Raw genomic sequence first — 55,673 nt, 5'->3', positions numbered from 1 at the left:
GCTCGACACCGGAAAAACCATCCAACGCCTGCTCAAGCGGCTTGCCGACCTCGGCTACCACCCTCAGCCGGCTGCTTCATCATGAGCGCTTCTTACCAGCCCCTTTGTTCATTTTGTTAAGGGTTCTAAGACCGGTGTGCGCATCACTACGCTGCAAAAGGGATTTGAGGCTGCCTGTAGACGCTGCGGGATTGACGACTTCCGCATTCACGATCTGCGGCACACCTTCGCCTCTTGGTTTGTGATGGATGGCGTCTCGCTATATATAGCTCGAGATTTGCCCGGTCATTCATCCGTAACAGTGACGGAGCGATATGCACATCTTTCACCGGATCAGGGACGTGTGCTGTCCAGCGGTTGGTTGCCCCATGAGGGCATCGCGTCGGGGCATGGAAAACATGCCGCATGCCCGAACAGCCGATGACTGCGAGGCGTTGCCGCCTTGGCGACCTTGACAGCTCGAATTTCGCCTCAGTTGCTTCACTTAACACAACATTACTTCGCGAATGTGTGCTTGCATCGCGTCTCTATCGGTTAAAAAGGTCGTTCAGCAGGATGCGAACGCTAATCGCTCTACGGATTAAGCCGCGCATTCGTAGTCATCTTTATCTTTTACGGAGTTACGCGATGAAAGTGCAAAGCACCACTATTCCTTCAATCTCAATCGAGTCTAACTCGAAAACGGCAATTAAGGATGCGGAAAATGCGCTTACTACAATTAAGAGAGGAACAAATGGCCGTGCGTTGCTAGATCATCTGGAAAGCTTTAGTCAAAAGGGAAATAGAGTCAAGATTTTTGTGGCTCCGCGCGGAGGAAACATGCGTAACGAAACGCGGGCCGTCGATGACATTGATTCTCCCGGGTCTGATAACAAGAACGCCATAAGGAATGCGTCCAAGTCGATTCTAGGATTTAGCGGGAAAGGGGCAAGTGCAATCGTAGAATGGAATCCGAGTAAAAGCCTGGTCCTTAGCCCATCCGGCGTGCCGATTGGACGCGAAGATAACATCGATAAGGCTTATCTGTCGCTTGGACATGAACTCGTGCACGCCTATTATATCGGCAACGGTAAATATAAAGGTGGCGGAGGGCACGAGGGTTTTCAGCCCGGCACTCGTTCTGCGGAAGAGGAACTGCGAGCAGTTGGGTTGGGTAAATGGGCCGGCGAGCCGATCAGTGAAAATGGCATTCGCGCAGACCACAAGGAAACTATGAGAACAGCGTATCCGCTTAGTCAAGACGAGAACGAGCGACTAAACGACTTTGATCCGACTGCGCGGTACAACGGATAAGCGGCCTGTTCCCGCAATAGCCTCTTGATACGCAAGCCCCCGACGACATCGGCAACCAGTCGTCGGCTTTTTGTCTTGAAGTAATGTGCGCTGCCAGAATATGCGCCCGGCGGAGACCGACAGGAGCTCTTCGCTGCAACTTATCGGACAGCCACGTTAGCTGTCGCGAGAACACACGGGGGGAACGTCCTATATGTGGGTAATCTGGGCATTGATTGCCGGTACTGCGCTCGCTTCTTTTTATGCGCTATTGCCGGATGCTCATTTAGGTGCCCCATCTCCCGATATGCCCACTGTGCTGGCTGGTGACATAGCGACTCACCGCAGCGAGCTCGAAGATTATGTGGTCGAGAGTAAACCGCCTGCAGGCGTGGTGCCGCAGGGCGTATTCGTCCACGCGGGCAACTGGAATTACACGTCGCTGCGTTGGCAAAACTACGTCAATAACGGAATCGTTGTCGTCTATCCATCGACCGGCATCGCGCGTTACCGACAGGATTTCTCGGCGCAATGCTCAGGCAGGCTCACTACTCGGTCGAAGCTGGCGCCTCACAAAACGGACAGATCGTCAATCCTCTGAATACCGGTGGTAACGTCTCACTGCCAGCCGGCATGCCCTCTCTTCCCGACGGAACTCCAGTATGGCTCGCGCAAGTCTACTGACGCGCCACGCAGCCGCGCGGCATTCTCGTCGGCACCGCGGCGTGACGCTGATCGAAACGCTCGGCGCACTGCTGATCGTTGCGCTGGTGATCGCTGGCGTCTCGACGATGATCAATAGGTCGTTGAAGGACAGTCGCGATCAGCAGGCCGCCGAGTATCAACGGCAGCTGGCGAATGCAGTGAATCAGTCAATCAATTTGAACTACGCGTCGCTTGTCTCGTCGATTCCGGTAGGAGCCACGAGTACCCCCTACTCCATTACCGATATGATGGAGAACAAGCTGGTTCCAGCCAGCTACGCGAACGCTCGCGACGCATTCGGTAAATCGTTTTGCCGGCTAGTTCAACTAGCCGGCCGCTGGGCAGATCGACGCACTTTTGATCAGCGCCGGAAGCACTGAAATTCCAGCCGTTGATCTCGATTATATCGCAGCGAACTCAGGCGTTGGTGGGGGAAAATCGGGACTGCCACACCGGTTACCGCTGTATGTGCGTATCGCGGCTGGAGCACGCCGCTGTCGAGCTGGAATACGGCGAACTGCACGGGTATGCCGGGTCACCTGGCTAATCAGCGATTCATGAGCGGGCCGAGTGGTCAGCCGGCCGATGATTTTCTGTATCGCAACGTGGTGCCGGCGCGGCCCGATCCGAATGCCATGAATGTGCCGATTGGGTTAGCTATTACTGTCGACGGTACCTCCCGCACAGGTCTCACTGACAGATCGGTCGCATTCGCGGTTGGCTCTACCGGTCATCTGCTGGTATGTCTCAGTGGAAACTGGAGTCAGGGATCGTGGGGCAGGTCCCAACAGGACCTTGCCGCCCTGTCTGTGTTACCCGCGAACGAGCTGGCGGTAGGCCAGACCCGTGTCGCATGCGACACCCAGTTGCCTTACACTTGGGACGGAACGAAGTGGGTCGCGTCTGCGATCGATAACAACGGCGTGCTGAATCTACGGACGACGGTCACTGCCGCCCCCCTGCGGCCTCGATACGACCGGAGCTGCGTAGCCGAATGCGGTGCAACTCGGCGTCACTACGACAGGCGAGATGCTGTCGTGTCAGAACGGTGTCTGGACGAGTTCGGCGTCCATCGTGCTCAACGGCTCGGATGTCGGCTGCATGTATATCATCGGCCCTGCTTCGACGCCGTACGATTACCGCAACTGCAGCGCGCCCGTCGGCACGAACTCGTGAGATACGACGTCCCAAACAACGAACAACGTTGTCTACCGAACAGTGACCTTCACGCGCAACGCACTGGTCAGTGTGACGAGCTACGCGCATATGAACTATGCGCAATGCAACACGACCCGATGGACAGGACAGCTAGCGCAGTTTCTGGCGGTGTAAGCATGTCGCTGAATCAGCCTATGCGGCCGGGCACCTATCTGGTCAGGATCATGACGAACTGGGGGATATTCTCCGGCCCGGGCATGAGCCAAGGAGCGACATGGACTTCCAACTATTGCCCCACAGGCCCGCCCAACATCGTTATCAACACCCCGCTGATGATGGGATGGAATGTGAGCACGTTGTATTGAGATGTGGCTAGGGGCATGTCGGTATGCAGCGCTACGTCAAGTGTCACGGATATATGGACTACGCGCCGGTGTAGTGGTTAACCAATCCCGGGCACTACACTAAATTGTGCGGCCCATGGACATCGTTTCACTTTCTTGAGGGCCATTTCCTTGACGTGCCTCGACCGGCGGATCCAGTTTGCCGTTGAGATGTGGAGAACGGGGTGGAATTGGTCTGAATTTGATGTGTTCGGTCATTGTGATTTAACACCGAGTGAATTCGCCTGGCAGCACGGCCGAAGGCTCATAAAAAGCCGAACACTGACGCTGCACTCTGTCCAGAAAAGCGGAGCTGTTCAAGGAATCGGCCATACCAATTATCCTGCTGTCCGAATTTGCACAGCCACCTCTATTGGGCCAGCCCCGATCTGATCGAGCGATGAGTGCGGCAGCTACGGGCGCAACATGCCCCATCAAACCAATCAGATATTGGCCCATGAAATCTATGCCAAGATCACGCATCATTACAGCCTCCTCCGCCTGACTGTGTTGACTGTGTATCTGCCAAGTGCCGGCAAGTGCCGTGGCAATCTGTTTCGGTTCACGCAATGGTGAGGGCTCGGTTCGTCAAAGAGGTATGAAGATGGAAAAAATGCCGCCGGTTTCGCTCCTGGACAAATACGTGGGCGAGGAACTCCTGCCGCTCTACACCACGACGGTGGTCGTGACTGGAGGCGTCTCCGGTCATGGCCGTGCCTCAGGTCAAGCCACAGCCGAGGACGGGGGGCTCGATGTACCGCTGCGGATGCCGCCAGCTTTGGGCGGCAATGGCGGCGGCACCAATCCGGAACAGCTCTTTGCCGCCGGCTATGCCGCGTGCTTTCACGGGGCGCTGAAGCTGATTGCCGTGAAAAAGGGCCTGAAACTGCCCGCGGACGTCGCCGTGCGGTGTTCTGTGACGATTGCGCGTGACCCCGAAGACGGGGAGTTCTGCCTGACCAGTGACCTGCGGGTGGCGCTGCCCGGCGTGCCTGAGGCGCAAGCCCTCGAACTTGTCAATGACACCATGATGACGTGTCCGTATTCGAAGCTGGCCAAACAGGGCATGGCTTCGACCGTTCAAATTTGCTGAGTACTGCGTCATGACGCCGAGTCTGATGAGTCGTCGTTTGGACCCCGCTATTTTTCGATTGCTTCAGAACGGTTATCAACACCTGGTCGGCCAGTTCCGGTCTCCGCCTGCGCAGATCAGCCGCACCGCGATGCAGTGGGTTTATTTTCATACACCGTTTGGACTGCTGGTTCGCTGCGCACAAGGCGGCCATGTCGTCCGTGGGTGCATAACCACCAGTCGCACAAGCCCTCGCACCATCTCGCATGGATTGAGCACGCAGTCAGTGAACCGACTATGGCTTGTGGGCGTCATGGTCAGTGGGATAATCGCCGCCGCCATCATCGCTGGAATGTGCGGGGTGCGGATCTGAGGTGGGGACAGCGGGCCGAACGACCCGCCTGAGAGGCGTGACGAATCTCTTACTTGTCGAAGATCAGCAAATCGGTCGCATTGGTGTCGGCGATCAAGGTGGCGATAAGTGTGGCCGGTTCGGTATTGCTGGCATTCTCACTTACGATGTGGTGTTCGCCCGGGCGTTCCGTCCAGCTTTCTCCCGCATGGTAAACCCGCGCTTCACCGCCCTCGACCTGGCTGCGGATCGCGCCGGACAGGACATAGGCCGTCACAAACGACTGCCCATGACGGTGAGGCAGGGATTTGCCGCCCGGTGCGTAAGTCACAATCAAGGTGGTCAGCGACTTGCCGGGCACGGTGGCGATCGCATATTGGTACGCCTGCTTGATAGTCTCCCCGTTGGCATTGCCAGGGGCATTGGCATGAGCATCATGCGCTTGCGCCACGACGGGGGCACCGAGTGTCATGAACGCTACAGCGGCAGCAGTAGCGGCCCGTGATCGAAAGTGTTTCATGTGGATTCTCCAGTAGGCGCGGCGACGCAGATTCCAAGCTTTAACTACGACTAAATTTATCGTTGATAAAGCGTAATGGGTTTGGTTGCATCGTGCAAGCGGAAAGGTTGACCCACGCGACAGGTTGAGCTGATAGGGGGCTAACAAGCGTACTGGACGCTGAGCCTTTTTACTGTGTCGATATCCGGAATTATTTATCGCCAAACCAGAGATTTATCGCTGCAAATCGAATCAATAGACTGGCGCGCATGGAAGCAAGGATCCTGGCCGCCCGGCCACAACCACTTGCTCATCTCAACCCAATCAAGGAGCTCGACCATGACTGACTCTCGCACGGCCCCCTATGCCATCCTATTGCTTCGCCTCGCCCTGGGCGTCATGTTCCTCGCACATGGCCTGACCAAGGTGTTGGTGTTCACCCCGGCGGGCACCGTCAAGTTCTTCGCGTCGATTGGATTCGCCGGCTGGCTCGCCTACCCCGTAATGGCGTTCGAAGTCATTGCCGGGGTGCTGCTGATTCTGGGTGTGTTTTCCCGTTGGGTCACCGCGTTGGCCACGATTCAATTGCTGGTGGCGTCCACGGTCCACTTCGGCAACGGCTGGTCGTTTACGAACCCGAATGGCGGCTGGGAATATCCGATATTTCTGGCAATTGTCGCCGCGGCGATCACTTTGCTGGGTGATGGCGCGTGTGCGCTGAAAAGCTCAACGCAACGGTAAACGCGAGCGGTCCGCTCCTGCTTTCAAGGCCACCGACATAACGGTGTCGGGCTAGTACTACTGCGTCATAAAATCGTGTGTAGTGACACAGCAATATGGGCATCTCTGAAGTCGCCTGGAGATGTCCAAGGCCAAACGCCTGCTTGAGATCCTGGTAGTCGCGCTCAATGCGCCAGCGCATTTTGGCAACCTGAACGAGATGTTCCACAGGTGTGTCTTCTGGTAATGCCGAAAAATAGTTACAGCCCGTTTTTTCTCTGAACCTGTCTGCCTCAGTACCTCAAGCCGGGAGTCGATGCCAGTCAGAGTCGATACCGGCTGATCATTGCATGGCATCACTTCCAGCATGGTGAACATAGCCGGCTTGATCTGCAGAGGATGAGCCACTGACTCGAGAGGCCATATGCGAGATCTCGCTGCAAGAGAGGGATAGGCCCATCATTCTTGCCTTCTCTCATCGCAACCTGCCGCTCAGGCGAGAAGATCCGTTCAGAAACACGACACCAGCGCACGAGTTTCCCTCGCCGTGTGGGGATCGGCCAATCAGAGGGAATAAATAAGCGTCCGCCGCCGGGAGGCGAAAAAATACGCCATCGGCTGATGGGGCCTGCTAACAAGCACCGTTAGCCGCCCGTGTCGCCAAGCGCCGCGGCAATCTGCGCGGCGGCGGTACGCAACGGTTCGACGAGATCGGGCAGTTGCTCGAACGGCACGCGCGCGCTGGGGCCCGACATGCCGATACACAGAAAATCGCGCTGCGTCGACAACGGAATCACCACCGCGCAACCGATCACACCCTGGCCGTACTCCTCGTTGCTGAAGGCCCAACCGTACTTGCGCACTTCGCGTATGTGCGCGGCGAATGCGTCGCGCTCCGTGATGGTGTTCGGCGCGAGTGCAACCAGCGGATGCGCGTCGAGCCACGCATCGAGCGCCTCGTCGCCGAGCGACGCCAGATAGAGCTTGCCAATCGACGTGCAGTGCAACGGCGCGCTACGTCCCTGCTCCAGTTGCAGCCCACTCGCGCGCCGCACCTGTACCGCGTCGATGTACAGCACCTCGCCGTTGGCGATCGTACCGATCTGGCAGTGTTCCTGAATCTGGGCAGCGAGCCGTTCGAGGATCGCATGCGGTTCATCGGCGACAACCGCCGCTTCCAGCACCTGACTACTGAGCTCGATCAGCTTCGGCCCCGGCAGCACGAGTTTCTTCGACCCGATCGCGCGCTTGAGCAAGCCGCGCTCCTCGAGGTTCCCGACCATCCGATGCACCGTCGGCGCCGGCAGCCCCGCCGCGGCACCGATCTCGGCAAGGCTCAGCGCGCGGCGCGCTCGCACGATCGCGCCGATCACGGCAAAGATGCGATCGATGGGCTGGTCGTTGGACGGCGTCATGGGCATGTACGTATTCGAAGCGGGTTAAAGAATTCGCCCTCGCGGACGGCACCCGGCATTTTAGCCTGGAGTATTTCCAGCGATGCGCCACGCGCCTTGCGGGGCGCGGTTCGGCAAGGTTTTCGACGCAGCCGTTCGCCCCTGCGCACGATCGGCTGGAACCGGTCCCTGCTGCATCGCAATTTTGAAATCGATTGACGAACCCCTGAAAAAATCTCTAATATCGGAATTGTTTATTCCGTTTTATGGAATAAACACAGACCACCCTTTGACGGCACAGGCCGAATGCATCTGTAAGGTAGACCAACATGAATCTCGAATCGACGGCCGATATCGCCTCGAACGCGCCAGCATCGGAAGCCGCGTTGTCCGCCACGGTCGGGAGGGTGGCGCGGCGGCTCATCCCGTTCCTGTGCATCCTCTATTTCTTCGCCTATCTGGATCGCTTCAACGTCGGCTTTGCCGCGCTGACGATGAACCAGGATCTCGGGTTGTCGGTCGCCACCTACGGCTTCGCGGCATCGATGTTTTTCTGGGGCTACATCCTCTTCGAAGTCCCGAGCAATCTCGTGCTCGGCAAGATCGGCGCGCGCTTCTGGATTTCGCGGATCATGATTACGTGGGGTCTGATTTCGGCGGCCACCATCTTCGTGACGGGCAGCACGAGCCTGTCGACGCTGCGCTTTCTGCTCGGTGCCGCCGAGGCGGGATTTCTGCCCGGCATTCTCGTGTATCTGACCGAGTGGTTTCCACGCGCCGACCGCGCCCGCATGATCGGCCTGTTCCAGATCGCGATGCCGCTCTCCGGCGTGCTCGGCGCACCGGTCTCGTCGCTGATCCTCGCGCATATGCATGGCGTGGCCGGTCTCGCGGGATGGAAATGGCTCTTTCTCACCCAGGGTCTGCCGTCGGTGCTGCTCGGCATCTCGTGCCTGTGGCTGTTGCCGTCGCGCCCCTCGGAAGCGAAATGGCTCGGCAATCGCGAACGCATCGAACTCGAACGCGTGCTCGACGCCGAGCGCCAGCAGACCGAAGCCGTGCGCGTCTTCTCGCTGCGCGAGGGCTTCACCAATCCGCGCGTGCTGGTGCTGGCGCTGCTGTTCTTCTGTCTCGTGTGCGGCTCGACCGGCGTCGGCTTTTTCCTGCCACTGATCGTCAAGGACTTCGGGCTGTCGACCGTACAGATCGGCGTGGTCACCGCGATTCCCTATCTGCTTGCCGTGATCGGCATGGTGTGGTGGTCCCGCCGCTCGGACATCAAGGGCAAGCGCATCGAGTACGTCGCACTCGCGGCGATTTTCGCCGCCGCGGGTTTTCTGCTCGCCGCGTTCACGCTGAAGACGCCCGTCGTCGCCGTGATCGGCCTGAGCATGGGCTGTGTCGGCATCTTCGCGAGCTTTCCGGTGTTCTGGACCTTGCCGCCGTCGTTTCTGACCGGCACGACGGCCGCCGCGTCGATCGCCTTCATCAACTCGCTCGGTAACGTCAGCGGCATCGTCGGGCCGGGCGTGATCGGCTGGACGCGCGACGTATCCGGCGGCTTCACGCTCATGCTGGGCATCCTCGCGGTATTGATGGCAATCGCCGCCGCGCTTTCCTCGGTGTTCGCCCGCATGAACGCGCGCAGCGAACCCCATCTCGCGCAACCTCATCCGAACCGCTGATTTTCCGGAGACGACTCGCATGCAAGGCTTACCCGAAATCGCGTTGATCGGCTGCGGCGGCACGATCTCGACGCTCGCCACCGATCCGCTCGACACGATCGACTATCCGGAAACAGGCGAACGGCTCGACGTGGCCGCGGTACTCGAACGCGTCCCGCTCGCGCAGCGCTTTGCGCGCATCCGCGCCGTGCCGTTCCGCGCAACCGGCTCGTCCGCATTCGGTCCCGCGGAATGGCAGGATTTGCGCGCCGCCATCGAGGCGGTCGCGCCGACCGTACAGGGCGTCGTCGTGCTGCATGGCACGGCCACGATCGAAGAAACCGCGTTCTTCCTGCATATGACGCTGCGCACCGCGACACCGGTCGTGCTGGTGGGCTCGCAGCGTCCGCTGAACGTGCTGTCCAGCGACGCCGCCATGAACCTGCTGGCCGCGCTGCGTGTGGCCGGCTCGGCCGATGTGCGCGGTCATGGCGTGCTGGTCGTGCTCAACGACGAAATCCACAGCGCGCGCGATGTCGTCAAGACGTCGAACTACCGGCTGCAGACGTTCGCGTCGCCGCTTTATGGTCCGCTCGGCTACGTCGAAGGAGACGGCGCGTATTTCGCGCGCCGCTCGCTGCGCCGTCACGCGCCGGATAGCGCACCCGCCGCATGGACGGCCGACGCGCCGCTGCCGCGCGTGGACGTCGTGTACTCGGTCGCGGGCAACGACGGCGCGCTGATCGACGCGTCGTGCGACGCGGGAGCACGCGGCATCGTGTGCGCCGGTCTCGCGCCGGGCCTGCCCTCGCCGGCCGAACGCAAGGCGCTGCTGCGCGCACGCGAGCGCGGCGTCGCCGTCGTGCAGACAAGCCGCGCACACAGCGGAATGATTCCCGCGCGACGCTGGCTCGCCGAACACGGCATCGTCGCCGGCAGCGATCTCACGCCTCAGAAATGCCGGATTCTGCTGATGCTCGGCATCGCGCTCGGCTACGACACCAGCGGATTGCGCGAACTGTTCGCCACGCACTGAGAAGACTATCCGTCGCCCCAACATGAAAGGAGAACTCATGCTGAAACTGCCCCATCACAACCGTTACGAATACAGCGCGATCAACAACCGCAAGGACTACAGCTGGCCGGGCGGCAAGCGTCTTGCGCTCTACTTCGGCATCAACATCGAACACTTCTCGTTCGGCCACGGCATGCGCCATGCGATTTCGACGCAGCAGGTGCCGCCCGATCCGCGCACGTTCAGCTGGCTCGACTACGGCAACCGCGTCGGCGTGTGGCGGCTCTTCGATCTCTTCGACGAGATGAAGCTGCCCGCGTGCCATCTGATCAACACGACCGTGTTCGATTACGCGCCGGACATTCTCGAAGCCATCAAGGCGCGCGGCGATGAAATCATCGGCCACGGGCGCACCAACGCCGAGAAGCAGGGCGACATGTGGGAAGAAGACGAGGCGCGTTTTCTCGCCTATATCCACGACAAGATCCGCACCGACAGCGGCACCGCGCCGCGCGGCTGGATGGCGCCGTGGATGTCGCAATCTCACGTCACGGCCGATCTTCTCGACGAAACCGGCTTCCGTTTCGCGATGGACTGGCCGTTCGACGACCAGCCGATCTGGATGCGCACGCGCAACGGCCGCCTGATGTCGCTGCCCTATCCGCTCGAAATCAACGACTCGCCGCAGGTCGTCGTGCAGAAGCAGACCGGCGAAGCGTTCGCCCAGTCGATCATCGATCAGTTTGACGAAATGATCGAGCAATCCGAAAAGCAGCCGCTCGTCTGCGGCATCGCGCTGCACACCATGGTGGTCGGTCAGCCGTTCCGTTTGCGTGCGTTGCGCCGCGCGTTGCAGCACATCGTCTCGCATCCCCTGTTCGACCGCGTGTGGCTCACGCGCCCCGGCGCAATCTACGACCACTGCTGTTCGCTGCCGCAAGGCACGATTCCCGGCGACGACTACCCGTGGCGCGAGGGCGCAAGAGAGGGGACGCGATGAAACTCGCCGACAAGGTCGCCATCGTCACCGGCGCGGCGTCCGGCATCGGCGCGGATGCGGCCCGCACCTTCGCGCGCGAAGGCGCGAAGGTCGCGCTCGTCGATCTGAACGGCGATGCGCTCGCGAGCGTCGAGCGCGAGATTACCGAGGCAGGCGGGGAAGCGCTCGCGATCTGCGCGAATGTCGCCGATGCCGAAGCGGTGCAAGCCGGCGTCGCACGCGTGCTGTCGCGCTGGCAGCACGTCGACGTATTGCTGACCTGTTCGGCGATCTCGCCGGGCGGACGCGTCGACGAACTGGACGAGGCGACGTGGGATCGCGTGTTCGACATCAACGTAAAGGGCTGCTTTCTATGGGCCCGCGCCGTCCTGCCGACGATGCTCGCGCGGCAGCGCGGCTCGATCGTCTTCGTCGGCTCGCAACTGGTGGCGTCGAGCGGCGGCGGCAACGCCTCGTATGTCGCGAGCAAGGGCGCGGTCGCCACACTCGCGAAGACGATGGCGGTGGACTACGCATCGCAGGGTATCCGCGTGAACGCGCTGATGCCCGGCGTGATCGACACGCCGATGTCGCGTACCTCGATCGGACGCAGCGCCGATCCGGACGCGACCCGCACGCGCTGGCAGAACCGCCATGCGATGAAGCGCTTCGGGCGCGTGGAAGAAACCTCGCGCGCGGCCCTCTTTCTCGCCAGCGACGATTCCTCGTTCACCACTGGCAGCTGGCTTTTCGTGGACGGCGGCTGGTCCGCCACCTGAGCGCACGCGGGCCGTATCCGGCCCGCGCATTGCGCAACATCAACAGTCATTGAAGGACACTTCGCATCATGGGCAAGAAACTTAGCGACGCACAGATCCAGCACTATCGCGACTTCGGCTACGTCAGCCCGGTCGACGCCTTTCCGGCCGATCAGGCCGCGAACTATCTTCAGCAACTCGAAGCATTCGAGGCAACCCGCAACCAGCAGATGGGCAAGGGCTTCAATTTCAAACCGCATCTGCTCTTTCCATGGGTGGACGAAATCGGCCGTCACCCGGCCGTGCTCGACGCCGTGGAAGACCTGATCGGCCCGGACATCCTGCTATTCAATCTCGCCGTGTGGCCCAAGAAAGCGCATGACCCGGCTTATGTGTCCTGGCATCAGGATTCGACCTACTTCGGGCTGGAGCCCAGCACGCAGGTCACGATCTGGGTCGCGCTGACCGATGCGTCGATCGAAGCGGGCTGCATGGAAGTCGTGCCCGGATCGCACAAGCTCGGCCAGCTGCATCACGGCGAAGTGCCGTCCAAAGACATTCTGTTGTCGAAAGGCCAGACGATCGACGTCGACTACGATCGCAGCAAGACCGCCTTCATGCCGGTCAAACCGGGACAATTCTCGATACACGACACCTATCTGATCCACGCATCCGGTCCGAACCAGTCGGATCACCGGCGAGTGGGGCTCGGCTTCAGCTACATCCCGACGCACGCGCGCAATGTCGGCTCAACGCGTCTGACGGCCATGCTCGTGCGCGGCGAGGACACATTCGGCTATTACGACGACGAACCGCGTCCGCGCGTGAACAACGGCGAAGCGGAGCAGGCCTTTCATCAGGAAGCGGTTGCCCGCTTCCAGCGGGGACTCGACGAGCAGGCCGCCAAGTATTGAAGCGTTAGCGCGCGGGAGTTCGTGTATCGCGCTCCCGCGGCGATCGGGCATCGTCGCCGTTAAATGCTGTGCAAGAAAACTCACCAGGAAAGGAGTAGGGACAATGTCACAGTCATTTTCGCAAGCCGCATCTACGACTGCCTCGAACCGGCTGGTCAGCGCGACCACCTCGAAGGTCGCCCGCAAGCTGGTTCCGTTCCTGCTGGTTCTGTATTTCTTTGCCTATCTCGACCGCTTCAATGTGGGCATCGCTTCGCTCACGATGAACAAGGATCTGGGTTTATCCATGGCGGCCTATGGATTTGCCGCTTCCATGTTCTTCGTGGGCTATATTCTTTTCGAGGTTCCGAGCAACATCGTTCTAGGCAAAGTCGGCGCGCGTTACTGGATCGCCCGCATCATGATTTCGTGGGGCGTGCTGTCGTCCGCCATGGTCCTCGTGCAGGGTGAGACCAGCATGGCGGTTCTGCGATTTCTGCTGGGTGTGGCCGAAGCGGGCTTTTTCCCCGGCATCGTCGTTTATCTGACGCAATGGTTCCCGAGGTCGACCCGGGCCGGAGCCCTGGGCATGTTTGCGGTGGCCATGCCATTGGCCGGCGTCGTGGGCTCGCCCATTTCCGCCGTGATCCTGAACTACACCGATCATGTGCTGGGCATGCAGGGCTGGAAATGGCTGTTCCTGCTCGAAGGCTTACCCTCGGTACTGCTTGGCATTGCCTGCCTGTGGCTGCTGCCCTCGCGGCCCGCGGACGCAAAATGGCTGAGCGCCGCCGAGCGATCCGCCCTCGAAGCGGTGCTCGAAGCCGAGCGCAAGGAAACCGAGGCCGTGCATAAGTTTTCGCTGATGGAAGGCTTCATGACCCCGCGCGTGCTGATCCTCGCATTACTGCTGTTTTGCCTGATCTGCGGCTCGTCCGGGTCCGGCTTCTTCCTTCCCCAGGTCATCAAGGATTTCGGCCTCGGTACGGTTCAGGTAGGCGTCGTGACGGCCATTCCCTATCTGCTGGCCGCTATCGCGACAGTCTGGTGGTCGCGCCAGGCGGACCGTCATCATGGGGGCATACGCTATGTGGCGATTCCTGCGGCCTTCAGCGCCGTCGGCTCCCTGATCGCGGCGACTTTCTTGCAGACGCCGTTTGTTGCCGTGATCGGTCTCAGCATGGCGTGCATGGGCATCTTCGCGACGTTCCCGGTTTTCTTCACGGTGCCCCAGACCTTCATGACCGGCCTCGCCGCCGCAGCAGCGATCGCGTTCGTCAATTCCTTCGGCAATATCAGCGGTATCGTGCTGCCCGGGTTTATCGGCTGGACACGCGACGTATCGGGTGGTTTTGCGCTGATGCTTTATATCCTGTCGGGGATTTTCGCTTTTGCCGTATTCCTGTGCTGGTGTTTCTCCGCGCTCCATCGCCGGCAGCAGGCAGCGGATCGTCAGCAAGCGCTGGCATAGCACGAGAAGAGGTCGTCCGGCGCAACCGTGTAAGCGGGTTCCCAGCCTCGGGAGAGCAAGAGAGGCTGGTCCCGGTGCAAGCTCAATAGCGCTTCGCCTGCTCGGCGTTCAGTTCCTGGAAGCGGCCCAGCGAGAACTGATGCGCCGCCTGTTCCGCTTCACCATAGTCGACCTTCGGACGCGGCTCGTCGTCGAAATTGCCGTACCTGTCTTCGCCACGCATCAGCATGGCGCTCAGCCTGACATCGCTCTTGCATCGCGACGAAGCCGGGATGTAGCTCAGCGCCATGCCGACACGCCGAAAATCGGACTCGTTCGGACCCGATGCGTGAATCAGAAACGTATCGTGCAGCGAGCACTGACCTGCCTTGACCGGCATGAATTCAGTACGAGACTTGTCGTACGGCACGTCGATGGTCTGCCCGCGCGACAGCAGAATATTGTCGGACTTGACCTCCGCGTGATGCAGCTGTCCCAGCTTATGCGAGCCCGGCACGACCTCCATGCAGCCGGACTCGATCGGCGCATCGGCCAGTGCGATCCAGACCGCAACCTGCGTGGAAGGGTCCAGCCCGAAGTAGGTCGCGTCCTGGTGCCAGCTGACGTAGGCCGGATCATGAGCATCCTTGGGCCACACCGCCATATTGAAGAGCCGGATATCAGGCCCGATCAGATCTTCCACGTAATCGAGAATGATCGGGTTATGAACAATTTCGTCGACCCAGCGAAACAGCAGATGCGGCTTGAAGTTGAAACCCTTACCTTTGCGCGGCGTGAAACCCTGCGCCTTGTTCTGCTGGTTCTGGCTGGCCTCGAATGCTTCCAGCTGATCCAGATAACCCTTCGCCTGCTCCTTGCTGAACACGTCCAGCGGATACAGGAAACCGTTGTCGTTGTATTTGTCGACCTGCGCTTGCGTTAATCCTTTCAGCATTGCCTTCTCCAAAAAAATGCCCCGTCGCGCGGGATGCACGGTGCGAGCACACTTCGTCATGACCGTTATACGGATCACTCTCCCCGACAATTTATTCCATATTTCGGAAATATTTATTCTATATTTTAAAATAAATGTCTCGGGTGTCAAGCAAACGCATTCCCTGACAGGAGACGTTGGGGGATGGGCGACGCGGGTTTCGTGGGGATGAAAGGAGAAGGTCCGGCTCGCCGCCGGGGGCTGCAACGTCCCGCCGGAGCAGGAAAAGATGGGGATCGGGAAGAACATCCGGGACAGGCGTCAGCGGATCTGGCAGAGGGTGCCGACGTGCGGAGGATGGGGCATCGATCCCGACACGCCAGCGGGCCACGAAGCGCTTCTTCGCGCCATGACCGGGTGTCGGGTTGAGGGGAGTATGAGGAGAGGCTACCGAAGCCTCTGAAGCGGAAAAACGTGCGCGAAGCTCAGGACGCCGCCTGCTCGATCACCGGCTCGCATCGAATCGGAAAATTGACCGAGTTCGCGATATAGCACTTCTGATGCGCAACATGATGCAATGCTTCCGCGAGGCTGCCGTCGTCGCCGGCTCGAATCGTCACGCGCGGGCGCAGGACGATCTGCGTGAAACGCCCCTGTTCGGGGTCGTCCATCATCGTGCCGTCCGCCTCGTCCGCATACGCCAGCACACAGACACCCGCATCCGCGCACAGATGCAGATACCACAGCTTATGGCAAGCCGAGACCGCGGCTACCAGCAAATCTTCGGGATTCCAGCGCGCCGCGTCGCCGAGAAACGCGGCGTCGGCCGAGCCTGCGATATCGGGCTTCGCGCCCGCGCGAATCGTATGGTCACGACCATAGTCGCGATATCCCGACGTGCCGCTGCCCTTGTTGCCGGTCCAGTCGACCGTCACGCGATACGTGTGCTTACCGTAGGCCATCGTGTTCTCCTCTGAAGTCGAAGCGTTGCAGCGCTGCATGTGAGCGCCGCCCTCATCGCAAATCAGAGCATACCGTGGAACATCGGCTCGACCGGACCGGTCAGCACGACGCCACCCCGCCCGTCCCATTGCACCGTGACCGGCCCGCCGTCGCATTCCACCTCGACGGTGTCGTTCAGCAGCCCACGCCGGATACCGCCGACCGCCGCGCCGCACGCACACGAGCCCGAGCCGAGCGGAATGCCGCCGCCGCGCTCCCAGATACGCAGCCGGATGCGGTTGCGGTCGATCACCTGAACGAAGTGGACATTTGTCCGCCTGGGAAAAGCGGATGCGCTTCGATCCGCGGACCGAGCGCGCCGACGTCTACGACCGAAAGATCGTCGACGAAAAAAGTGCAATGCGGATTGCCCATGCTGCAGGCGACGGGATCGCCTTCGAGCGGCAAACGGATCGTATCCACGGCCCACGCCAGCGGAATGTCGCGCCAGTCCAGCAGCGGTGCGCCCATCTCCACCGACACACCTCGCTGCGCGTGCCGGACGCAGGTGAGCAGGCCGCGCGTCGTGCGCAGCACGACCGACGCCAGGCCGCGCTCGCGCATCAGCAGATCGGCGACGCCGCGCGTGGCGCTGCCGCAGGTGTCGAGCGCGGAGCCATCCGCATTCCAGAACACGAGGCGGGCCGCGGCATCGTCGCAATCAAGCACGACCACGAGCTGATTGAAGCCGATGCCCCGCTGCCGGCTCCCGAGTCGGCGCGCCATCTCGCCCGTGATCGGGTCGTCCTGCCCGCGCCTGTCGACGATCACGAAGTCGTCGCCGTTCGCGTGCATCTTCAGGAACGGCACCGTCATGCAAGGTTCGTCGGAGCGGGATGCCCGGCCCGCGCATCCTTCGACGGATGCCAGCCCAACTCGCGTTTCGCCTTGCCGGTCGAGACGGCGGGGTTGTCTTCGGCGATGTTGTAGATGCCGCCCTCCGATCGCTTGAGGGCGAGGCACGCGGCCCGCGCCGCATCGACGACGTGGACCGGGCTGACGCCCGTGGCCTGCTCCGCGCCCGTGCCGGGTCCGTACAGTTGCCCGTAGCGCAGCACCGTGCCGACGAGCGGCGCCGCCAGCACCTGACGCTCGAGCGAAACCACGCCGTTGATGGTGACATGACGGTCGCCCTGCGCGTCGACGTCGAGCGGAGCGGTCTCGTCGAACGGCATCGGGCCGGCGCGATACGCCCACGCGATGCTCTGGGCGACGAGGCGCGCCGCCTTCACGGCGACGGCCGCCGCGACCAGATTGCGCGTGCCCTCGTCGCGGACACGGGTGTTGCGCCCCACGGCCTCGCGCATCAGTGCCGGGTTGAGCCCCGCGGGAAGATCGGTGAGCTGGTGGATCACGCTATCGGGCACGATGCGCGCGAACGCCTCGTCGAGCGCGTGCGCGTCGAATACGTCGAGCACGACCGGCGTGGCGCCGAGCGCTTCGAGCAGCGGCGCGCGCGCCGCTTGGCGCGTGCTGCCGTACACCGCGTAACCGGCCTCGACGAGCATCGGCACCAACGCCTGGCCAATCGCTCCCGTCGCCCCCGCCACGAACACTTTCCTGCTGGCCATTCTTTTCTCCTGGCAAAACCATTTCAACGACAATCCCGCCGTCAGGGCGAGCCATGCGCGGCAAACGGCGCGCACGTAGAATTCACCGTCATACGCGCTGCGCGCCGCCTGCCGAGTATAGGATCGGACGGGCTCGCGCGTGGGCCATAAAGGATGGTGCGAATTGGGCCAACGGCTGCACCGGCTCGCCTGTTTTCCTCGCGACGGGCGCTGCGACGGTCGCCGCGTGGGTCACCGCGCGGTCACCATATAGGCAACATGGAAGGGACTGTGATCGATTTTCTGATTGAGCTGGGTCAGCACGGCACGCTGCAGCAGCGCGTCTACGAAGGCATTTATGCGGCGCTGCGCGACGGGCGTCTTCAGCCGGGACAGCGGCTGCCCGCTTCGCGCATCTGGGCCATCGAACTGGGTGTTCCGCGCAACACGATCCGCGAAGCCACCTCGGCGCTCGTGGCGGAAGGCTGGCTCGAAGCGCGCACCGGCACGGGGCTCTTCGTGCGCGACGTGCCAAGGCCGTCCGTTCGCGATGGCGAACCCGGCGCGGACACGCCGCACGACGTATCCGCTACCGCCGCGCCCGCCCGCCCCACGCCCGCGCTGTCCGCCTGGGCCGCACGGCTGCCCGCCGCGGAAGGGCTGCTGCCGGTTCACGCGCTATCGATCGACTTCCGGCTCGGGGCCGTTTCGTCGGGGGCAGAGCGGCTCTTTCGCTACCGGCGGCCAGGCGCGCTCGACGGAGACGCACGCGCCGCCCCGCTCGCCGCGTACGGCGACGCGGCCGGCGAGGCGCGTCTGCGTGAACGGCTTGCCGTCTATCTGCGCCAGTCGCGAGCGGTGCGTTGCACGGCCGACGACATCGTCATCACGAGCGGCTCGCATCAGTCGCTCGATCTGCTGTGCCGGTTGCTGCTCGACCCCGACCGCACGCTCGCGGTCGAGGACCCCGGCTATCCGGTGGCCGTGCATCTCGCGCGGCTCGCGGGCGCCGATGCGCTGCCGGTGCCGGTCGACGACGACGGCCTTGTCGTCGACGCGATTCCGGATGGCGTGGCCGGCGTCGTCTGCACGCCGAATCATCAGTTTCCGCTCGGCGTGGCGATGTCGCCGGCGCGGCGCGAACGGCTGCTCGCACGCGCCGCGCGCGCGCCGTTCTTCGTGATCGAGGACGACTACGACTGCGAGTACTATCAAGGCACCGCGCCCGCGCCGAGCCTGCAATCGTTCGACTCGCACGAACGCGTGATCTACGTGGGCTCGCTCTCGAAGATCCTGGCGCCGGGACTGCGGCTCGGCTACATCGTCGCGCCTCGCTGGTTGCGCGATCCGCTGCGGCACGCGCGCTGGATCGCCGATCGGCAAAGCTCCACCTATCTGCAGAATGCGCTGCTGACGGTCATGGCGAGCGGTGACTTCGCGACGCATCTGCATCGCATGCGCGCCGAATATGGCCGACGCCGCGCGGTTCTGCTCAGGGAACTGGAACGCACGCTCGGCGCATGGCTCAGTCCGCTGGCTTCGCGCTGCGGGATGCACGTGGCGGCACGCGTTCGCGGGCCGCAGGGTGCCGCGCCGCTATGCCGGATTGCCCGTGACGCGGGTATCGGAGTCTACGAAGGCCAACGCTTTTCGATGACGGGAGCCGCATCGGACATCATGGTCTTCGGATTTGGCAACGTGACAGAAGCGCAGATCGTCGAAGGAACTGCGAGACTCGCCCATGCGTGGCGGCAGAGCGCCTGACGTTCTCCGGGTCGTCTCCGGGTCGCCCACTCAATGACACGGCAATGTCGTTCAGATCACCTTGCAAGCGCGTGCCTGTTCGATCCGATTCGCGGTACAGATAAATTGTCCCGCTTCATTTTTTGCCTTGCCTGAAGGCAGATCAGCGTCAACCGGCGGTCGCTCGTCGAGCCATGCGATTGCGCTATTCACGTCGTATTCCTGCCGTTCGGCCAAGCTCCCGGCATGCACGCAAATACACACTTGTGAACTCTTCACGCGGCGCCGCTTCGGTTGCTTTGCCCTACGTTGTCACCTAGAATTTTCGGCAGCGCCTTTTCAAGGATCGGATGACGTGGCCTCGCACAACGGAAAACCGGTGTCGTCGTTTGTTCCTCGGGGGATGCCCGGCCTCTGGGCCGTCCTGTTCGCGATCTGGATGATCGCCAATGCGTCGCTTGCGATCGAGCCCGCGCTCGTCGGTCTTGCCATTACATGCGTCATCGCCCATGTCTTCGCCTCGTCGAGCGAAGCATGGCGCCGTCTTCGCATCAGGCCCGGCACGCTCTATCACTTCGTTGCCTATAGCGCGACGTTTCTCGTCGAACTCGTGCGCGCGAATCTCAACATGATGGCGTACGTCTACTCGCCGCGTATCGACATTCACCCCGGCATCGTCAAGGTGCGCACGCGTCTGGCGTCGCCGCTCGGCCGGCTCGCGCTGGCGAACTCGATTGCCCTGACGCCCGGTTCGCTCGTCATGGACATCCGCGACGACATCGTGTTCGTTCATTGGCTCGACGTGAAGACGACCGATATCGACTCAGCCACTCAAATACTTGTCACTCCTTTCGAACGACATCTGGAGAAAGTCTTTGGCTGAGATCATGTTGCAGATCGCCTCGGTGCTGATCTTCTTCGCGATCCTGTTCGGCGTGATCCGCCTCGTGCTCGGCAAGACGCTGATCGACCGGGTCGTCGCCATCGACATGCTCACGGTTATCTCGATCTCGCTGATCGCGCTTTACGCGCAGACCTCGGGCCGTTTCGTCTATATCGACGTCGCGCTCGTCTACGGTCTCCTGAGCTTTCTCGCGGTGCTCGCGATTGCGCGCTTTCTCGAAAGAGGGCTGTGAGCCATGTTCGACCTGCTCCTGCTGCTGATATGCGCCAGCATTCTCGCGAGCGGCCTGCTCGCGGTCTGCCTGAAAAACCTCATGGCCGCGATGGTGAGTTCGGGGCTGGCGAGCCTGTTCGCCGCGCTGGCCTTTCTGCTGCTCGCCGCGCCCGACGTCGCGATGGCAGAGGCTGCCATCGGCTCGGGGCTCGCGACCTTCATCTTTCTCTACGCGATCCGCAAAACCGGCTATCAGAAGGGCTAGCGCATGTTCGAACTGGTCGGCAGCGTGTTCATCCTCGTGGGCGCCGTCTTTCTGTTCTCCGCGGGTCTCGGCCTGCTGCGCATGCCGGACGCGTATACGCGCATCCAGGCCGGCACCAAGGCATCGACGCTCGGCAACATGCTCGTGCTGATTGGTCTCGCGTTCTATCACCCGGACTGGACGTTCCGCCTGATTCTCGTCATTTACTTCGTGCTGGTAACGAACCCGGTGTCCTCGCATGCGCTGTCGCGCGCGGCATGGCTGATCCGCACGCCGATGGCTTCGGCCACGATGATCGACGTGCTTGCCGACGAAGCCGGGCGCGCCGCAAGGGAAGCGGAATCATGATGCGTCGCGCCGCCGCCGCACTGACCGTCGTGCTGTTCGCGCTGGTGTTCTGGCGCATCGTCGGCGGCTACACGGAATGGCAGGCACTGCGCCCGCTCGCCGCGCACTATGTCATGCGCGGGCCGCTCGAACTCGGCGCGCCGAACATCGTGACCGGCATTCTGATTGCGTATCGCGGCTTCGATACGCTCGGCGAAGTCACCGTGCTGTTCATGGTCGCGGCGAGCGTCGGCGTGCTGCTGAAAGAGGAAAGCGACGCGGCCTCCACGGCCGCCGCAAGCGCAGCCACGCCCGCGCGCCGCCCTGCCGGCGAAATCGTGCGCACCGGCACCCAGGTGCTGCTGCCGATGATCCTCACCTTCGGCGCCTATGTGATCGTCAACGGTCACCTGTCGGCGGGCGGCGGCTTTCAGGGCGGCGCGATCGTCGCCTCAGGCGCGATGCTGATGCTGCTCGCGCGGCCCGGCTCGACCTTGAACGTCGCGCTGCTGGGCGTCGTCGAATCGCTCGCGGGCGTGATCTACGTAGGCGTCGGCATTCTGGGCCTCGTGCTCGCGGGCAGCTTTCTCGACACACGTTTTCTGCCGCGCGGCGAGTTCGGCGCGTTCTTCAGCGCCGGCGCGATTCCGCTGATTTCCGCGCTGCTCGGCGTCAAGGTCGGCGCGGAACTGAGCGTCATTATCGACCGGTTCAGAAGCTGAGCCGCCTTGCATGGGATCGGAGTCAAGCGCATGAGCATAGGGGTGCCGGTTTCGACCATTCTGCTGATCACGGGCTTCTGCCTCGCGTTGATCGGCCTCTGGGGCATGCTGACCCACCGCAACATTCTGCGCATCATCATCGGCTTCGCGGTGATCGATACGGGCCTGCACATCGTGATGGTCGCGACCGGCTACATCACGGGCGGCACCGCGCCGATCATCGACGCGGCGCTCAGCAAGACGAGCGCGGCGCAACATGCCATCGATCCGGTTCCGTCCGCGCTCGTCGTCACCGCGATCGTGATCGGCCTCTCGGTCACGGCCATCATGCTTGCCTTCGCGATCCGTCTTTACGCCGCCAGAAAGACGCTGTCCATCGACGCGTTCACCGAGTCGAAATGGTAGCCGCGCTCTTTCATCCGCTGCACATCTTCATTCTCGGGCTCGGCGGCGGCTTCGTCATTCCGCTGCTGTACCGGCTCGGCAAGCCGTGGCTCACGCTCGGCTTTTTCCTCGCGCTGTGCGGCATCGTGCTCGTCTCCGGCGTATCGCTTCTCGGACTGCTCGACGGCGGCGACACGATCGACGTGCTGACCGCGGGCGCGCTGCCGCCGGTCTCGATCAACCTGCGCTTCGGCCTGTGGGAAGGCTTCTTCACCTTCAGCGTCAACGTGGTCGCGCTGCTCGGCGCGCTGCATCTATGGGACCGCTTGCGCGGCAATTACGCGGCGCTGCTGCTGTATCTGATTCTCGTGATGGGTATCGACGGCATGGTGATGACCCGCGACCTGTTCAACCTGTTCGTGTTTCTCGAGATCGTCTCGATCGCCACCTATGGGCTCTTCGGTCTCGACCGCACGCACGCCGCGCTCGCGGCCGCGTTCAAGTACATCATGGCGACCGTGATCGCCTCGACGTTCTTCCTGCTCGGCACGGTGCTGCTCTACTACGTGAGCGGCACGCTCAATATCGACGATCTGCTCGCGATGCGCGCACAACTGCGCAGCCCGATCGGCACGACCGCGACGCTGCTCGTATTCGCGAGCCTCGTGATCGAACTGAAGCCGTTTCCGGCGAACGGCTGGGGGCTCGACGTCTACGAGACCGCGCCGAGCGGCGTGGCCGCAATGGTGTCGGTCGGCGTATCGGCCGGGGTGTTCTTCGCGCTGTTCAAGCTGCTGCCGCTGTTCGACGGCCAGCTCACGCTGCTCGCGGTGTCGAGCGGCGTGACCTTCCTGTTCTCGAACCTGCTCGCGTTGAAGCAAACGAAACCGCAACGCGTGCTCGGCTATTCGTCGATCGGACAGATGGCGCTCCTGATGCTCTCGCTCGCGCTGCTGCGGCAAGTCGGCGCGGATGCATCGATTCCGCTCGTCGTGGGCGGCCTTTTCGTCAACCATCTGCTGGCGAAGGCGGGCCTGTTCTGGCTGATCGGCGTGCTGCGCCAGCACGGCAACCACGCGCGGGCGATCCTCTCGCGCAGTCCGCTGCTGATCGGCCTGGTCGGGCTCTTCATGGTCGCGATCGCGGGGCTGCCGCCGTTCCCCGGCTTCTGGGCGAAGTGGGAACTCGTCATGCGCCTGACCGCCACCGGCAAGCCGTACTGGATCGTGCTGATCCTCACGGGCTCGCTGCTCGAAGCGGCTTATATGTTCCACTGGTTCGTGCGCGCGCTGAGCCCGTCCGACGAAGCGGCGACGCCCGGCCCCGAGCTCGTCGCGCTGCTGCCGCTTTTCGGCGTGGCGATCCTGCTGGGCGTGACGGGCTACACCGCCGCTGCGTTCTCGGGCGTCGCCTCGGCGTGGATCTTTTCGCCGCTCGCAGCGGGCGCGCTGTTCTATGCGGCCGACCGTCTGCCGGGACGCGTGAAGGGCGTGCTCGCGCTGATCGCCGTCGCGCTGATCGGCAGCCTGCTCGCCGAGGGCACGCGCGGCATCGCGGGGCTGTTCGCGTGGCTGCTGCTCGCCGGCAGCTTCGTGATCGCCGCGGCGAGCCTCTATCGCGACGACGTGCGCGCGGGTTTCTATCCGATGCTGATCGTTCTGCTGCTGTCGATTCCGGCGCTGCTGCGTTCGTCGACGACGCTCGAATTCTTCTATAGCTGGGAGATCGTGACGCTGTCGTCGTGCTTCCTGATCGCGAAGTGCCGGCGCGCGGGTCCGCATGTGCTGACCTTCCTGCTGTTTTCGCTGCTGTCGGCGTTTTTCCTGCTTGCGGGTTTCGCCGACGTCGCCGCCATCGACGGCAGCATCGAACTGTCCGCGCTGATCCACGCGGGACCGGAAGCGAACCGCGCGTTCGTACTGCTCGCGACCGGCTTCCTGATCAAGGCCGGCGCGATCGGCGTACACGTCTGGTTGCCGGGCGCCTACACCGAAGCGGAAGACGACGTGACCGCGATGCTCTCGGCCGTGGTCAGCAAGCTCGCGATGTTCGGCCTGCTGATCGGCACCTATCTGACGATACGCTCCGAGGTCGGCCTCGAACTCGCGCACGTGATGACATGGATCGGCATGCTCACCACGCTTGCGGGTGCGCTGATGGCGTTGCGGCAGAACGACTTCAAGCGTCTGCTCGCGTTCTCGAGCATGAGCCAGATCGGCTATATCGTCACCGCGATCGGCCTGATGAGCCACCTCGGCTGGGTCACGGCGCTGTATCTGGTCGCCAATCACATGCTCGTGAAAGGCATCCTGTTCCTCGCGCTCGCGGGCGTGATCCTGCGCACCGGCACCCACAACTTCGCCGACATCGGCGGCCTCGCGCGCGAGATGCCGCTCACGTTCGCGATGGTCGTGATCGCGCTCGTGTCGATGTCGGGCCTGCCGCCGCTGATGGGCTTCGGCGGCAAATGGCTGCTGCTGAGCGCGATGACCGACAAGGGCTGGTACGGGCTCGCCGTGTGCGGACTGATCGTCACGTGCGCCGGCTTTCTCTACATGCTGCGCCTGCTCAACGGCATCTTTCTCGGTGCGCGTTCGCCGCAACGGCCCGCGGTCCGCGAGGCGCCGGTCATGCTGCTCGTGCCGCAGTTCCTGCTGGTGGTCGGCATTGTCGTTCTGTCGTCCTTTCCGAAGCTGCTGATCGAGCCGGTCTCCGCCGCAATCGACCCGCGGTTCGCGGCGACGCTCGTGTGGGGCGGCATGTCGCTCGAAAGCATCTACGGATTCTGGAACCCGACGCCGGTCGTGATCGTCGTGCTGATCGTGTCCGCGATCGTGCTCGGACTCGGCGTGCTGTTCTATCGCAACCGGCGCGGCAACGCGCGCAATGCGCCCGATTTCTACCACTTCTATCGGCCGCTGCTGGGCCGCACGGTGCCGCCGTTCGCGCAGATGTTCTGGCGCGGCGCGGCACATTTCGCGCTCGCCGCGGCGGCCCGGATACGCCGCATCTATACCGGTAACGGACAGACTTACGCGCTTTACGTGCTGCTCTATTTTCTCGTGATCTATTTCGCGAGCACGGGGCTGACCGGGGCCCGGACGTAGTCGGGAGGTATGGCCACGCCGCGCTCGTGATCTTCATGCCGTCATCACGTGACGATCGCAACCCCGCTTATCGCCTGTTTGTTGCTTCGAAGATTGACGGTTGCAGGCCTAGCTATCTCAAAATTATTCCAGTTTTCGAAACAGTGAGTTTGTGAATTAGGTATTTACCCTAGTGTTCCGTTCCCCTAAACTGCCTTCATCGCTGCAGACAAACCAGTTCGCAGCCGAACAAGATAAATTTGGAGGTAGGTCATGAAATCGCTCATTCAAGCTGTGGTTATCGCCGCTACTCTTGCTGCTCCGGTCGCTGTTTTCGCTCAATCGAACCAGCCCGTGACCCGCGCACAAGTCCGCGAAGAGCTGATCCAGATCGAAAAGGCAGGTTACAACCCGGCACTGTCGAACCCGAATGAATATCCGGGCAACATCCAGGCTGCCGAAGCTCGCGTTGCCGCGCAAAACAGCGCAGTTGGCGGTGTGAACAGCGGTTCGTCGCAGCAAGGCCACGCAGCCCAGTAAGCCATCAGTAATCTGTCCGGTAGCCGGAAAGAAGAATGGCTGTAGCCGTACCTGTCGGAGCGCTCTGCCGTTAGTGCTTCGACCGTTTCCCCTGCTGGCCCGCCATCGCGGTTGAATGCGATGGCGGGCCAGTTCCGTTTCAGGGCGGCCTTGAACCCGCATGCCTCGCACGCCTCATTAGCAGCACCCTGTATGGCTGCGTCCTGTCACGGCTGGATGCTGGCGCCCTTGATCTGCGCAGCGGTGAAGTCGGTGGCGGCCTTCTGCAGCGCGAGCGTCTCCAACTGCTGACGCAGCATCCCCTGCGCCTGGTCGAACGCCGGAACCTGTGTCGGGCGCTTCGCGTCGAGCTTGACGATCGTCCAGACATTGCCCACCTGGAACGGCTGCGGCGTCATTCCGCCCACCGGCAACTGCGCGATGGTCTGCGCAAGCGCCACCGGCAAACCCTGCGTCCTGCCCTCGGTCACCGGCACCGGGAAACTGACCCACGGCATCTCGCCGCCGCTCTCCTTGCTCGGCGCCACGCTGTACTCTTTCGCCAGGGCCTCGAATGGCTGGCCCGCCTTCAATTTATCGACGACCTTTTTCGCGGTCGCATCGTCGCCCACGGTGATGATGCGCGGCTTGAACTCGTCCTTGCCGAGCGAAGCGACGATGGCGTCGTAACGCGCCCTCACCTGAGCGTCCGTGACCGCCTCGGGGTGAATGCTGTCCTTCAGATACAACTGGATCTCGGTGCTGACCTTCGCCGCCGCCGGCGCCTGCCGCACTTCCGGCTTCTGATCGTAGTGGGCCTTCTCCGCGTTCTGCCGCAGCACCTCGCGCGCCACCAGCCCGCTGCCGAGCAGCTGGCGCAATTGCGGTGTGTCGGGCTGCCCGGTCTTTGCCGTGACCGTCCGCACGGCGTCGTCGAGTTCGCTGCGCGCCACCGGCACGCCGTTGACGACAGCTACCGCGCCGGCGGGCAGGTTCGATGCGGGCGCATCGGCTGTATGCGTGATCTGCACCACGCCCTGGTCGATGTCGGCGACCTGTCTGCACAGACAGGCGCATTCGACATTGCAGACAGGCGGAAACAGCGAGCGACGGCGAGTGCCGTCATGATTCGCCATCGGCCGTCACCGGCGCTGATTGCACGGGTGAGTCTGGCGACAGGCTGGCAGTCCCTCGCCGCACCGCGACGAGGGTTCATGGCGCGAAGGGCTCGCGCCGTCGATATTCAAACTCGCGACAACGGCGTCACGCGGCACCCAGCAGACCACGGACCGCGAGATTGCGATACAGCGCCCGCACGCCGAACGTCCACGGTTCGATTTCCGTCGAGAGGCGCACGGTGTTGATCAGCGCGCCGAGTTGCGGCGTCGAGATCGTCACGCGATCACCGAGGTGATGCGTGAAGCCGCCGCCGGGCGCGTCGCGGTCCTTGATCGGCGAGAACATCGTGCCGAGGAACAGCATAAAACCGTCCGGATACTGGTGATGGCGGCCGCAGGTTTGCGCGACGAGGTCGGCCGGGTCGCGGCTGATCTCGCTCATATGGCTTACGCCGTCGAGCACGAAGTCGTCGTCGGCGCCTTCGACACGCAGCGACACGCTCGCGCTGCGCACCGAGTCGAGCGAGAACGTGTCGTCGAACAGACGCACGAACGGGCCGATCGCGCACGAGCCGTTGTTGTCCTTGCACTTGCCGAGCAGCAGCGCCGAGCGGCCCTCGATGTCGCGCAGGTTCACGTCGTTGCCGAGTGCCGCGCCGACGATGCCGCCGCGGCTATTCACCGCGAGCACGATCTCCGGTTCCGGGTTGTTCCACACCGACGCGGCGAGCAGGCCGACGTCCGCGCCGAAGCCAACCGCCGACATCGGCTGCGACTTGGAAAATACTTCGGCATCCGGACCAATTCCGACTTCCATGTATTGCGACCACGCATTGCGCCGTTCGAGTTCGGCCTTCAGCTTCATCGCGGCTTCCGAGCCTGGCCTGATCTTCGACAGGTCCGTGCCGATCGTCTGCGCGATCGTCTCGCGCACTTCCGTTGCCCTCGCCGGATCGCCGCCCGCCTGTTCCTCGATCACACGCTCGATCAGGCTGACCGCGAACGTGACGCCGCAGGCCTTGATCGCCTGCACGTCGCACGGCGCGAGCAAACGCACGGCCGGCACGCCGGCGCCAGCCAGATTCGCCTCGATCAGCTGCGCGACCGGCCCGAGCGATATGCCCGGCGTGCTGCGCGTAAACTGCGCGGCATCGTCGCGCTCGAACAGATCCGCGGTGGTCGGCACCGCCGCGGTGATGTCGAACACCTCGCCGCCGCGCACGACGACCACGCAGGGTCCTTCGTGCTGTTCGGTCTTGCGCCACACGCGGCCGACGAGCAACGCGTCGTTCAGGTCGCCAGGAAGAAAGCGGGAAGGGGACGTTGCGGACATGGAACGGGCTCTTTCGGATAAGTGGGGAACGGGCAAGGCCGGGCGTCGCATCGCCTGCGAAGCCCGGTCTTGTCACCTGCATGTCAATGCGAATGCCGCGGATTGCCACGCTCGGCAATCACCTTCAGATAGAGCGTTGCCGGTTCGAGACAGCCGCCGGTCGAAAGCTGGCCGACCGTCTTGCGATACAACTCCTGCCACGGCGTCTGCGCGGGCGGAATCTCGAACTGCATGGTTTCGCGGCGTCGCGCGAGTTCTGCTTCGTCGACCAGCACGTCGACGCGGCGCGAATTCAGATCGACATGAATGCGGTCGTTCGTGCGCAGCAACGCGAGGCCGCCGCCCACCGCCGCTTCCGGCGACATGTTCAGAATCGACGGACTCGCGGACGTGCCGCTCTGACGTCCGTCGCCGAGCGTCGGCAGCGAAGTGATGCCCTCGCGCACGAGCGCCGCCGGCGGTGCCATGTTGACGACCTCGGCGCTGCCCGGATAGCCGACCGTGCCCGCACCGCGAATCACGAGAATGCAACGCTCGTCGATCGCGAGCGACGGATCGTTGATGCGCGCGTGATAGTCCTCGGGACCGTCGAACACGATCGCGCGTGCCTCGAAGCTGTTTTCCGCGCCGGGCTCGCTCAGGTAGGTCTTGCGGAACGCCTCGCCGACCACCGACATCTTCATGATCGCGCTGTCGAAGAAGTTGCCCGACAGCACCATGAAGCCCGCGCCGTGCTTGAGCGGATCGTCCGTCGTCCTGATGACCTCGCGATCCGGCGTGGGCGCGGCCGCTGCGATCTCGCCCATCGTGCGGCCCGACACGGTCAGGCATTGCTCGTGCACGAGGCCGCCCTTCGCAAGCTCGCGCATCACGGCCGGCACGCCGCCGGCGCGATGGAAGCTCTCGCCGAGATATTCGCCAGCGGGCATGCAGTTGACGATCAGCGGCACCTGTTCACCGACTCGCTGCCAGTCGTCGAGACTCAGTTCGACGCCCATGTGCCGCGCGATCGCGATCAGGTGCGGCGGACAGTTGGTCGACGCACCGAGCGCCGACGCGACCACGATCGCGTTTTCAAAGGCTTGCTTCGTCATGATCCGCGACGGCCGCACATCCTCGCGCACCAGATCGACAATGCGCTTGCCGGTCACGTAGGCCATCTGGCCGCGCTCGCGGTACGCGGCCGGAATGCTCGCGCAGCCGGGCAGCGACATGCCGAGCGCTTCGGCAAGGCTGTTCATCGACAAGGCCGTGCCCATCGTGTTGCAATGGCCGATCGACGGCGAGGACGCCGTGGTCAACTCCATGAAGCCTTCGTAGTCGATCTCGCCGGCCGCGAGCAGATTGCGCGCATGCCAGATCACGGTGCCCGACCCGATGCGCTTGCCGTCGTGCCAGCCATCGAGCATCGGGCCGCCGGACAGCACGATCGCCGGCATGTCGACGGTGGCCGCCGCCATCAGGCAGGCGGGCGTGGTCTTGTCGCAGCCGGTGGTCAGCACCACGCCGTCGAGCGGGAAACCATGCAGGATTTCGACGAGGCCCAGATACGCGAGATTGCGGTCGAGCGCGGCGGTCGGCCGACGGCTCTGCTCGGCGAGCGGATGTACCGGAAATTCCATCGGAATGCCGCCCGCGTCGCGAATGCCGGCCTTCGTGCGTGCCGTGAGCTCGATGTGATGCCGGTTGCACGGCGCGAGGTCACTGCCCGTCTGCGCGATGCCGATGATCGGCCGGCCCGATTGCAGTTCTTCGCGCGTCAGACCGTAGTTCATGAAACGCTCGACGTACAGCGCCGTCATATCCGCGTGCGCGGGATCGTCGAACCATTCCTGGCTGCGCAGCCGGCGTGGGTTGGATGCTGACATGATGCTTCTCTCTGTCCTGAGGGTTACCTGGGCGTGTATAGTTACCGGTAACATATAGGTTCGTCGATGTTACGCGTGGCGTGGCATCCGAACAACCAAGGGATATCCCTGGCTGCTTATGTGGCCCTGCAAAGCGCCTCGTGATTCAGGAGCCCCGGCGATGCCGTACGGCGCCGCTACGCCTGCGGCCTGCGTACCGGCTCAGGTATTTTCAGGCGCTTTCACGCGGAATCACCGTGAAGTCGATCTTTACCGCTTTCCTATGCGGCTCGCGCCCGGCCTCGCGATCGGCCAGCGCGGCGAGCAATGTCTCGCCCGCCCGCAAGCCGATTCCGTATGCGTCCACCGACACGGTCGTCATCGTCGGCTGGCAGCACCACGACACCTCGAAGTTGCCGAAACCGGCGATGGCGATATCGTCCGGCACCGACAGCCCGCGGCGATGGCACTCCATGATTGCGCCGAACGCCGACATGTCGCTCACGCACATCACGGCCTCGGTATCGGGCCACGTTTCGAGCAAGGCACCGAGCGCCGGCGCGCCATGACTCATGGTGATCGGCGAATCGCCGAGCCGGATCACGCGCGGCGCGCCGAGCCCGAGCGCCTTCATTTCGGCGACGTAACCGCGCATCCGGTCAAGGCCGCGTCGGTCGCGTTCGCTCTCGCCCGCGATAAAACCGATGCGCCGATACCCGCGTTCATGCAGATGCCGGAGCATTGCGCGCGCCGCCGCCGAGTTCGAAAAGCCGACGGCCGTATCGATCGGATCGGCCGGCAAGTCCCACATCTCGACAACCGGGATGCCGGCGCGCTGCAACAGCATGCGCGTCGCCTCGGTATGCCGGCTGCCCGTCAGCGCGACGCAGCGCGGCTGATGACGCAGCATCGAACGCACGAGCAGTTCTTCCTGGTCGAGACGGTAGTCGGTGTCGCCGAGCAGGAGCTGCAAACCGTGCGGGCTCAACGCGGCATTGAGCCCGCGCACCGTGTCCGAGAAGTTCGAGCTCGACAGCGACGGCACCAGCACCGCGACGAACTCCGAGCGTCCCGACGACAACGCGCCCGCCGCCGCATCGGCGACGTAGCCAAGTTCGTCGATGACCTTCATGACCCGCTCGCGAGTCGTCTGCGACACGCTGCGTCCCGCGAGCACACGCGAGACGGTCATCTTCGAAACGCCCGCGCGCCGGGCAACATCGGACATGCGGGGCGGAACAGGTGGCCTGGACGTCATGGTGTGGCGCGGGGCGAGTACGCGAAAGTCACGGAACGCACATCATACCTGGCGACGCTCACCGCCGGCCCGATTCAAAACGCCCGCACTTCAAGGCTCAAGGCTCTGGCTCGCCGGAACCGGCCTGCTCGAGCGCATTGAGTTCTTCCTCAGCATCTTCGGGCTGCCCCGCTGCGGTTTCATGTGTACGCGGCGGCGATTTGACGACCGCCGGCGGCAACCTGCCGATGCCTTCGTCGATACGTTGCAGCAGATACGGGAAGAACGGATTCGACGCGATGCGAAACATCGAGTCGAGCGTCAGAATCAAGGTGCCGCGTTCACCACGTGGCGCGAGTGTGCCGAGGTTCTCGTTGAAGTTTTCCGAGTCGTCCGGCGCAATGCCGTACAACGCATCGGTGATCGGGAACGGAATCGCGACGTGCGACAACGAGAAGATGTCCTGAGGATAATCGATGTCCAAAGGCTGCACGCGCGTTTGCACTTCGCCCGCATAGACGCTGCGCTCGATCATATGTGCCGAGTCCGGCGACGCATTGGCGATGACCGTCGTGCGATAGTTCTGCGGACCAATGCGCAGCAGCCGCGACAGCGCCGTATAAGACGCGACGCGCAGGAAAGTCCTGAAACGCACGCTGCGATTGACGTCGAACAGGACGACCTCGCTGCCGTTCTCGGGAAGCTTGTCATAGAGCAACGACATCACCGCGGGCGTGCTGACCGTGAAATCGGTCACCGACTGGAACGTGAGAATCGGCGGCAACGTAGCGAGCCGGTTCTCGCGCTCGAGCCTCGCAATCTGCTCCTGAATGACGCTCGTGAGCAGATACGACTGCCGCGCGCCATTCACCGGGAACGAGTTGTACTTGAACGGATTGAACTCCGGCACGATGCCAAGCCATGCGGCGCGCTCGAATGCCGGCAATATCGCCGGCAGTCCCGCGAGACCGGCAAAGCGCGCATAACGCGTCACGCCGATCATCGGTGAAATCAGAATGACGCGAGTCGGACGCGTAAGCGCCGGGTTCTCGATCGCATCCAGTGCATATTGCAGCGCCAGCGCGCCGCCATTCGAGAAGCCGACCAGTTCGAGCGGCTTGTCCGGGCCGATACGCCGGCGCGCTTCGCGCACTGCAAGCCGGGTGGCCGCGGCCCATTGCTGCCAGTGAACGTCGGTCAACCCGGCCGGCACGGTGCCGTGCCCCGGCAAGCGGATGCCGATCGCGACAAAACCGCGATCACGATAGTTGCGTGCGATATGCCGCAAGCTGTACGGCGAATCCGTCATGCCATGCAGCAACACCACCGCGCCAACGGGCGGCCCCGACGGTTCGAGTATGTACGAGTGATTCCAGTCGTAGGCAAAATGCGGCGGAAAGATCGGCGAGCCCTCGTAATACCGGTTCGCCGCAACGCGCTCGGACGGCTTCAGCTTTTCGACGACATTGACGCGCACGTCCTCGAAAATGCGCGCTTCCGCTTTCATATAGGCGTTCCAGTCGCCGGTGTCCATCTCTTCCGCGGTCATTTCGCGCGGCACATAGGTATGCCAGACCGACAGCGCCGGACCGCGCTGCGAGTACCATGCGCGCAGACCGAGTGCGAGTACGGCCGACAGAATCACAACCCATGCACTTATCTTGATGACCTTCAGCGACGTGCGTAGCATTCGTGTTCTCTTGATGAAGGTTGCACCGCAACGCAGACTGCTGTCCGCGTCGGACGCTGAGACCGTCGTGTCGACGGCGTTCCGGTCTGGATATCCTAAGGTCTTTTAATCATCCGTTCAAACTCTATGGCCGTTGCACGGCAGGCACTGCCGGATGATTAGCATAACGACCTGAGGTGCGCGGCGATGCCGCAAGCGCGAATGAAACAGGCCGATCAGATCGACGCGCTGCGCTATCCGGAATTCGACGCGAGGAAAACTGCACGGAATTCCCGCACTCATCGTGGGGAGGTCGTGGGGACGTCGTGGGGAAGTTGTGAAGGAGCCGATGCAACGAACACCTTTCAGCGGCATGGAAAAGATCGACTCGCCCGATGACTCGCTCAATCGGATCAAGCCATCCGGTTCATGAATAAAGTACGGGACGCGATACATGCCGCGTCCCGTACACCCCTGCTCATCGTTCCATTAGCGGCCGCGCATATTGCCGGCCACACCGCCCGCCGCACCGCCGATGATCGCGCCGGTCCAGGCATCGCCGCCCGAGATCGCCGCAATCCCCGCTCCCGCGCCGGCGCCGAGCGCGGCGCCGCTCATCGTTCCCTGCGCCTGCGGGCTCATGTCCGTGCAGCCGATCATCGCAACCAGCGTTCCGATGCTCGCGATCCATCCAAGTCGTTTCATGATCGTTCTCCTTATTGGTTTTTCTTCAGCCCGGGCACGACCATCTGGAACCAGAGGGTCTCGATCACCGGGTGCTGGATCATCGTCGGATTGGATGCGTAATAGTTGTCGAGCCCCACGCGCACGCTGTCGAGCGTCTGCCCCTGCATGCCTTTACCAAAGCGCTGCGCGATGTCGCTGGCGTTCGCCGCATTGCCGGCATAGGCGCGCTCGACTTCGATCAGATTGGCAATCCCGACGAGATAGGCTTTCTTCGCTTCCGGCGACGACTCCATCCATTGCTGACCCGTGACAATTGGAATGTTGTCCGCGCGCGCGACGTTGCTCATCACGGCCAGCGACAGGAAAGTCAGAGATAACAGCGTTCGCCATTGTGGTTTGATTGCCATTACATACTCCATGGAAATAATGTTCTCCAGCGGCCTGCCGCCGAAATATCCGCGGCATCGATCGAGTTATTTGGAAGAATGATCGGTCTCGTTCTCGTCGAATCTCCTTTTCAGGTTCACCGGGTCGGCATGGTTCATCGAATCAGGTTCAATAGAGAAATAGCTATTGCGAGACCTGAAATTCTCTCGACGAATTCAAATGGTTTGCTAACGCGCGTGCGCCTCAGGCACGCCATAGAGTCTACAGAGTTTTCTGTAATTTCCAAGCCTGCTGTCGTGCCCTTCGCGCAACAATGCTATTGAATAAATTGACGATCGAATAACGGGTAAAGGAATGCAATGCGCGTAAACACTCATCGCTTTATTGAACGAATCTTTTATATGCCGGAAGCATTACATATGAGTTTCGTCACTTTTTTGTGAAATATGATCTTCTATTTTTCCTCTCAATTTTCAATGTTTTTACATTAATCAATAAAGAGCGATTGACGTTTCAATTATTCAAATTCGATCGGTTCAGTTACGCTCGATCGCGACCTGATGGCAATAGTCTGGAATGGCTGCGAAGCAGCGAAAGAAGGGGTTGAAGCTGTTGACCGTTAGTTGCGTTAAATGTTCTATCCGCGTCACGCCGATCCGAACGGCCATATCTTCGGCATTAACAGTCTTTAGCTTGTATTTGAAAAATACAGGGTATAGACTGTACGAGTCATTTACAGGCTTTGGCCTGTTGTCACGCCGAAGCCGGCCGGAGACCTGTCGTGGACTACCCCATCAAGACGCTGAGCCAGTTGAGACCGATCCTGCAAGGCTTCAGGAAAGCCGCCGCACTCACCCAGGCCGCGATGGCCAGCCGCCTCGGCGTCACGCAGCAGACTTACGCGCAACTCGAAGCGAATCCGGCCGCCGTCAGCGTCGAACGTCTGTTCAAGGTCTTGCGGATATTGCAGGTCGATCTGAAACTCGTGCAGACCGGCGCGGCGCCAGGCGAAGCCGCCGAGGCAAGTGTCGCGCCGCCATCAACCAGCCGTGCGCCCACCCGGCGCGTCGGCGGCAAAACCACTACCACGGCAGGCATCGGCGAAAAGCGCACCACCGCAACGCCGCGCAAACAGCCAACATCGGCGGCGAAGTCCGCTCGCCCGCGAACCGCCGCGAAGAAGCCGCCCGCCAGCACGACCACGCGCCGCGCCGCGCGCGGCAATAGCGCGTCCGAACCGACGCGCGCCGCCGCGAAATCCGCAAGCACCGGCAAAAAACGCGAGGAATGGTGAGCATGGCACGCAACACACAAAGCCGCCTGAATCTGTGGATGAACGGCTTGCAGGTCGGCTATTGGGAAACGACACGCAACGGCGAGCGTTTGACGTATCTCGACGAATGGATCGACGATCCGCAAGGGCGCCCGCTCTCGCTGTCACTGCCTTTTACACCAGGCAATCAGCCATATCGCGGCCAGATCGTCGCGGACTATTTCGACAATCTGCTGCCCGACAGCGAACCGATCCGGCGCCGCATCGCCACGCGTTACCGGACCGGCAGCACCGCGCCGTTTCCATTGCTTGCCGCTCTCGGCCGCGACTGCGTCGGCGCGCTGCAGATGCTGCCGCCCGACGAAGCGCCCACCGACCTCACGAGCATCGAGGGACGCGCGCTTGGAGAAAGCGACGTCGCCGCCCTGCTGCGCGGCACGACCTCGGCGGCACCGCTCGGCCAGCACGATCCGCTCGAAGACCTGCGCCTGTCGATCGCCGGGGCGCAGGAGAAAACCGCGCTGCTTCGTCATCGCAATCGCTGGCTGCTGCCCGAAGGCAGCACGCCGACCACGCATATCTTCAAGCTGCCGCTCGGGCTCGTCGGCAACATGCGCGCCGACATGCGCACGTCGGTCGAAAACGAATGGCTCTGTTCGCACATCGTCGCCGCTTACGGCCTGCCCGTTGCTCACTGCGAAATCGCGCGCTTCGACGAAGAGAAAGCATTGATCGTCGAGCGGTTCGATCGCAGACCATCGAGCGACGCAACGTGGATCGTGCGGCTGCCGCAAGAAGACATGTGCCAGGCAACCGGCACATCGGCGCTTCATAAATACGAATCCGATGGCGGCCCGGGTATCGAGACCATCATGGAAGTACTCGCCGGCTCGTCTCGCGCCGCAACGGACCGGCGCAACTTTTTCACGACGCAGATGATTTTCTGGCTACTCGCCGCCACCGATGGCCATGCGAAGAACTTCAGCATCGCGCATCTCGCGGGCAATCGTTACGAATCGACGCCGCTTTACGACGTGCTCTCCGCGCATCCGATCATCGGTTCGGGGCCGAGCCATCTAGCCGTGCAAAGAGTGAAACTCGCGATGGCCGTTCGCGGCAAAAACGTCCACTACCTGCTCAATCAGATCCAGCGAAGACACTGGATTGCCGAAGGACAACGCACCGGTTTTTCCGCCGCGGCCGTCGAAACGATGATCGACGAACTGACCGCGCGAACCGATACGGTCATCGATGAAGTATCGTCGCAACTGCCCGACGACTTTCCGATGGACGTCGCCGATGCGGTGTTCAACGGCATGCGCCGGTTGAACAGAAAACTGGCGCAGTAGAAAAAAAGCCGGAAAAACGCATTCTTCAAATCTGCCGCGCCACGACTTCATCCACCTTCGCCGACGCGCGCCACTGAACACTCAGCAAATGCTCGCGCATGTAGCGCGCCGCCGCTTCCGCGTCGCGTGCTTTCAGCGCATTGACGATCTCCTGGTGCTGCTGCGCGAAATACTGCCGCGTCTCCTGCGCGGCCGTTTTTTCGCGGACCTCCGGTTTCACACGCATACCGTTGATGACTTCCATCAACGCAATCAGCGCGGGATTTCGCGTAGCCAGGCCAATCAGCAGATGAAAGCGGTGATCCCATTGCTGCCATTCGTCGTCGGTTTTCGCGGCAGCATTTTTACGCGCGCACTTTTCCAGCTCCTGCAGATCGTCACCGCTCGCCTTCGTCGCCGCCAGTGCGACAAGCGCCGGTTCGAACAGCAGGCGCATTTCGGCGATGTCCGCCGGACTGGTGCCGACGCGCAGCCCCCGCAGCGTAGGCGCGAACTTTAGCGGCCGGGCGCCGAGATAAGTGCCACGGCCGACGCCACGCCACACGCGGCCCGAGGCTTCCATCGACGCCAGCGCCGAGCGCAACTCGCGGCGGCTCACGCCCAGTTCTTCCGCAAGCGTCCGTTCGGGCGGCAGCGCATCGCCATCCTTCAGGCGATGCTGGGCAATGTAGTCGAGCAACGCATCCAGTACTGGCTTTTCCATTTTTTCCGAACCAATATTAATTGGTTTAAACGATATCAGAATCCCGGCGAGACCGCACGCCGTCCTTCAGGGTATTTTTTATCCGCTATACTGGCCGTGTATATCGGGTTAACACCGGGTGCAACCGGGTTGCATTAGCCTTACTCTTCTATCTTTTACAATGGAACCATTCATAATTGGTTCTATCATTGGTCCCGCTGTCGCAAAGGAGTCGCGCATGTCGTTTACAACCCGTCCGGAACTGATCGGCACCTTCGGTATGGTGTCCTCGACACATTGGCTCGCGAGCGCCTCGGCAATGGCCACCCTCGAAAAAGGCGGCAATGCGTTCGATGCCGCCGCGGCAGCCGGCTTCGTGCTGCAGATCGTCGAGCCGCATCTGAATGGTCCGGGCGGCGAACTGCCGGTCGTGTTCTATAGCGCGCGCGAAGACCGGGTGCGCGTACTGTGCGGCCAGGGCGTAACGCCCGAGCGCATGACCATCGAACGGATGCGCAACCTGGGGCTCGACGTCGTGCCGGGCACGGGTCTGCTGCCCGCCGTGGTGCCGGGCGCGTTCGGCGCATGGATGGCCATGCTGCGCGATTACGGCCAGTTGCCGCTCGAAGACGTGCTGAGCTACGCGATCGGTTACGCGGAAAACGGCTATCCGGTGCTGCCGCGCATGGCGGCGTCGATCCTTGCGATCAAGGACTTCTTCCGCACCGAATGGACCACCTCGGCCGAGCAGTGGCTGCGCAACGGCGAAGTGCCGACGCCCAACCATCTGTTCGCCAATCCCGCGATCGCAGAGACCTACAAGCGCATCCTGCGCGAAGCGAATACGCGCAGCGACCGCGCCGAACAATGCGAACGCGCGCGCGACGTGTTCTATCGCGGCTTCGTCGCCGATGCGATCGACCAGTATTTCCGTTCGACGGCCGTGCTCGACACCTCGGGCCAGCGCAATTACGGCCTGCTCGATGCAGGCGATATGGCGCGTTGGGAGCCCACCTACGAAGACCCGGTCTCGTACGACTACGCGGGCCTGCGCGTTCACAAGACCGGACCGTGGGGCCAGGGGCCGATGTTCCTGCAGCAGCTCGCGCTGCTCAAGGGTTTCGATCTCGGCGCGATGGACCCGCTCGGGCCGGACTTCGTTCATACGGTCATCGAGTGTTCGAAGCTCGCATTTGCCGATCGCGACGTGTTCTACGGCGACCCCGCGTTTTCGCATGTGCCGATGGACGTGCTGCTCAGCGACGCCTACAACGACGAGCGCCGCAAGCTCGTCGATCCGCGCCGCGCGTCGTTCGAATTCCGCCCAGGGCAACTCGGCGACAGCGAACAGCGCGCTGCGCGCATCATCGCGAATGCCGGCCGCGAACAGGCGGGCGGCTTCGGCCAGGGCGAACCGACGTTCGCGCCGCTGCCTGAACTGCGCGGCGATACGGTGCATCTCGACGTCGTCGACCGCTGGGGCAACATGGTTTCGGCCACGCCGTCCGGCGGCTGGCTGCAGGCGTCGCCGGCAGTGCCCGGCCTCGGCTTCAACGTCACGACGCGCGCGCAGATGTTCTGGATGGAAGAGGGCCTGCCTTCGTCGCTCGGTCCGGGCCGCCGTCCGCGCACCACGCTGTCGCCCACGCTCGTCACGCGCGACGGCAAGCCCTACGCGGCCTTCGGCACGCCGGGCGGCGATCAGCAGGATCAATGGTCGCTGCAGCTATTCCTCAAGCACGTGCATGGCGGCATGAACTTCCAGGCCGCCGTCGATGCGCCGTCGTTCCAGACCGCGCACTTCCCCGGCTCGTTCTATCCGCGTGCGATGCAGCTCGGCAAGATGTCCGCCGAGTCGCGCTTCCCGGAAAGCACGCTCGCCGAGTTGCGCGCGCGCGGTCACGACCTGACCGTCGCGGAACCGTGGGCGCTGGGCCGCGTGTGCGCGGTCAGCATCAGAAACGGTTTGCTGCGAGGCGCCGCCACGCCGCGTCAGATGCAAGCCTACGCAATCGGGCGATAAGCAGCCCGAAGTACAGAACGCGCGGCGCTCGCCGCGCCATTTTCATCAGCATCATCAGGAGAAGTTGCCGTGTCCGCCGTCGCCGCCCGTCTTGAAAGACTGCCGATATCGAATTTTCATCGCAGACTGCTGCTGATCGGCGGACTGGGATACATGTTCGACGGCCTCGATTCGTCGTCACTCGCCTTCCTGCTGCCGGTCGTGAGCAAGCTCTGGCAATTGACGAGCGCCCAAACCGGCCTCGTCGCGAGTAGCACCTATATCGGCTACTTCTTCGGCGCGTTCCTCTCGGGCGTGCTTGCCGACGTGATCGGCCGCCGCCGCATCATGATGAGCGCGCTCGCGATCTACTGCGTCGCGTCGCTCGCGAGTGCCACCGCACAGGACTGGCACACGTTCTTTGCATTACGCGTGGTCGCCGGTTTCGGCTCGGGTGCGGAGACCGTCGTCATCGCACCGTTCCTCGCCGAATTCGTGCCGCGGCGCTATCGCGGCATGTTCTGCGGCGCGCTGGTCGGCTTCATGTCGTTCGGCTACCTGAGCTCTTCGATTCTCGGTTTCGCCGTGGTGCGCAACTTCGCCGACGGCTGGCGTTATCTCGCGGTCATCACCGCACTGCCCGTCGTCATGCTGCTGTGGTGGCGCAGAACGCTGCCCGAATCGCCGCGCTGGCTCGAAAGCCAGGGCCGCGCGACCGAGGCAAACGACATCGTCAGCGCAATCGAAGCATGGTTCGTCGGCAAAGGCATTACGCTCGCCCCCGTGAGCGCGGCAAGCACCGCGGCCCCGCTGCCCACGGCCGCGCCCGCAAGCGGTGGCGCGTTGCACAACGTGCTCGCGCTGTGGTCGCCGCGGCTCGCGCGCACTACCGCCGTGAGCTGGCTCATGTGGTTCTCGGTGGCCTTCGCGTATTACTCGTTCTTCTCGTGGATTCCGAGCCTGCTCGTCAAGGAAGGACTCACGATCACGAAGAGCTTCGGCTATTCGATTGCGATTTACGGCGCGCAGATTCCCGGCTATTTCTCCGCTGCATGGCTCAATGAAAAGATCGGCCGCAAAGGCGTGGTCGCGTCTTACATGCTGCTTGGCGGAATTGCGGCGATCACGCTCGCGTTCTCTCACTCCGGCCTCGAGATCATGGCCGCGGGCATCGCGCTGTCGTTCTTCATGAACGGCGCTTTCGCCGGCGTCTATGCCTACACCCCGGAAGTGTTTCCGACCGCGGTGCGTACGACCGGCACCGGATCGTCGTCCTCGTTCGGCCGCATTGGCTCAGTGAGCGCGCCGATTCTGGTCGGCCTCGTTTATCCGCTATCGGGCTTCCTCGGGGTGTTCGCGATGACCACGGCGGTGCTGCTGATCGGTGCTTGCGTCGTGTTCTTCCTCGGCATCGAAACGCGCAACCGCTCGCTGGAAGACATCGAGGCCAGCGAGTTCGCAGCGGCGCCTGACGCAGCGGGCCAGCTCAAGTCTTCTTCCCGCCTGCACAGCTGAACGCACCGCCCTTTTTCGGACTCTTCCATGCAAACGATGCAAGCCAACCCGACCGAGCCTGCGCTGCGCGACACGCAGGCACTGACCATTGCCGACCTCGAACGTCTCGCGATGGCGATCCGCCTGAAAGATCAGCCGCACGAAATTTTCCGCGCGGTTCATGAGGTAGCCGCGAGCACGATAGGCTTCAGGCTGTTGACGATCATGTCGTACGACGCGCAACACCACGAAGTCGAACGCGTCTACACGAACATGCCGGACGTTTATCCGCTTGGCGGCCGCAAGAAGAAGCAAGGCACCGCCTGGGCAAAACAGATCTTGCAGGATCTCAGGCCGTTTCGCGCCGCCACCTCGCAAGGCATTCGCGAAGCGTTCGACGACCACGCGGTGATGGCCGGCATGGGCCTCGGCTCGATACTGAACATTCCCATTGCCTACGACGGTGTGTGCATCGGCACGATGAACCTGACGCACGAAGAAGGCTGGTACGCGAGCCATCACGAAAGCATGGGCCTCACGATCGGCGCTTTCCTGGCTCCCGCACTGCTCAAACAGAATGCGCAGTTCTCCGCTGGTACGGTTCATTCCTGAAAGATGCCTCGCGGCATCGCACGCGTCCCGTTTTGCGACGTGTTTGGCAAAACGGGACGCGTGCTAACGATTCGATGCCGCGCGCACCGAATCGCGCTGACCCTCAGGCGGCCATCGCCTGGCGCGAGCGGCCCGAACTGAGGTACTGGGCGATCGAGTCCTGCGTAATTTCGCCGAGGTAGCTCCCCTCGTTGTCGAGCACCGGCAACCACGACGCGGCGAACTGGTACATCTTCGACAGCACGATACGCAGGTTGTCGTCGATTGACGCCGTCGCGGGGAAGTTGCTCAGCCGGTCTCCGCACACACCTTCGGCGCCACGCGCCGCCCGGCGGGCCACGTATCCGAGCGCCCGCCCGGCTTCATCGAGCACGGTCAGGTGGCGCGTGTCGCTTTCATCCATCGTGGCAAAGGCCCGAGCCAGAGACGTGCCGGCCTGCGCGGTCTCGGGCTGCGTGGCGGCGTCGCCGGCCTTCACGAGCAGCAGGCGCTTGAGCGTGCTGTCCTGACCCACGAACTGCGCGACGAACTCGTCGGCAGGCCGCGCGAGCAGCGTGTCGGGGTGGTCGTACTGGATCAGCTGGCCGCGACGGAACACGGCAATGCGGTCGCCGAGCTGGATCGCCTCGTCGATGTCGTGACTCACCATGATCACCGTCTTGCCGAGCTGGCGCTGCATCTGGAAGAACTCGTTGCGGATCGATTCGCGGTTAATCGGATCGACTGCGCCGAACGGTTCGTCCATCAGCAGCACCGGCGGATCGGCCGCGAGCGCGCGGATCACGCCGATGCGCTGTTGCTGGCCGCCGGACAGTTCGCGCGGATAGCGCTTCAGGTATAGCTTCGGATCGAGTGCCACCATCGACATCAGTTCAGCCGCGCGCGCGGCGCAACGCTGCTTGTCCCATCCGAGCAAACGCGGCACGACCGTGATGTTCTCCTCGATGGTCATGTTCGGAAACAGGCCGATCTGCTGGATCACGTAGCCGATACGCCGGCGCAGGCTCACTTCGTCGAGGCCCGCCGTATCTTCGCCGTTGATGAGCACGCGCCCGGAAGTCGGCTCGATCAGGCGGTTGATCATCTTGAGCGTGGTCGTTTTCCCACAGCCCGACGGTCCGAGGAACACGCAGATTTCCCCTTCCGGCACCGAAAGGCTCACCGAGTCGACGGCGCGTACGGTTTGTCCATCCTTGCGCGGAAACGTCTTGGTCAGTTTGTCGAGTTCGATCATGTTTTTTGTACTCCCTTCGGTGTCAAGGCGCGTTGCAGCGCCTGCAGAATCAGGTCGGCGACAATGGCCAGAATGCTGACGAGCACCGCCCCTACCACGAGCTTCATCATGCTGCTCTGGCCGATGGCCCGCACGATCAGCGTGCCGAGGCCGCCCGCACCGATGACGGCGGCGATCGTCATCACGCCGATGTTCATCACGACCGCCGTGCGCACACCCGCCAGAATGACCGGCACCGAAAGCGGCAAATCGACGAGCCGCAGCCGCTGCCAGGCCGTCATGCCGATGCCCGTGCCCGCTTCCTTGATGCCGGCGTCCACGCTGGCAAGCGCCAGGTGCGTATTGCGCATGATCGGCAGAAGCGAATAGAGAAACACGGCCGTAATCGCAGGCAGCGCGCCGATGCCCTGCCCGAAGCGCGAGAACACCGGAATCATCAGCCCGAACAGCGCGATCGAGGGCAGCGTGAGAATCACGGTCGCGAGACCGAGCAGCGGCCCGGCGAGCCACGCGTGACGATTGATCAGGATGCCTAGCGGAACGCCCGCGACGATCGCGCAGCCGACGGCAATGCCCACGAGATTGATATGTTGCAGCGTGAGGTGCAGCAGGTCCTGCCAGTTCGATAACAGATAGTCGATTACGCTCATGCGGACTCCTTCACGGTAAGGTATGCGTGCGCAGGAACTCGGCGGCGACGTCCTGCACGGGTTTGCCGTCCAGATCGACCTCCTTGTTCATCTTCTGCAGCACGTCGTTGTTCAGCACCGCGGAGAGTGCGTTGAGCTGCTTCGCGAGTTGCGGATTGCGTTCCAGCACTTCCTTGCGCACGATCGGCACAGCGTTGTAGGGCGGAAAGAAGTGCAGATCGTCTTCGAGCGGCACAATGCCGAAGCCGTTCACGCGGCCGTCGGTCGTGTACACGAGCCCGATCGTCAACTGGTCGTTATGCAGCGCCGTATAGACGAGCCCGGGGTCCATCTGCTTGAGCTGCGCGCGCCGGAAATGCATGCCGTAGGCCGCGAGCAGCGGCTTCAGACCGTCCGGGCGATTCGCGAACTCGGCATCCATGCCGAAGACGAAGTGCTTCGATTCCGGATGCTTCGCCATGTACGCGGCAAGTTCCGAAACCGTGCGAATACCCGTGCGTTGCGCAACGCGGCCCGGCAAGCCGAGCGCATAGGTATCGTTGACCGGCGACGCGTCGAGCCAGATCAGGCCGCGCGGTTCGTCGAGCGCCTTGACGCGCTCGTACATCTGCTGCGGTGTGAGCTTTTCTTCGATCTTGTCGTAGACGAGCGCCGCCGTGCCGGTGTAATCCCACACCACGTCGAACTGTCCGTTTTCCAGCGCGCTACGCATCAGCGTGCTGCCGAGACCCGAGTGCGCCTCGACGGTGTAGCCGCGCGAGCGCAGGTATTGCGATGTGATTTCCGCGAGAACGTATTGTTCGGTGAAGTTCTTCGCGCCGAGCCGGATGGTCGACGCAAATGCCGAAGCGCACGGCGCCGCGACGAGAAGCGCGATCATGCAGGCGCTTGCGAGATGCAGAACACGGCGTATGCCGCCTTTCGTCAAACGGGAAATCATGCCACGGCTCCATGTCGAATGAGCCACTGGCGATTGCCCGCCGCGACGAGCATGTCGAGCGCGAGCGCGATCAGGGCGGTGAACGCTGCGCCCATCAGCAGCAAGGGTTGATTGTCGAGGTAGATGCCGGGGAAGATCAGCGAGCCCAGGCTATCGGCGCCGATCAGGTAAGCGAGCGGTGCGGTTCCAACGTTGATTGCAAGCGCGGTGCGCACGCCGCCGATGATGATGGGCATCGCATTCGGCAACTCGACGCGCGTGAGCGACTGCCAGCCGGTCATACCGATGCCGCGCGCCGATTCGCGCAGCGCGGCGGGCACGTTCTTCACGCCTTCGTAGGTATTGCGCGTGATCGGCAGAAGCGAGGCGAGAAACAGCGCGACGATGGCCGGCACGCTGCCGATGCCGAAAACGCCGAGCGCGATGGCCAGCACGGCCAGCGAGGGAATCGTGTTACCGACGTTGAAAATCTGCATCGCGCGTTCCGCATGCCGCCTGAATTTCGGCCGGCTGAGGATGACCCCGGCCGGCACGCCCACGAGAATCGCGAGCGCCATCGAATAACCGACGAGCAGCAGATGCTGCCCCGTGTAGTAGGCGAGATCGCCAGCCCGGCTGCGAAATGTGTCGGCACCGATGCCGAGCGCCAGTGCCGCAGCGATGGCGACGACCACAATCAGACTGCCCATGATCCGGGCGGTGCGTTGCGTCATGACGAGACTCCTCCTTGTCGATTTAGCGTGTGATGAATACGGACAGGAAAGACGCTATATCGAACGACATGAGGAAGCGGACTGCCCGGCGCATCGGCCATGCAGCAAGCCAGGCCCCCTATGGCGATTGAGCGTGATCGGGGACCTGACAAACGCTCACGCGTTCGTACAGTTGTCGCTTTCCGCCCAGCAACGCGTAGCGCGTTGGAGCACGATGCCGCCCGACGGCGGCAGAAATTGCGGCAGCACGATAGGTGCTGCGCAAGGACCGGAGGCCCTGTTTGATGCGGTGAAACCTACACGAATTGCCACTCTGGACAGGACGCGCGGTACACCATTGGATATGTCATTACGTGATGGAAACGCAGAAAAGTATAAGCAATTCGTGCAGTGACGTCTACCTTTGCAAAATTAGCGTCCGATATAGCACCCCGTCATACCGGTAAAATCGACACCTATTATCGGATCATTTTTCCAATTAAATTGGATAACGAACTAAATACAAGCGGTGTCCGTCCATTTCAGGGTTGACGGCATAAAGCCGGGTACCGCAAACTATTGCCCTTCGGCAGAAGGACTCGCGGCTTTTGCCATTCCGTTTCGTCCGGTGCGCCCTGCCCCGCAAGGCGGCCGCAACAGGGAGATGGCTGTTTGATTGGGGTAGCCGCACGCTTGATTCGTGGTCGCACGTGCCGTGTCATGATTGTCGCGTTCGCCGTTGCATCCGCATTCGTGACCAACGCATTCGCGTCGCATCCAGGGAGTGCGTCCGTGCAGGGGCCATCCACGAGCAACGGCAAATCGTCCAGGCGTCGGCCGGCGGTGACATCGCATCCATTGCGCGTGCAGCATCATATCGCCGGGCACAAGCGCAGACGCCTGCGGCACACACGACACTCTGCACACCACAGCACTGCGGGGCCACGCCTGCTCGCCCGCTGCGGTTACGACAGGCACGCGGCTCATCGGCTCCATTCGGACTCGATCTATGTCGTCGACGTCCGAACCGGAAAGACACTCCTCGCCCGCCGTGCCGACAAAGTCCGGCCCATTGCTTCGATATCCAAATTAATGACCGCAGTGGTCGCGCGCAAAACTCATCGGCCACTCGACGGCGTTCTGCAGGTCACGGCGAGTGATCGCGACATGATCAAGTTCACGGGGTCGCGGCTGTCGGTCGGCTCGCGGCTTTCGCGCCGCGATATGTACCATGTCGCCTTGATGTCTTCGGAGAACCGGGCCGCCGCAGCCTTGAGCCGCGATTTCCCGGGTGGGCGGCCCGCATTCGTGGCAGCGATGAACGACGAGGCTCGCACACTCCAGATGCGTCGCACGCAGTTCCGTGACCCGACGGGCCTGTCGCCGCATAACGTGTCGACAGCAACAGACCTGGCCCGTCTCGTTGCCGTTGCGGCGCGCGATCCGCTCATCCATCGGTTCACGACGGACCGTACTTACGTCGCCCACCCCGGCTATGGCGAACTCCGCTACGTCAACTCCAATCCGGTGGTTCGCTTCGACAACTGGCCTATCGTGTTGCAGAAAACCGGATTCGTAAACGAGGCCGGCCACTGTGTCGTGATCCATGTACTCGTACACGGCAGGCCAGAGACTATCGTATTACTCGGGGCGCCGACGCGGCAGGAGATGGTGCTCGATGCAAGCCTCATCCATCACTGGCTCACGTGTTCGCTGACCTGATCCGCCAGGCGCAGTGCATCGACTCACGTAACGAAGCGCGGACATGCGCACATGTCCGCGCGCGCAATGTCACTGCGTCATTGCGTGCCGCTGACGATCGTCGAAATAGCCCAGTTGTTCGTCGATACGAGCACATAATCCCCGTTGATCCCAAGCCATCTATGTCCGCGCGGGGGCGCCTTGAGGCCGTGCCCGCGCCAGTCGTCCATGACGAAATTGTTATGGCGGTATTCGTTCGGCACACGCTGGCCGTTGTGCCAGTCCCGATGCGGAATGGACGGCATCACCTGCTGACGGCCCGGTCCGGCCATCGGGCCACCGCCCGCGTCCGGCGGCGGTCCCGCCGCAATCGCAATCAGAGAAATACCCGAAAAAGAGAAGGCAACGAGCTGCGAGATAATGCGTCTGTTCATGGTCAAACCTCCCTGCGGGAAAAGAAAGGAATGAACTACGAAATCAGGGCTTTCTCGAAGTCGTTAAAAGTATAGTAAATAGCTTTTCGGCCCGGCAAACCAACACGACATACATCACAACGAGAACTGAAAAGAACGCTATTCAAACGATTCGTGAGCATGGCGAAATTGCCTCAGCTCGAATCAATCGCCTTACCAGGTTTCATTCGTCTGGATACGATGACGCGGACTCCGTCGAAGCGGATGCGGATGCAGACCCCTCTGTAGCACCGGCCGCAAGACGTGGCATGCGGATACCCGCGTAGGCAATCGCAATCGTCAGCAGCGGACTCAGGAAGCAGAACACCGCGAATGGCGCGTAACTGAGTGTGGACACGCCGAGCGTCGCCGCCATATAGGCGCCGCAGCTATTCCACGGAATCAGTGCCCCGGTTGGCGTGCCCGTATCGCCGACCGCACGCGACAGCACAACCGGCTCGAAGCCGCGTCGTGCGAAAGCCGACCTGAACATGCGCGCGGGGAGCACGACCGCGATGTACTGATCGGCGGTCACGATATTCGTGGCGAGAATCGCGCCCACCAGCGAGGCCACCAGCGCGCCCGCGCTCTTCGCTTTCTGGATGACTGGCTCAATCAGACGCTCGAGTACACCGCACTTTTCGACCACACCGCCAAATGCGAGCGCGGTAATGATGAGCCAGATCGTGCTGAGCATGCTCTCCATGCCGCCACGTGTGACGAGAATGTCGAGTGCGGGATTGCCCGTCGACGCCTTGTAGCCGCTCGCGAGCGCAAGCCATACGCCTTTGACGAGTGCGAGCCACACGGGCACGTCGGACCTCGCGGCAGCAAACGCGATCACGCGTTCGGGCGCCACGCAGACCGCGAGCAAGCCGCCCGCCAGCGCGCTGAGAAAGATCGCGGTAAATGGCGGTATTTTGAAAACGGCGAGCACGATGACGAGAATCAGCGGCAGAAACAGCCACAGCGAGATAGGGAACGCGCCGCGCATCGCCTGAATCTCGGCGCTCGCGTCGAAATCGCCGGGCCGGCCGAAAAAATAGAACACGCCGAGCGAGATGACCATCGCCACCGCCGAGGTTAGGAAAACCTCGCGAAGATGCCGGTACAACTCGACACCGGCCGCGGCGGCAGCGAGATTGGCGGAGTCCGAGAGCGGCGAGGATTTGTCGCCCAGATACGCACCCGAAATGATTGCACCCGCCGTGATCGCGGGGCTCAGTCCCATGCCTTGCGCGATGCCCATCAGTCCGATACCGATCGTGCCGGCGACGGTCCATGAACTGCCGATGCTCATCGAAACGAAACCGCAGATCGCTGCCGCCGTCACATAGAAATAGTTCGGACTTAGAAGCTTCAGCCCGTAATAGACCATGCCTACGAGCGTACCGCTCAGCGCCCATGTGCCGATCAGCGCACCCACCGCGAACAGGATGAAGATCGCACCGATGCCGGTGCTGACACTGGCAACCGCGGCTTCGCCGAACGAAGCCAGCGTATGGCCGTGGCGCCAGCCGATGAACACCGAGATCATCGTGGCGACGACGAGCCCCACCTGATTCGGGCCGCTCGCGCCCGCGTCGCCGAACAGGTAATAGGACAGTCCCACCAGTACGACGAGGCTGGCGATCGGAATGATCGCCTCGGTCAGCGTGACCGGCTGAGGTGACCCGGGCCTTTTCATTTGAGCTCGCCCCCGTATTTGGCCGCAACCGGACAGCGGCCGCAACGAAGTTGCGTCCGCCCGGCAAGATCCGGTCGCCGTGAATGCGCTGCCGCTTGCCGCAAACGCGGCAACCGAACGATGCCTTTCCGCTTATCTGCTGGAGCGGTTAATAGTCCACCGCATCGCGAATAATCGGGCACGTCATGCAGTGACCGCCACCACGACCGCGCCCAAGCTCGGCACCGACGATCGTAATCACCTCGATGCCCTGCTTGCGCAGCAGCGTGTTCGTGTACGTGTTGCGGTCGTAGGCGTAGACGACACCGGGTGCTGCGCACACGAGGTTCGCGCCGCTGTCCCACTGCGTGCGCTCGCGCTGATAATCGCTGCCGCCCGCCTCGACAACGCGCAGCCTCTTCAAACCCAGTGCTTCGGCCACCACGTCGGTGAACGGCTGGTTCTCCGCGTGCAGTTCGACGCCGCTCGGATGGCTGCTCGGGCGATACGAGAATGTGCGCGTCTTCGCCATGAAGTCCGGCGCAACCAGCACGCAGTCGCGATCGGCGAACGTGAATACCGTGTCGAGGTGCATGGCCGCGCGAATCTTCGGCATGGCCGCAACAATCACGCGTTCGGCCGCGCCCTTTTTGAAGAGCGTGGCGGCCAGTTGGCTGATGGCCTGACGCGAGGTGCGCTCGCTCATGCCGATAAGCACCACGCCCTTGCCGATCGGCATCACGTCGCCGCCTTCGAGCGTCGCGAGACCGTGGTCCTCGGTCGGATCGCCCCACCACACGTTGACCTTGCCCGCGAAGTCCGGGTGGAACCTGTAGATCGACGTCGTGAGGATCGTCTCTTCATGCCGCGCGGGCCAGTACAGCGGATTCAACGTCACACCGCCATAGATCCAGCAGGTCGTGTCGCGCGTGTAAAGCGTGTTCGGCAACGGTGGCAGCAGATATTCGGTGCCACCCGCCGCTTCCTTCGCGACTTCGAGTGCCTTGCCGCCGTGCGCTTCCGGAAAGTCGTGCGTCGACAAACCGCCAATCAGCGTTTCGGCGAGCTTGCGATTGTCGAGCCCTTCCAGATAGCTTCTCAATTCGTCGATAAAGCCGAGGCCGACCTGATTCGGCACGACCTGGTTATCGAGAATCCACTTCTTGCCTTCGGGCACCGCCACCGTTTCCGCGAGCAGGTTGTGCATCTCCACGACTTCGACACCACGGTCGCGCATCTTCGTCACGAAGTCGAAGTGATCGCGTTTCGCGTTCTCGACCCACAGCACGTCGTCGAACAGCAATTCATCGCAATTGCTCGGCGTGAGCCTCGAATGCGCGAGCCCTGGCGCGCACACCATCACCTTGCGCAATTGCCCGACCTCGGAATGAACACCCAACTCACCTGTATTCGCCATGATGCTCTCCTGAATTCCAGTGTTGATCCGCCATGTTCGATCGAATGCCGTCAGATCGTGATCGTTCCGCTCGCAAGACCATAGATGCCGACGAGCGCGCCAAGGACTACGACGATAAAGATGATCCAGTCGGAAGTAATGAAGACGGCCTTGCTCTGCTCGCGCCTCGCCCAGATATAGAGCGCCGTTCCCGGCGCATACAGCACGGCGGACAGCAGAATGAATTTCAGCCCGCCCGCGTAAATCATGAAGACCGTATAGATCACGGCGATGGCCGCCATCACGAGGTCGCGCTTGCGCTCTTCGGGGCGCACGTCGTAGCCTTCGCCGCGATTCGAAATCATGAACCCGTACGCGGCCACGAACAGATAGGGAATCAGCGACATCGCACTGGTGAGGTTGAGCATCAGCGCGAACGCATCCCGCGAGAAGTACGTGCTGATGACGAGAAGCTGCACCACGATGTTGGTCAGCCACAGCGCGTTGGCCGGCACCTTGTTGGCATTCTCTTTCGCGAAAACGGCGGGCATGTCCTTGGTCTGTGCCGCCGTGAACAGCACTTCGGCGCAGATCAGCGACCAGGCAAGATAGGCGCCCAACACCGAAACCAGCAGGCCCACGCTCACGAAGATCGCACCCCAGTGCCCGACCACCGCTTCGAGCACCGCCGCCATCGAAGGCTGCCGCATGCCCGCGATGTCCGCGCGTTGCAGCACCGCGTACGGCAGCATCGTCACGAGCACCATCAGCGAAGTCACGACGATAAAGCCGAGGATCGTGGCCTGCCCGACGTCGGAGCGCTTCTTCGCATAACGGGAATAAACGCTCGCCCCTTCGATCCCGATGAACACGAACACGGTAACGAGCATCGTCGCTCGCACCTGCTCGAAGATATTGCCGTCGAGCCCGCCGCCGTACAGGTTCGCCTGAAACAGATCCATCCTGAAGCCGAAGATCAGGATGACGATGAAAACGAGGATCGGAATGACCTTGGCGACCGTCACGATACTGTTGATAAAGGCGGCCTGCTGGACCCCTTTCAGGATCATGAAATGGAATAGCCAGATGCCGAGCGATGCGACGACGATCGCCACCGCGGTATTGCCCTCGCCGAATACGGGAAAGAATGCGCCGAGCGTCGACTTGATCAGCACCCAGTAGGAGACGTTGCCGATACAGCTACCGATCCAGTAGCCGAATGCCGAGAGAAAGCCGGGGTAGTCGCCAAAGCCGGCTTTCGCATAGGCAAACACGCCGGCGTCCAGTTCGGGCTTTCGTTCCGCGAGGGCCTGGAACACGCGCGCCAGCATATACATGCCGGTGCCGGCAATCAGCCAGGCAATGACGGCGCCGAGCGGCCCCGTGGCATTGGCGAAAGTCCGCGGCAGGGAAAAAATCCCGGCACCGACCATGCCGCCCACGACCATGGCGGTGAGCTGCATTCTCGACATTTTTTGGGGAGTGGACGCCATTCGGATTCCTTTTTAGTTACCTTTTTAACGAGGTTGGTAATCAGATTCGAACGAAACGTTTCTCTCAGCCAATCGCGGCCGGATCGGCAACTTTACTCAGCAACCGCCACACGTGAAAAAGAATGGTCCGTCCGCTGGCTTTTGTCAATTGAGTGGCAGAGCGAATAAGGCTTCTGCTGTGCAATGTGAATAAATTATTGAGGCAATGCTTGATGCCGATGAGTGAATTGATAGCATTTTCGTGAATGCCTGTGCCATTGCCATCGATAAATCGTAATCGCGCTGCGGCTCAAGCGCGGGATCATCGGCCTGATCGAAAAATCGAGTCAAATCAACTGCATAGATTGTTCCGAAGTATGGGATACGCGGCATGAGAATGGACGCCGGCCATGCATGCGTTGCGTCGCGCAACACTTCGCATTCAATGGCGGCCAGTGAATAAAACCCTAAAAATGTGAACTCGATTCACATCGATTTTTTACAGATATGCTCCGCGCACCAGGGAAAACACGAGCCACCCCGGAAATCAAATATCGATTGCAGTGCAATAAATACTGCCATCGCCCATTTGAAAATCGATGTCATTTTTTTGCTTCTATTTCACAACCATGCTGTCCGGGCGACAATGTAATGATGCATATCGGGTACGCAGTGGATTTTCCGGCTATTGCACTGCCCGATTTACGTCCCGGATAATTTTCTCAACGTCAGTCTCGCTTCGAGACCACCGCCGACGCGGTTATGCAATGTGAGCGTCGCATCCATGGCGAGCGCAAGTTGCCGGGCAATGGCAAGACCGAGCCCCGTGCCGCCCGTTTGACGATTGCGCGACCCCTCAAGCCGGTAGAACGGCTCGAACACGGTCTCCAGCGATTCAGGCGGAATGCCCGGGCCGCGATCGAGCACCGAGACGGTTGCCTCGCCGTTGTGCAAAGCGCCGATGTCGATCTGCGCCGCGCCGCTGAACTTCAGCGCGTTATCGACCAGATTGCCGACGATGCGGCGCAATGCCTGCGGACGCAATGTCAGCGACTGGCCGAAGCTGCCCTGCAAGGACACGTCCTGACCGGCATCGACGTAATCGCAAACGAGGCTGTCGAACAGCGCATCGGGATCGATACGACGCGGCACTTCGCTCGTGCCGTGCATCGTGCGCGCATAGGTGACGCCCTCCTTCACCAGCGCTTCCATCTCCTGCAGATCCTGGCGCAGCTTGCCCGCTTCCGCTTCGTTCTCCATCACGTCGAGGCGCAGACGCATGCGCGTGATCGGCGTTTGCAGATCGTGTGAGATCGCCGCGAGAATCTGCATGCGCTCGGTCATATAGGTTGCGATTCGATCCTGCATCGCATTGAACGCGCGCGCGGCGCGTGCCACTTCCGAAGGCCCTTCTTCGGGTAGACGCTCGGCCTTCAGATCGGGGCCGAGCGTATCGGCCGCCACGGCAAGCTGATGCAGCGGACGCGTCGCGAGCCGCACCGCGAGCCAGCAGCACGCGGCAAGCACGATCAGCTGCAATATCAGTACGAGCGGCAACCAGCGCGACAGCGGCGCACCGGACATCGGCCGCAGATCGATGGTGAGCGGCATACCGTCGCTCAGCCGCAGATGAACCTGTAAACGCTCGCGGTCACCCGGCACCGCATTCACGCTCAGCGGATAACGCTTGCCGATGCCGTCGCCGATCGACTGCGCGACGCGCGCCGACAGGCTCGCATCGACCGGCACGCCGGGCACGCCCGGCCCCAGCATGAACTCGTAGCTGCGCCGCGCGAGACGCGGCAGCCACTGCGCGCGCTCGCCGGGCGGCAGATGATCGAGCAGCGCGACCGAGCTCGCGACCTCGCGCTCGATGTAGCCCATCATCACATTGGTCATCGTCTGGTCGCGTTCGGTCATCGTGAGCCAGAACGACATCGTCTGTGCGAGCGCGAGACCGACGAACAGGATCAGCGCCAGCCGCGCGAACAGCGTACGCGGACCGTGCAGCCACGCTGGCCTGCTCATTGCGGATCTCCGATCGCGGTTACCGCCGCCGAAAACACGTAGCCTTCGCTGCGCAGCGTCTTGATGTAACGCGGCTCGCGTGCACCATCGCGCAGCCGTTGACGCAGACGGCTCACCATCAGATCGATCGAGCGGTCGAATGCATCGGCCTGGCGCCCCTGAGTGAGGTTCAGCAACTGGTCGCGCGTGAGCACGCGCTGCGGATGATCGAGAAACACGCGCAGCAGACGGTACTCGGCGCCGCTCAACGCGACCATCGTGCCTTCCGCGTCGAGCAGATGGCGCGCGGTCGTATCGAGCCGCCAGTCGCCAAAGCACAGCATCGGCGCCGATTCGGTCACTTCCATGCCGGGCGGCAGCATGCGCGTTCGGCGCAGTACCGAGCGAATCCGCGCGAGCAGTTCGCGCGCGGCGAACGGCTTGGACAGGTAATCGTCGGCGCCCATTTCAAGGCCGACGATGCGGTCGGCTTCCTCGTTGCGCGCGGTCAGCATCAGCACGGGCACCGCGCTGAACTTGCCGGCGCGCAACTCGCGGCACAGCACGAGGCCGTCTTCACCGGGCATCATCAGATCGAGCACGATCAGATCGGGCGCGCCGTTATCGAGCGCGGCGCGCATCTGCCGGCCGTTGGCCGCGAGCGAGACGCGCATGCCGTTTTTCTCGAGGTAGCCGGCGAGCAGTTCGCGGATGCCGCGGTCGTCGTCGACGATCAGTACGTGGTCGGGATTTTCCATCGCGAGATTATCTCTTGCGGCGCTTGAGCTGCACACCGTTCGCCTGAATGAACGAGCACCTGAACGGATGTGCGAGTTCGGCCGCAAGGCCGCCGGCGACGAACACCGCGATGGCAACGAAGCGTTTCACGCGCCCTCCAGCACGGAAAGGCTCGCGCCATCCGCAACGCTGGCTTCGAGCGCATAGGGATCGACACCGTCGAGGCAGCCGATATTGACGCGCCACAGTTTCGGGTCTTTACGCGTCTGATGAAACGGATAGATACCGCAATGCTTGCAGAAATAGTGCCTCGCGACCTTCGTGTTGAACTGGTAAAGCGTGAGCGACTCTTCGCCGCTCAGAATCTTCAGTTCGCCGGCGGGAAAGAGTGGCGTCATCAGCGCGCCCTTGCGGCGGCACAGGCTGCAATTGCAGCGGCCAGCCGGAACGATCGGGGTACGAACTTCGAATTTGACGGCCCCGCAATGGCAGGATCCTTGCAACAGCTCGGTGCTCATGGTGTTCTCCGTGATCGGGCGATGTTGGCGTTATAGCCTGACCCGTCGGTCGAATTATGTCGTAATGTATCTGCGCACTCAGCCGATACATAACATTGCAATAAACCTTGCCGATTGCGGCGGACTCCGCGTTTGACCTCGCCTCGCAGCGGTACCCGGCGAGCACGAATGAATGACGGATCGCGCTGGCGGATTCGATCGATCTCGCAAGACACGATCGTTACGCACGGGCATGTGAACAATTATCACAATAGCGCTATTGGGCGTAATGCCAGTGAATCAAAACGAATACGCTTGACTTTTAAGCATCGCCCACTTTCAATACGGATGTTGCAGTGCGGCGGCTCGCATTTAAAACACGCTGCATGCCGTTGAAAAGTTCACAAGTTTAGCCAGCAATTCCTTCGCCCGCCGGACATTCGGCGCCCCCGAGTTCGACATTTCCGGCCGGAATTTGAGGCAATTTCGACCCAGAGCACCTTATAGATCAAACACTTGGCGTCCGTGGTTGTCGATGCGTTGTAGTGACACGAAATTTTCTGTGAGCCCTTGTT

General features: G+C 62.2%; 56 protein-coding genes and 2 pseudogenes. 29 read left to right on the top strand and 29 right to left on the bottom strand.

What is annotated here, in order from left to right; translation table 11 throughout:
• The first annotated feature begins 136 nt into the window (after positions 1-136).
• The 7 genes from G3N58_RS22490 (at position 137) to G3N58_RS22460 (ending at position 4,611) form a co-directional block, all read left to right on the top strand.
• Complete coding sequence (locus G3N58_RS22490) at positions 137-424, top strand: site-specific integrase (protein WP_167037476.1); 288 nt, start codon at positions 137-139, stop codon at positions 422-424.
• A gap of 203 nt (positions 425-627) precedes the next feature.
• Complete coding sequence (xopG, locus tag G3N58_RS22485; protein WP_167037479.1) at positions 628-1,293, top strand: XopG/HopH/AvrPtoH family type III secretion system effector; 666 nt, start codon at positions 628-630, stop codon at positions 1,291-1,293.
• Positions 1,294-1,486: 193 nt separating this feature from the next.
• Positions 1,487-1,873: a hypothetical protein gene (locus G3N58_RS22480; RefSeq protein WP_167037482.1), complete on the top strand. Its 387-nt coding sequence runs from the start codon at positions 1,487-1,489 to the stop codon at positions 1,871-1,873.
• Between the two features lie 124 nt (positions 1,874-1,997).
• The gene (locus G3N58_RS22475; RefSeq protein WP_167037485.1) at positions 1,998-2,357 is read left to right on the top strand and encodes a hypothetical protein; all 360 of its coding nucleotides are present in this window, start codon (positions 1,998-2,000) and stop codon (positions 2,355-2,357) included.
• A gap of 649 nt (positions 2,358-3,006) precedes the next feature.
• Positions 3,007-3,153 carry a hypothetical protein gene (locus G3N58_RS22470; RefSeq protein WP_167037488.1) on the top strand — a complete coding sequence of 49 codons (147 nt, stop codon included), beginning with the start codon at positions 3,007-3,009 and terminating at the stop codon, positions 3,151-3,153.
• 158 nt (positions 3,154-3,311) lie between these two features.
• Positions 3,312-3,500 carry a hypothetical protein gene (locus G3N58_RS22465; RefSeq protein ID WP_167037491.1) on the top strand — a complete coding sequence of 63 codons (189 nt, stop codon included), beginning with the start codon at positions 3,312-3,314 and terminating at the stop codon, positions 3,498-3,500.
• A gap of 616 nt (positions 3,501-4,116) precedes the next feature.
• Entirely contained in the window at positions 4,117-4,611 is a 495-nt protein-coding gene (locus G3N58_RS22460) for an Ohr family peroxiredoxin (RefSeq protein ID WP_167037494.1), read from the top strand.
• 401 nt (positions 4,612-5,012) lie between these two features.
• On the opposite strand, the gene G3N58_RS22455 is transcribed toward G3N58_RS22460, so the two are convergent.
• On the bottom strand, positions 5,013-5,462 hold the full coding sequence (locus tag G3N58_RS22455; RefSeq protein ID WP_167037497.1) for a cupin domain-containing protein: 450 nt from the start codon (positions 5,460-5,462) through the stop codon (positions 5,013-5,015).
• 318 nt (positions 5,463-5,780) lie between these two features.
• Here G3N58_RS22455 and G3N58_RS22450 point away from each other — a divergent pair, with 318 nt between their 5' ends.
• Complete coding sequence (locus G3N58_RS22450; protein ID WP_167037500.1) at positions 5,781-6,182, top strand: DoxX family protein; 402 nt, start codon at positions 5,781-5,783, stop codon at positions 6,180-6,182.
• Positions 6,183-6,297: 115 nt separating this feature from the next.
• On the opposite strand, the pseudogene G3N58_RS22445 reads toward G3N58_RS22450, so the two are convergent.
• Both G3N58_RS22445 and G3N58_RS22440 read right to left on the bottom strand, forming a co-directional pair.
• Positions 6,298-6,420 (bottom strand): annotated as a pseudogene (locus G3N58_RS22445) (transposase); the annotation flags it as partial.
• 385 nt (positions 6,421-6,805) lie between these two features.
• Positions 6,806-7,576 (bottom strand): IclR family transcriptional regulator, encoded by a 771-nt coding sequence (locus G3N58_RS22440; protein WP_167037503.1) that lies wholly within the window; start codon positions 7,574-7,576, stop codon positions 6,806-6,808.
• Positions 7,577-7,884: 308 nt separating this feature from the next.
• Here G3N58_RS22440 and G3N58_RS22435 point away from each other — a divergent pair, with 308 nt between their 5' ends.
• The 6 genes from G3N58_RS22435 to G3N58_RS22410 all read left to right on the top strand — a co-directional run bounded on the left by G3N58_RS22435 (position 7,885) and on the right by G3N58_RS22410 (position 14,335).
• Positions 7,885-9,240 (top strand): MFS transporter, encoded by a 1,356-nt coding sequence (locus tag G3N58_RS22435; RefSeq protein ID WP_167281396.1) that lies wholly within the window; start codon positions 7,885-7,887, stop codon positions 9,238-9,240.
• A 19-nt stretch (positions 9,241-9,259) separates the two neighbouring features.
• Positions 9,260-10,255 (top strand): asparaginase, encoded by a 996-nt coding sequence (locus G3N58_RS22430; protein ID WP_167037509.1) that lies wholly within the window; start codon positions 9,260-9,262, stop codon positions 10,253-10,255.
• Positions 10,256-10,292: 37 nt separating this feature from the next.
• The gene (locus G3N58_RS22425; RefSeq protein WP_167037512.1) at positions 10,293-11,234 is read left to right on the top strand and encodes a polysaccharide deacetylase family protein; all 942 of its coding nucleotides are present in this window, start codon (positions 10,293-10,295) and stop codon (positions 11,232-11,234) included.
• Positions 11,231-11,992, top strand: coding sequence for a glucose 1-dehydrogenase (locus G3N58_RS22420; RefSeq protein ID WP_167037515.1), 762 nt, complete (start codon positions 11,231-11,233; stop codon positions 11,990-11,992). Before G3N58_RS22425 ends, G3N58_RS22420 begins: the two co-directional genes overlap by 4 nt.
• Before the next feature lie 68 nt (positions 11,993-12,060).
• Positions 12,061-12,885, top strand: coding sequence for a phytanoyl-CoA dioxygenase family protein (locus G3N58_RS22415; protein WP_167037518.1), 825 nt, complete (start codon positions 12,061-12,063; stop codon positions 12,883-12,885).
• 103 nt (positions 12,886-12,988) lie between these two features.
• Positions 12,989-14,335, top strand: coding sequence for an MFS transporter (locus tag G3N58_RS22410; RefSeq protein WP_206000237.1), 1,347 nt, complete (start codon positions 12,989-12,991; stop codon positions 14,333-14,335).
• An 82-nt stretch (positions 14,336-14,417) separates the two neighbouring features.
• Here the strand turns inward: G3N58_RS22410 and G3N58_RS22405 are convergent, their stop codons facing one another.
• The 4 genes and pseudogenes from G3N58_RS22405 to G3N58_RS22390 all read right to left on the bottom strand — a co-directional run bounded on the left by G3N58_RS22405 (position 14,418) and on the right by G3N58_RS22390 (position 17,821).
• On the bottom strand, positions 14,418-15,269 hold the full coding sequence (locus G3N58_RS22405) for a phytanoyl-CoA dioxygenase family protein (RefSeq protein ID WP_167037524.1): 852 nt from the start codon (positions 15,267-15,269) through the stop codon (positions 14,418-14,420).
• A gap of 464 nt (positions 15,270-15,733) precedes the next feature.
• Complete coding sequence (locus tag G3N58_RS22400; protein WP_206000236.1) at positions 15,734-16,210, bottom strand: OsmC family protein; 477 nt, start codon at positions 16,208-16,210, stop codon at positions 15,734-15,736.
• Between the two features lie 62 nt (positions 16,211-16,272).
• Positions 16,273-17,066, bottom strand: a pseudogene (gene dapF / locus G3N58_RS22395) (diaminopimelate epimerase).
• Positions 17,063-17,821: an NAD(P)-dependent oxidoreductase gene (locus G3N58_RS22390; protein ID WP_167037531.1), complete on the bottom strand. Its 759-nt coding sequence runs from the start codon at positions 17,819-17,821 to the stop codon at positions 17,063-17,065. The pseudogene dapF and the gene G3N58_RS22390 overlap by 4 nt, the downstream one beginning before the upstream one ends.
• A gap of 270 nt (positions 17,822-18,091) precedes the next feature.
• On the opposite strand from G3N58_RS22390, the gene G3N58_RS22385 reads away from it, so the two are divergent.
• Complete coding sequence (locus tag G3N58_RS22385) at positions 18,092-19,564, top strand: PLP-dependent aminotransferase family protein (protein WP_167037534.1); 1,473 nt, start codon at positions 18,092-18,094, stop codon at positions 19,562-19,564.
• 51 nt (positions 19,565-19,615) lie between these two features.
• On the opposite strand, the gene G3N58_RS22380 is transcribed toward G3N58_RS22385, so the two are convergent.
• On the bottom strand, positions 19,616-19,756 hold the full coding sequence (locus G3N58_RS22380; RefSeq protein ID WP_206000235.1) for a hypothetical protein: 141 nt from the start codon (positions 19,754-19,756) through the stop codon (positions 19,616-19,618).
• 142 nt (positions 19,757-19,898) lie between these two features.
• Between G3N58_RS22380 and G3N58_RS22375 the strand changes: the two genes are divergently transcribed.
• The 8 genes from G3N58_RS22375 to G3N58_RS22340 all read left to right on the top strand — a co-directional run bounded on the left by G3N58_RS22375 (position 19,899) and on the right by G3N58_RS22340 (position 25,984).
• On the top strand, positions 19,899-20,426 hold the full coding sequence (locus tag G3N58_RS22375) for a Na+/H+ antiporter subunit E (protein WP_167037537.1): 528 nt from the start codon (positions 19,899-19,901) through the stop codon (positions 20,424-20,426).
• Positions 20,419-20,679, top strand: a complete 261-nt coding sequence (locus tag G3N58_RS22370) for a monovalent cation/H+ antiporter complex subunit F (protein ID WP_167037540.1) — start codon at positions 20,419-20,421, stop codon at positions 20,677-20,679. The genes G3N58_RS22375 and G3N58_RS22370 overlap by 8 nt, the downstream gene beginning before the upstream one ends.
• A gap of 3 nt (positions 20,680-20,682) precedes the next feature.
• Positions 20,683-20,925, top strand: coding sequence for a hydrogenase subunit MbhD domain-containing protein (locus G3N58_RS22365; protein WP_167037545.1), 243 nt, complete (start codon positions 20,683-20,685; stop codon positions 20,923-20,925).
• A 3-nt stretch (positions 20,926-20,928) separates the two neighbouring features.
• On the top strand, positions 20,929-21,273 hold the full coding sequence (gene mnhG, locus G3N58_RS22360; protein WP_167037548.1) for a monovalent cation/H(+) antiporter subunit G: 345 nt from the start codon (positions 20,929-20,931) through the stop codon (positions 21,271-21,273).
• Positions 21,270-21,974 (top strand): hydrogen gas-evolving membrane-bound hydrogenase subunit E, encoded by a 705-nt coding sequence (gene mbhE / locus G3N58_RS22355; protein ID WP_167037550.1) that lies wholly within the window; start codon positions 21,270-21,272, stop codon positions 21,972-21,974. Before mnhG ends, mbhE begins: the two co-directional genes overlap by 4 nt.
• Positions 21,975-22,004: 30 nt before the next feature.
• Positions 22,005-22,379 (top strand): cation:proton antiporter subunit C, encoded by a 375-nt coding sequence (locus G3N58_RS22350; RefSeq protein ID WP_167037553.1) that lies wholly within the window; start codon positions 22,005-22,007, stop codon positions 22,377-22,379.
• Positions 22,373-25,465 (top strand): proton-conducting transporter membrane subunit, encoded by a 3,093-nt coding sequence (locus G3N58_RS22345; protein WP_206000234.1) that lies wholly within the window; start codon positions 22,373-22,375, stop codon positions 25,463-25,465. The genes G3N58_RS22350 and G3N58_RS22345 overlap by 7 nt, the downstream gene beginning before the upstream one ends.
• Positions 25,466-25,717: 252 nt before the next feature.
• On the top strand, positions 25,718-25,984 hold the full coding sequence (locus tag G3N58_RS22340) for a DUF4148 domain-containing protein (protein ID WP_167037559.1): 267 nt from the start codon (positions 25,718-25,720) through the stop codon (positions 25,982-25,984).
• A gap of 206 nt (positions 25,985-26,190) precedes the next feature.
• Here the strand turns inward: G3N58_RS22340 and G3N58_RS22335 are convergent, their stop codons facing one another.
• The 7 genes from G3N58_RS22335 to G3N58_RS22305 all read right to left on the bottom strand — a co-directional run bounded on the left by G3N58_RS22335 (position 26,191) and on the right by G3N58_RS22305 (position 34,261).
• Positions 26,191-27,099: a peptidyl-prolyl cis-trans isomerase gene (locus G3N58_RS22335; protein ID WP_167037562.1), complete on the bottom strand. Its 909-nt coding sequence runs from the start codon at positions 27,097-27,099 to the stop codon at positions 26,191-26,193.
• A gap of 127 nt (positions 27,100-27,226) precedes the next feature.
• A complete protein-coding gene (locus G3N58_RS22330) occupies positions 27,227-28,414 on the bottom strand; it encodes a fumarylacetoacetate hydrolase family protein (RefSeq protein WP_167037565.1) in 1,188 nt (395 codons plus the stop codon).
• An 83-nt stretch (positions 28,415-28,497) separates the two neighbouring features.
• Positions 28,498-30,282: an IlvD/Edd family dehydratase gene (locus tag G3N58_RS22325; protein WP_167037568.1), complete on the bottom strand. Its 1,785-nt coding sequence runs from the start codon at positions 30,280-30,282 to the stop codon at positions 28,498-28,500.
• Positions 30,283-30,493: 211 nt separating this feature from the next.
• Positions 30,494-31,489, bottom strand: a complete 996-nt coding sequence (locus tag G3N58_RS22320) for a LacI family DNA-binding transcriptional regulator (RefSeq protein WP_167037571.1) — start codon at positions 31,487-31,489, stop codon at positions 30,494-30,496.
• Between the two features lie 127 nt (positions 31,490-31,616).
• Positions 31,617-33,188: an alpha/beta hydrolase gene (locus G3N58_RS22315; protein WP_167037574.1), complete on the bottom strand. Its 1,572-nt coding sequence runs from the start codon at positions 33,186-33,188 to the stop codon at positions 31,617-31,619.
• 468 nt (positions 33,189-33,656) lie between these two features.
• Positions 33,657-33,872: a YMGG-like glycine zipper-containing protein gene (locus G3N58_RS22310; RefSeq protein WP_167037577.1), complete on the bottom strand. Its 216-nt coding sequence runs from the start codon at positions 33,870-33,872 to the stop codon at positions 33,657-33,659.
• An 11-nt stretch (positions 33,873-33,883) separates the two neighbouring features.
• Positions 33,884-34,261: a hypothetical protein gene (locus G3N58_RS22305; RefSeq protein WP_167037580.1), complete on the bottom strand. Its 378-nt coding sequence runs from the start codon at positions 34,259-34,261 to the stop codon at positions 33,884-33,886.
• A gap of 761 nt (positions 34,262-35,022) precedes the next feature.
• Between G3N58_RS22305 and G3N58_RS22300 the strand changes: the two genes are divergently transcribed.
• A complete protein-coding gene (locus G3N58_RS22300; protein WP_167037583.1) occupies positions 35,023-35,535 on the top strand; it encodes a helix-turn-helix transcriptional regulator in 513 nt (170 codons plus the stop codon).
• 2 nt (positions 35,536-35,537) lie between these two features.
• Complete coding sequence (locus G3N58_RS22295) at positions 35,538-36,863, top strand: type II toxin-antitoxin system HipA family toxin (protein ID WP_167037586.1); 1,326 nt, start codon at positions 35,538-35,540, stop codon at positions 36,861-36,863.
• A gap of 25 nt (positions 36,864-36,888) precedes the next feature.
• On the opposite strand, the gene G3N58_RS22290 is transcribed toward G3N58_RS22295, so the two are convergent.
• Positions 36,889-37,566, bottom strand: a complete 678-nt coding sequence (locus tag G3N58_RS22290) for an FCD domain-containing protein (protein ID WP_206000233.1) — start codon at positions 37,564-37,566, stop codon at positions 36,889-36,891.
• A 217-nt stretch (positions 37,567-37,783) separates the two neighbouring features.
• Here G3N58_RS22290 and G3N58_RS22285 point away from each other — a divergent pair, with 217 nt between their 5' ends.
• The 3 genes from G3N58_RS22285 to G3N58_RS22275 all read left to right on the top strand — a co-directional run bounded on the left by G3N58_RS22285 (position 37,784) and on the right by G3N58_RS22275 (position 41,653).
• Positions 37,784-39,568 carry a gamma-glutamyltransferase family protein gene (locus tag G3N58_RS22285; protein ID WP_167037592.1) on the top strand — a complete coding sequence of 595 codons (1,785 nt, stop codon included), beginning with the start codon at positions 37,784-37,786 and terminating at the stop codon, positions 39,566-39,568.
• Between the two features lie 69 nt (positions 39,569-39,637).
• Positions 39,638-41,062: an MFS transporter gene (locus G3N58_RS22280; RefSeq protein ID WP_167037596.1), complete on the top strand. Its 1,425-nt coding sequence runs from the start codon at positions 39,638-39,640 to the stop codon at positions 41,060-41,062.
• A 27-nt stretch (positions 41,063-41,089) separates the two neighbouring features.
• Positions 41,090-41,653 carry a GAF domain-containing protein gene (locus tag G3N58_RS22275; protein WP_167037599.1) on the top strand — a complete coding sequence of 188 codons (564 nt, stop codon included), beginning with the start codon at positions 41,090-41,092 and terminating at the stop codon, positions 41,651-41,653.
• 103 nt (positions 41,654-41,756) lie between these two features.
• Here G3N58_RS22275 and G3N58_RS22270 read toward each other — a convergent pair whose 3' ends face one another.
• The 4 genes from G3N58_RS22270 to G3N58_RS22255 are packed head-to-tail and all read right to left on the bottom strand — an operon-like array spanning position 41,757 to position 45,190.
• Entirely contained in the window at positions 41,757-42,887 is a 1,131-nt protein-coding gene (locus G3N58_RS22270; protein WP_167037602.1) for an ABC transporter ATP-binding protein, read from the bottom strand.
• Complete coding sequence (locus tag G3N58_RS22265) at positions 42,884-43,537, bottom strand: ABC transporter permease (protein WP_167037605.1); 654 nt, start codon at positions 43,535-43,537, stop codon at positions 42,884-42,886. The genes G3N58_RS22270 and G3N58_RS22265 overlap by 4 nt, the downstream gene beginning before the upstream one ends.
• A 10-nt stretch (positions 43,538-43,547) precedes the next feature.
• Positions 43,548-44,417: a glycine betaine ABC transporter substrate-binding protein gene (locus G3N58_RS22260; RefSeq protein ID WP_205192535.1), complete on the bottom strand. Its 870-nt coding sequence runs from the start codon at positions 44,415-44,417 to the stop codon at positions 43,548-43,550.
• 56 nt (positions 44,418-44,473) lie between these two features.
• Entirely contained in the window at positions 44,474-45,190 is a 717-nt protein-coding gene (locus G3N58_RS22255; RefSeq protein ID WP_167037611.1) for an ABC transporter permease, read from the bottom strand.
• Between the two features lie 651 nt (positions 45,191-45,841).
• On the opposite strand from G3N58_RS22255, the gene G3N58_RS22250 reads away from it, so the two are divergent.
• Positions 45,842-46,891: a serine hydrolase gene (locus G3N58_RS22250; RefSeq protein ID WP_205192515.1), complete on the top strand. Its 1,050-nt coding sequence runs from the start codon at positions 45,842-45,844 to the stop codon at positions 46,889-46,891.
• A gap of 77 nt (positions 46,892-46,968) precedes the next feature.
• Here G3N58_RS22250 and G3N58_RS22245 read toward each other — a convergent pair whose 3' ends face one another.
• From G3N58_RS22245 to G3N58_RS22210, 9 genes are all read right to left on the bottom strand, one after another.
• Positions 46,969-47,304, bottom strand: coding sequence for an RcnB family protein (locus G3N58_RS22245; protein ID WP_167281430.1), 336 nt, complete (start codon positions 47,302-47,304; stop codon positions 46,969-46,971).
• 202 nt (positions 47,305-47,506) lie between these two features.
• Positions 47,507-49,009 (bottom strand): Na+/H+ antiporter NhaC family protein, encoded by a 1,503-nt coding sequence (locus G3N58_RS22240; protein ID WP_206000232.1) that lies wholly within the window; start codon positions 49,007-49,009, stop codon positions 47,507-47,509.
• A gap of 148 nt (positions 49,010-49,157) precedes the next feature.
• Positions 49,158-50,405, bottom strand: a complete 1,248-nt coding sequence (gene arcA / locus G3N58_RS22235; RefSeq protein ID WP_167037623.1) for an arginine deiminase — start codon at positions 50,403-50,405, stop codon at positions 49,158-49,160.
• 50 nt (positions 50,406-50,455) lie between these two features.
• Positions 50,456-51,877 carry a basic amino acid/polyamine antiporter gene (locus G3N58_RS22230; RefSeq protein ID WP_167037626.1) on the bottom strand — a complete coding sequence of 474 codons (1,422 nt, stop codon included), beginning with the start codon at positions 51,875-51,877 and terminating at the stop codon, positions 50,456-50,458.
• Positions 51,878-52,021: 144 nt separating this feature from the next.
• A complete protein-coding gene (locus tag G3N58_RS22225; RefSeq protein ID WP_167037628.1) occupies positions 52,022-52,249 on the bottom strand; it encodes a hypothetical protein in 228 nt (75 codons plus the stop codon).
• A gap of 309 nt (positions 52,250-52,558) precedes the next feature.
• Positions 52,559-53,884, bottom strand: coding sequence for a HAMP domain-containing sensor histidine kinase (locus G3N58_RS22220; RefSeq protein WP_167037631.1), 1,326 nt, complete (start codon positions 53,882-53,884; stop codon positions 52,559-52,561).
• Entirely contained in the window at positions 53,881-54,621 is a 741-nt protein-coding gene (locus G3N58_RS22215; RefSeq protein WP_167037634.1) for a response regulator, read from the bottom strand. The genes G3N58_RS22220 and G3N58_RS22215 overlap by 4 nt, the downstream gene beginning before the upstream one ends.
• A 7-nt stretch (positions 54,622-54,628) precedes the next feature.
• On the bottom strand, positions 54,629-54,751 hold the full coding sequence (locus G3N58_RS34540; RefSeq protein WP_345889821.1) for a hypothetical protein: 123 nt from the start codon (positions 54,749-54,751) through the stop codon (positions 54,629-54,631).
• Positions 54,748-55,119, bottom strand: a complete 372-nt coding sequence (locus tag G3N58_RS22210) for a GFA family protein (protein ID WP_167037636.1) — start codon at positions 55,117-55,119, stop codon at positions 54,748-54,750. The genes G3N58_RS34540 and G3N58_RS22210 overlap by 4 nt, the downstream gene beginning before the upstream one ends.
• Positions 55,120-55,673: the final 554 nt, after the last annotated feature.

The organism is Paraburkholderia sp. Ac-20342 (genome assembly GCF_017104985.1).
In the GTDB taxonomy this organism is placed as follows: domain Bacteria; phylum Pseudomonadota; class Gammaproteobacteria; order Burkholderiales; family Burkholderiaceae; genus Paraburkholderia.
Note: the sequence above shows the minus strand (reverse complement) of the source record. Positions and strands in the feature narration are given on the sequence as shown.

Bases quoted from the DNA above. Each gene is read 5' to 3' on its own strand.
- xopG (WP_167037479.1), top strand. From the start codon at position 628: ATGAAAGTGCAAAGCACCACTATTCCTTCAATCTCAATCGAGTCTAAC.
- G3N58_RS22480 (WP_167037482.1), top strand. From the start codon at position 1,487: ATGTGGGTAATCTGGGCATTGATTGCCGGTACTGCGCTCGCTTCTTTT.
- G3N58_RS22470 (WP_167037488.1), top strand. From the start codon at position 3,007: ATGCTGTCGTGTCAGAACGGTGTCTGGACGAGTTCGGCGTCCATCGTG.
- G3N58_RS22465 (WP_167037491.1), top strand. From the start codon at position 3,312: ATGTCGCTGAATCAGCCTATGCGGCCGGGCACCTATCTGGTCAGGATC.
- G3N58_RS22460 (WP_167037494.1), top strand. From the start codon at position 4,117: ATGAAGATGGAAAAAATGCCGCCGGTTTCGCTCCTGGACAAATACGTG.
- G3N58_RS22455 (WP_167037497.1), bottom strand. From the start codon at position 5,462: ATGAAACACTTTCGATCACGGGCCGCTACTGCTGCCGCTGTAGCGTTC.
- G3N58_RS22450 (WP_167037500.1), top strand. From the start codon at position 5,781: ATGACTGACTCTCGCACGGCCCCCTATGCCATCCTATTGCTTCGCCTC.
- G3N58_RS22440 (WP_167037503.1), bottom strand. From the start codon at position 7,576: ATGACGCCGTCCAACGACCAGCCCATCGATCGCATCTTTGCCGTGATC.
- G3N58_RS22435 (WP_167281396.1), top strand. From the start codon at position 7,885: ATGAATCTCGAATCGACGGCCGATATCGCCTCGAACGCGCCAGCATCG.
- G3N58_RS22430 (WP_167037509.1), top strand. From the start codon at position 9,260: ATGCAAGGCTTACCCGAAATCGCGTTGATCGGCTGCGGCGGCACGATC.
- G3N58_RS22425 (WP_167037512.1), top strand. From the start codon at position 10,293: ATGCTGAAACTGCCCCATCACAACCGTTACGAATACAGCGCGATCAAC.
- G3N58_RS22420 (WP_167037515.1), top strand. From the start codon at position 11,231: ATGAAACTCGCCGACAAGGTCGCCATCGTCACCGGCGCGGCGTCCGGC.
- G3N58_RS22415 (WP_167037518.1), top strand. From the start codon at position 12,061: ATGGGCAAGAAACTTAGCGACGCACAGATCCAGCACTATCGCGACTTC.
- G3N58_RS22410 (WP_206000237.1), top strand. From the start codon at position 12,989: ATGTCACAGTCATTTTCGCAAGCCGCATCTACGACTGCCTCGAACCGG.
- G3N58_RS22405 (WP_167037524.1), bottom strand. From the start codon at position 15,269: ATGCTGAAAGGATTAACGCAAGCGCAGGTCGACAAATACAACGACAAC.
- G3N58_RS22400 (WP_206000236.1), bottom strand. From the start codon at position 16,210: ATGGCCTACGGTAAGCACACGTATCGCGTGACGGTCGACTGGACCGGC.
- G3N58_RS22390 (WP_167037531.1), bottom strand. From the start codon at position 17,821: ATGGCCAGCAGGAAAGTGTTCGTGGCGGGGGCGACGGGAGCGATTGGC.
- G3N58_RS22365 (WP_167037545.1), top strand. From the start codon at position 20,683: ATGTTCGACCTGCTCCTGCTGCTGATATGCGCCAGCATTCTCGCGAGC.
- mnhG (WP_167037548.1), top strand. From the start codon at position 20,929: ATGTTCGAACTGGTCGGCAGCGTGTTCATCCTCGTGGGCGCCGTCTTT.
- mbhE (WP_167037550.1), top strand. From the start codon at position 21,270: ATGATGCGTCGCGCCGCCGCCGCACTGACCGTCGTGCTGTTCGCGCTG.
- G3N58_RS22350 (WP_167037553.1), top strand. From the start codon at position 22,005: ATGAGCATAGGGGTGCCGGTTTCGACCATTCTGCTGATCACGGGCTTC.
- G3N58_RS22345 (WP_206000234.1), top strand. From the start codon at position 22,373: ATGGTAGCCGCGCTCTTTCATCCGCTGCACATCTTCATTCTCGGGCTC.
- G3N58_RS22340 (WP_167037559.1), top strand. From the start codon at position 25,718: ATGAAATCGCTCATTCAAGCTGTGGTTATCGCCGCTACTCTTGCTGCT.
- G3N58_RS22335 (WP_167037562.1), bottom strand. From the start codon at position 27,099: ATGGCGAATCATGACGGCACTCGCCGTCGCTCGCTGTTTCCGCCTGTC.
- G3N58_RS22330 (WP_167037565.1), bottom strand. From the start codon at position 28,414: ATGTCCGCAACGTCCCCTTCCCGCTTTCTTCCTGGCGACCTGAACGAC.
- G3N58_RS22325 (WP_167037568.1), bottom strand. From the start codon at position 30,282: ATGTCAGCATCCAACCCACGCCGGCTGCGCAGCCAGGAATGGTTCGAC.
- G3N58_RS22320 (WP_167037571.1), bottom strand. From the start codon at position 31,489: ATGTCCGATGTTGCCCGGCGCGCGGGCGTTTCGAAGATGACCGTCTCG.
- G3N58_RS22315 (WP_167037574.1), bottom strand. From the start codon at position 33,188: ATGCTACGCACGTCGCTGAAGGTCATCAAGATAAGTGCATGGGTTGTG.
- G3N58_RS22310 (WP_167037577.1), bottom strand. From the start codon at position 33,872: ATGAAACGACTTGGATGGATCGCGAGCATCGGAACGCTGGTTGCGATG.
- G3N58_RS22305 (WP_167037580.1), bottom strand. From the start codon at position 34,261: ATGGCAATCAAACCACAATGGCGAACGCTGTTATCTCTGACTTTCCTG.
- G3N58_RS22295 (WP_167037586.1), top strand. From the start codon at position 35,538: ATGGCACGCAACACACAAAGCCGCCTGAATCTGTGGATGAACGGCTTG.
- G3N58_RS22290 (WP_206000233.1), bottom strand. From the start codon at position 37,566: ATGGAAAAGCCAGTACTGGATGCGTTGCTCGACTACATTGCCCAGCAT.
- G3N58_RS22285 (WP_167037592.1), top strand. From the start codon at position 37,784: ATGTCGTTTACAACCCGTCCGGAACTGATCGGCACCTTCGGTATGGTG.
- G3N58_RS22275 (WP_167037599.1), top strand. From the start codon at position 41,090: ATGCAAACGATGCAAGCCAACCCGACCGAGCCTGCGCTGCGCGACACG.
- G3N58_RS22270 (WP_167037602.1), bottom strand. From the start codon at position 42,887: ATGATCGAACTCGACAAACTGACCAAGACGTTTCCGCGCAAGGATGGA.
- G3N58_RS22265 (WP_167037605.1), bottom strand. From the start codon at position 43,537: ATGAGCGTAATCGACTATCTGTTATCGAACTGGCAGGACCTGCTGCAC.
- G3N58_RS22260 (WP_205192535.1), bottom strand. From the start codon at position 44,417: ATGATCGCGCTTCTCGTCGCGGCGCCGTGCGCTTCGGCATTTGCGTCG.
- G3N58_RS22255 (WP_167037611.1), bottom strand. From the start codon at position 45,190: ATGACGCAACGCACCGCCCGGATCATGGGCAGTCTGATTGTGGTCGTC.
- G3N58_RS22245 (WP_167281430.1), bottom strand. From the start codon at position 47,304: ATGAACAGACGCATTATCTCGCAGCTCGTTGCCTTCTCTTTTTCGGGT.
- G3N58_RS22240 (WP_206000232.1), bottom strand. From the start codon at position 49,009: ATGAAAAGGCCCGGGTCACCTCAGCCGGTCACGCTGACCGAGGCGATC.
- arcA (WP_167037623.1), bottom strand. From the start codon at position 50,405: ATGGCGAATACAGGTGAGTTGGGTGTTCATTCCGAGGTCGGGCAATTG.
- G3N58_RS22230 (WP_167037626.1), bottom strand. From the start codon at position 51,877: ATGGCGTCCACTCCCCAAAAAATGTCGAGAATGCAGCTCACCGCCATG.
- G3N58_RS22225 (WP_167037628.1), bottom strand. From the start codon at position 52,249: ATGCCGCGTATCCCATACTTCGGAACAATCTATGCAGTTGATTTGACT.
- G3N58_RS22220 (WP_167037631.1), bottom strand. From the start codon at position 53,884: ATGAGCAGGCCAGCGTGGCTGCACGGTCCGCGTACGCTGTTCGCGCGG.
- G3N58_RS22215 (WP_167037634.1), bottom strand. From the start codon at position 54,621: ATGGAAAATCCCGACCACGTACTGATCGTCGACGACGACCGCGGCATC.
- G3N58_RS22210 (WP_167037636.1), bottom strand. From the start codon at position 55,119: ATGAGCACCGAGCTGTTGCAAGGATCCTGCCATTGCGGGGCCGTCAAA.